Consider the following 57,113-nt stretch of genomic DNA (forward strand, 5'->3'; position numbering starts at 1 on the left):
CATCCAGACCAGCCTTCCGCCGCATCCATCCAGTGATGAATCCAACGTTGAAGGTGGGGCCACAAATAACCGCCACAGGTGCCCGGCGAGTCATGAAGTGGGGCCGGAAATAACCGTCCTGCCGGGGCCATATAAACCTGTCACAGCCATTGGACAGCTTCACGGGCGGCTAGCGCCGTCTCGGCTTGTATGGTCGAGGTGAGATCCAGCATTACTCCCGATACGGACGCGAGCTTCCCTGCGTCGTCAAGTCGGGCTTCCCCCGCAGTAAGCACACGGTGTTCGCGTAAGCGAGCGTCGATAACTCGGTGGTAGATGGCCACGTGCCCGCCGTGGGCGAAGAGTTTGGCGTTCACCGCCTGGATCCGAGGCAGATCGTCCGGGTGTTTGTGAGCCAAGGTCAAGGCAAGCGTCGGTGCCACTTCCCCGCGGCGGTAGCCGTGGATGGTGTACATCTCGTCCGACCACGTCATGTTCCCGGTCGGCCCGTCCAGGACAAACGTCCCGGCCAGGATAGTTGCCGGCCCCGGGACGCTGGCATACGCTGGCCCCAAATCTTCCACCATCAGACCCCCGTACTGCAGTGCAAGCAGCCCTCATGACCTCATGAGATAGTACCGCGGCCGGCGGGTGCGCACTATTGCCGGTGGTAGAACAAGCGGTGACGCAAACGGCTTGCGCCGTCGAGGTGACAAGCCTCAGCGGGACGGACTGAGCGGTGACGACATGTAGTCGACCCGGACCGGACTCGGCCGATTTCCCTCGAATCTTCAGCATGAGTCGCCGTTGGCCGCTCATTCCTTCAACGGATCTCCGCAAGCTCCAGGCGTCGCTTACCGCATGTGTGCACCTGGCCGACTCGTCGGCAGGGCAGAACTGCTCGACCTGGTAGGCCGCAGACTCCAACGAAACCGGGCCCGGCCAGCGAAGAACATGCCCCGCCAAGGTCTAGAGAGCAACCCCCGCGAGGTAGGCAGTAGACCGCACTGCGATCCGAAGGGCACCAAGGGACCAACGCGGCGGGTTATTGACATGCCGTAGTCCGCTAAATAGCCTGTTGTGGAGCGCCCCGATGAATCCCCCAATATCATCGGGGCGCTCTTGTGTCCTGACCCATGCGCAGGCTTACCGGCGCAGGCTCGTAGACGCCTTTTCGCTAAACCGTGACAAAGGACCGAACGGGCCGCGCCCTGGCGAGTCTCAGCCGGCCCGCCCCCAATGCGCGCTATCGCTGCAGGCCGGATACTGCTAGGCGAGGCCCGTTCGGAGTTCTTGGGGCTAAGTCATAGCTACCGCGCCCGCCTTGTCGAAGGCCGCAACTCCGGTCCCGTACTGGCCGCAGAGTTCACCATGGCGACTGCGTCACGATGCAAACGCTCGGTTTCGCGCATCGAAATAGGTTGCCCGTTATAGCAGAGCTCGCACTAGAAAGGAAGAAGTGGTTTCGGGGCAAAGGCCTAGTCCTTGAACGATTCCTTACGGCCTCTGCCTGACCATGTCCAGATTAACCATATATCAGATGATTTGGGAAGCCCCTGGGTCGGGCTTCTGCTCGGGTATTGAAACCCGACCCCTCTAATCGTCGAAGTGGGTAGTGACTCGCTGTTCGCCCGAAATAGAGTCGATGACCTGTGCCGCCAAGTCCTTGAGCTTGATATTGCGCGAATTCGAGGCCCGGACCAAGATTTTGAAAGCCCCTGCCTTCGTGCGGCGGTTTTGCGCCATGATCGTGCCGATGGATGTCGATCGTTGTCCTTGAACGCATCGCGGCTGTGAGGTCCTCTTTGGACTCCCGCAGTTGCCCCACGACCAGGGCAAGCCGCAGGGACCGTGAGGCTAGCGCAACGAAGGCATGGACTGTCAACGTCGCCAGCGCTGAATCCCACGCGCCGGCTTGCGTAAAGGTTCAGACCTCAAGAACAGCTTATTCCGGATATTGGCGTCAGCCGCATAATCTGCCCGAAGCGAAGCTAACGCCCAACTCTGGCTGAACGAACGCAGCCGCCCGTCTTCGGACAATCCTCCAAGGCTGAAGAGGGCCGCAGGAATACCACGCAGGGTCGAACTCTTTAACACGTTTACCGGTACTCGCCCAGCCGCGCGGGCTGAATAGCCGGGGGGAATTGCATGACTTCAACGCTATTCCCTAGGGCGAAATCTGATGTCATCGCCGAATTTGATTCCGCCTGCTGGTCTGTATTTCGGGCAGATTTTCGTCTACGTTCAAAACCAGTCGAAGTTGATACATCTGTTCTGCGCAGGTTCGCGCGCCCGGTGCCGCACCCTTGCTGCTTGGGATCTGCTGCTAGAGAGCGCACCTATGGACGGGAGTCGGCCTTGGTGCTAAATCTGATGATTGCTGCTGGAAGTCCCCTTGCGTTTGAGCGGTCTCTCTCATTCCCGGCATGACTGCAATGCCGGGAGGGACAATCCATCATCAATCGGGAGCCAGGCGAGGATTGGCCTGGCTCTATCGCGGCCAGCACTTTCTGGCGGCCCGAACGTTCAGGAGGACCACAATGGTTGACCGGATTGCCGAAATTTGGGGCGCGAGGACGCCCTACCCCAGGGACGGGCTCTGGCCTGTCAGGGTGGACCAGGCGCTGGGCGAGGGTGTCACCGAGGACGACGTCGACCGCTGGGTCCAGTCCGCCTGCGTGCTCTGCAGCAACGGCTGCGCGTGCGACATCGCCGTGAAGGACGGTGCCATGGTCGGTATCCGCGGCCGCGCTGGAGACCTGGTCAACCACGGCCGGCTGGGGCCGAAGGGCTTGTTCGCCAGCTGGCAGGGCGTCTCCCACCGCGACCGCCTAAAGAGACCCTTGATCCGCGAAAACGGCCGGCTGGTCGAATGCGATTGGGACACGGCGATGAACCGCATCACCGAGCGGAGCCAGCAGCTGCTGCAGGAACGCGGACCGCTCAGCCACGGTTTCTATACCAGTGGCCAGCTGTTCCTTGAGGAGTATTACGCCCTGGCCATGATCGGGAAGGCCGGTATCGGAACCCCGCATATGGACGGCAACACCCGGCTGTGCACCGCGACCGCGGCGGCGGCCTTGAAGGAGTCCTTCGGAGCCGACGGACAGCCCGGGACCTACACCGACATCGACAGCTGCGACGCGATCTTCCTTTACGGACACAACATGGCCGAGACGCAGACCGTCCTGTGGTCACGCGTGCTGGACCGCATCGCCGGACCGGACCGGCCCAAGGTCGTCTGCGTTGATCCGCGCGAAACGGAGGTCGCCCGCCACGCGGACGTCCACCTCGCCGTCCGGCCCGGCACCAACCTCGCCCTCATGAACGCCCTTGTCCACGAGATCCTTGCGCACGGCTGGCTCGATAAGTGGTTCGTAAACGAGCACACAGTCGGGCTGGAGGAACTGAAGGCCACCGTCGAACCTTGGACGGCAGAAGCGGCGGCAGCCGTATGTGACGTGAGCGCCGCGGACATCAGGGAGGCCGCCCGCATCTTTGGCACCTCGGCCCGCGTGCTTTCCACCGTCCTGCAGGGCTTCTACCAGTCCGCGCAAGCCACCGCCGCCTCCTGCCAGGTCAACAACCTCCACCTGCTCCGCGGGCTGCTGGGGCGGCCCGGCTGCGGGATCCTGCAGATGAACGGCCAGCCCACCGCGCAGAACAACCGCGAGTGCGGCGCCGACGGGGACCTCCCCGGCTTCCGGAACTGGGAAAACCCCGAGCACATCCGGGAACTGGCCGAGCTCTGGGACGTGGACCCCTTGGTCATCCCGCACTGGGCACCACCGACGCATGCGATGCAGATCTTCCGCTACGCCGAGCAGGGCTCAATCGAGTTCCTCTGGATTTCGGCAACCAACCCGGCGGTCTCCATGCCCGACCTGCCCCGGATCCGCGGCATCCTGGCCAAACCCGAGCTGTTCGTGGTGGTGCAGGACCTGTACCTGACCGAAACGGCGCAGGCCGCCGACGTCGTCCTGCCCGCCGCGGCTTGGGGCGAAAAGACGGGGACCTTCACGAACGTCAACCGCATCGTCCACCTCTCGGACAAGGCCGTCGAACCGCCCGGTGAAGCGCGCAGCGACCTGGACATCTTCCTGGACTACTCCCGCCGGATGGGGTTCACCACCCTGCAGCGCGAACCGCTGCTTCCGTGGGCCGGCCCGGAGGACGGCTTCGAGGCGTGGAAGGAATGCTCCCGTGGCCGGCCCTGCGACTACACCGGCATCAGCTACGACCGGCTTCGCGGCGGCAGCGGCATCCCTTGGCCGTGCAATGACGAGAACCCGGACGGCCGGGAGCGGCTCTACGCGGACGGCGTCTTCCCCACGGACCCGGACTACTGCGAAAGCTACGGGCATGACCTCTTGACCGGCGCCACCGTGGGCGCCGAGTCGTTCCGCGCCAGCGTCCCGCGCGGCCGGGCCATCCTGAAAACCGCCGACTACTCCCCTCCGCACGAGGAACCGGACGGGCAGTACCCGCTGCGCTACACCACGGGCCGCACCGCCTACCACTTCCACACCCGGACCAAGACCGGACGGTCCCGTCCGCTTACCCAAGCCGCCCCCAGCGCCTGGGTGGAACTGGGCCCGGACGACGCCGAGCGGCTGGGGATCCGGGAAGGCGATCTCGTCCGGGTGACGTCGCGGCGTGGCCGGATCGAAGTCCCGGCCCGGGTCAGCGACATCCGACGAGGCACCGTCTTCGCACCGTTCCACTACGGATACTGGGACGGGGACGGCTCCCCCGGGGAACACCCCACAGCCGCAAACGAACTCACCCTCACCGAGTGGGATCCGGTCTCGAAGCAGCCGGTCTTCAAGAACGCAGCCGTGAAGGTGGAAAAGATCGGTGACGGTACCGGCCCAGCACCGGCGCCGACCACGACGGCGTCCCGTCCCGCCTCGGCGTCGGGACAGCGGGCGCCCCGGCCCACGGCCGGCGGCACGGACGCCGAAGCCACGGAGCTGCTCGGCGCCGCGACACCGCCAAGTTTCCCGGAGGCGATCAACCCGGGCGCTGGCGTCCGCAGCGGGAAGGACGAACAACCATGAACCTGAACATCTACCTGGGCCTGCTTCGCCAGGCCGAAGCTACGCTGGCCGAATCCTTCCGCCAGGTGGCGGCGGGCCACGGTGCGGAACCGGACGTCCATTTCCTCTGCCATACCTTGGCCCAGCAGTGCGAGGAGCACAGCCGCCTGCTGCTCCCCGCGGTGCAGCGGTACGGCGAGGTCCTACACGAGGACGAACCGGAGCGCCTCCATGCCGAGGGGCTTTCCACAACACGCAAGGGACCGGTGGGCCTGCTCCGCGACCTTCAGGACCTTTACCTGCTGGCCAGCCTCGTCGATGTCACCTGGACCATGGTGAAACAAGCTGGCTCCGCCCTCCGCGACCGCGAGCTCCTCGACGTCGTTGCCCGGTGCGACAGCGAGACCTCCGTGCAGCTGCGCTGGCTGCAGACCCGCATGAAACAAGCGGCACCGCAGGCCCTGGTGGTGGCGCGCTAGTCGTTCCGAAGCGAGCGAAAGGTGAAATGGAACCCATGAGACCGCCACTGCTGAAGCTGCTTGCATCCCGCCGGAGCACATGGGGACGGCCATCGACGCCGCGGTATTTTCTCTCATCGTTCTGGCTTTGACCGGAGCAGTCGGAGCAGGTCTTCACCTTCCTTGGCTGTTTCCCGGCCTCGGACCGAGGGTAATGCTGTTCTTCGAATCACCCGGGCGGCCCGCGGCCCGGCCCGACAACACCCTGGTCGGGCACTTGACGGGCCTGCTTATGGGCGCAGCTTGCCTCTACGGCGCCGGACTCCAAGGCAGCCTGCCCGCCCCAGTCGGCGGCCTTACTATCCCTTATGTGGCCGCAGCGGCACTGTCCGTCGCGCTCACGACGCTCGTGCTGACCTTGCTTAGGAAGCCGCACCCACCGGCCGGGGCAACCACGCTGATCGTCAGCCTCGGCATTCTCAGCTCGCCGGCGCAGCTCCTCTCGATGGCCGGAGCCATCCTGCTGATCACCGCCGCGGGCTGGGGGTTGAACTTGCTCCTGGGGACCAAGCCGGCGGGCACCCACTAGGAGTAGCGGCCCACTAAGGTGCCCGCTGCTCCCCGTCGGCGGCAGCATGCTCGATGCGTTGACGCTGCCGTTCTATTTCCCCCTCTCCTTCATTCTCCGCGTCGTAAAGCTTGGCGTTGCTGACCTTGAGCTCCAACATCAGCGCATCCAGTTTTAGGTGCAGGGCGGCAGTGTCCCGGTTCTGGGTGTTTTGAATAATAAAAACCATCAGGAAAGTGACGATCGTGGTACTGGTGTTAATTACCAGTTGCCAGGTATCCGAAAAGCCGAGTAGTGGGCCCGTGAATGCCCAGATGATCAGCACGGCTACGGCGGCCACAAATACCCAGGCGTGGCCCAGGATCCTGGCCGTCCGGGTGGTGAACCGCGTAAAGACGTCGGGACGGTCCTTGCCCGCTCTGCCCGTCACTTTCGCCATAACCTGCCCGCCTCACTTCTCAAGGAACGCAGCAGCACCATATGCCCCATGTCCCGCCTTTCCGACCGCCAGGTCCCCGGTGCTACCCGGGGCCGGCTCGCTCCAAGGCCTCGCCGTCCCGGACTTCAGGAGCCGGTCTGGTCGAATGCCCGTTTCGCGGCCGCCTGTGCGTCCGCGAGGGCCTTCTCGGGGGCCTTTGTACCGAGCAGGGCGGAGGCGATGGCGTTGTTGACTTCCGTCTTGATGGTTTGACCAGCCGGCGAAGCTCCGAGCGACTTTCCGGCCGGCAGGACCTCGTAGTAGGTCGCGATCGTCTTATCGAAACCTGCGTTGCCGCTGGCCTTGACGAACTTGTCCCGGATCAGCTTGTCCGCGGACGGCGAGCCGGTGAACAGTCCCGTATTCATGCCTCCGGGCGTTGACGAGATCTTCTCCGCCCTGGCAGCGCCGGCCGCGGACCAGGCGTCATCCGTGACCAACGAGGTCATCCAGGCGCACGCGGCATCGGCGTTCTTGGCACCGGCAGGGATGACGAACGATGTTCCACCCGCCACCGTGAAGGGTTTTCCGTCCTTGCCCTTGAAGGGCACGGCGGAAATGTTGAGTGACTTCGAGTACGGCGCCAGGACGTTGACATACCACTGGGCGTCGACCTGCGCGCCGACCTGGTTTTTGACGAACTGGTTGTCCTTGCCGAAGGTGTCGAACGAGTCACTGAAGCTCTTGGCCTTCGCGTAGCCGCCCTGCGCGTCGTAAATCTCCTTGAGGAACGTCAACGCCTGAACATTTGCCGGGTCGTCCAGGGCAGGGGCTCCTTTGTCGTCCACCAGCTTTCCCCCTTGGCCCAGGATCCAGAGCTCGGCCTGGCCGGCGGCCACCGGATCGAAACCCAGCGTTACCGGAATACTTCCGTTGGACTTATAGGCCTTGGAAACAGCACCGAGGAGTTTCGCCTTGTCCGAGGTGTCGATGGCGTCCGGGGCAACGCCGGCGGCTTGCAGGACGTCCTGATTAAGGATGATGGCAGCCGGCTGGTAGAACTGCGGAACCGCCCACACCTTGTCCTGGTACGTGACCTGCTGCGTGACCGCTGGATAGAACTGCTTGGCCGGGTCCATACCGTGCGCCTTGAAGCACCCGTCCAGCGGCTTAATGAGACCTTGGGCTGCATAGGTGGCGACAAAGGCCCTGTCCATTTGGACCACGTCCGGAACGGTGCCGCTGGCGGCCCGGGTGGTGAACTTCTGCGCGTCGAAGGGTGTCTGATCCATGGTGATCTTGACGTCGGGAAGCTGCTCTCCTGCGTACTTCATCCGCGCCTTGCCGACGTCGTCAGCATTGTCGAAGGCCCAAGCAGTCAGCGCCCCTGACGCTTCCTTCTTGAAATCAGCCGTCTCCGCAGGTGACGCACCGCTCCCGCCGCAGGCAGTCAGCCCCAAGACTGCCAGAGCCAGCACCGCCACGCTCTTTTCCCGAACCCTCATCTGAATCCTCCCCGTGTCAAGTTCAAGGTCTTCGCGGCATCACTTCGTCACCGGAAAACTTTCGGCCAAACGCCCTTTTAACTGCCACACTGTAAGTAAGCTTGCTAAATCGAAAGCTAGCCGAAGCCGCGGGGTCACGCAAGGGGCCCGCCGCCGGCACCGCCAGGTCGAATCAGTCCGGCCTCGCGCTGGGAGAACGGGGGTCATAGGTGGGAGCTAAGGCATCGGTGGAAGCCGCGTCGCGCAAAGCCACGCGCGCCGGGCGTCCGGAACGAAGAAAGTACAACCGTCGTGAAGCGATCGCCGGTTACTTGTTTATTTCGCCGTGGATCATCGGTTTTGTTGTTTTCATGCTCGGCGCTATGGTCTACAGCCTGGTGATCTCTTTCAGCCGCTACAACCTCGCCACCAACGTGGCCCGGCCAGCCGGTGTCACCAACTATGCCCTCCTCTTTGAGGATCCGAAGGTGGCCCTCTCGCTGGCCAATACCCTGTTTTACGCCGTCCTGGCGGTGCCGTTGGAAATTTGCGTCGCTCTTGGGCTCGCGCTTTTGCTGAACCGGGTGGGGCGAGGCGCCGGGTTCTTCCGCACCGTTTACTACCTCCCGAAGATGACGCCCTCTGTGGCCACCGCGGCCGTGTTCTTGCTCCTGCTGAACGGAAACACGGGAGCTATCAACCAAGCCCTCGGATTTTTCGGAATAACCGGCCCGCAGTGGCTGATCGATCCGGCCTGGGTGAAGCCGTCGATCGTGCTGATGACGTTGTGGGGGGTCAGCGGCACCATGGTCATCTTCCTGGCGGCGCTCAAGAGTGTCCCGAAGGAGCTTTACGAGGTGGCGGCCTTGGACGGCGCCGGCCCGGTCCGGAAGTTCTGCTACATCACGGTGCCAATGATTTCGGGAGCGATCTTCTTCAACGTGATTGTCCTGACGATCGCCGCGCTGCAGGTTTTCGATCAGGCATACCTCCTTTTCTGGAGGGACCAGACCAGTTCATCCCCGGAGGCGTCGCTGTTTTACGGGATCTATCTTTTCCAGCAGGCCTTCCGGGAATTCAACTTCGGGTTCGCTGCAGCCATGGCGTGGGTGCTGTTCGTTTTGATCCTGCTGATCAGCCTCGTCCAAGTGAGGATCGGGAACAGGTTTGTCTACTACGAAGGGGAGAAGCGCTGATGGCAACAACACGGATTCAGCCGGCGTCAAAGTCACCGGGCCTCGCCCCTCCGCAGGATGGAGAGGAGCAAGGTAGCGGACGGCGGACGCGCAAAAAGACACGCAGCCCGCGAACCACAGGTGCCCGCTTGCTGCTCTGGACGGTGTTGATCCTTATCAGCGGAGCTTTCCTTTACCCGCTCGTATGGCTCATCGCCGCGAGCCTGAAACCCCGTGCCGAGGTGTTTGACAACGCCCTTGTCCCCCGCAGCTTTTCGCCGCAGAACTACGTTCAGGTGTGGGACCAACTACCGTTGGTGCACTGGGTGGTCAACAGTTTCCTGATCGCTGTCCTGGCCGCCACTCTGGTCACCGTTTCCAGCGCCATGGTCGCCTTCGGTTTCGCATACTTCCGCTTCCCGGCCCGCAACTTCCTCTTCGGCCTTGTTCTTGCCACCATGATGCTCCCGGGCGCCGTCACTATGGTCCCGCAGTATTTGATCTGGAAAAACCTCGGGGTCCTCGGCACCTGGATCCCGCTATTCGGGATGAACCTCTTCGGCTCGGCGTTCTACATCTTCCTGCAACGGCAGTTCTTCCTTGGACTCCCCCGTGAGCTTTTCGAGGCCGCGCGGATCGACGGAGCCAGCTACTTCGGACTCTTCCGGCGGATTGCCCTGCCGCTGTCCATCCCGTCGCTCGTGGTGATCTTCATCTTCGAGTTCCAAGCCAGTTGGAACAACCTGCAGTCCGCGCTGATCTACCTGAACGCCGGATCGGTGGAGGGCTTCACCGCGCCCTTGGGGATCGCTTACGCCATGACGAAATACAGCCCTACCAACGGGGGACAGGGAGACTACCAGTACGTCATGGTCGCCACCCTCCTGATCACCCTGCCCATGTTGATCCTGTTCGCCTTCGGGCAGCGGCACTTTATTGAGGGCGTGGCAACCGAGGGCCGGAAAGGCTGATCGACGGCGTTCGCGCCCGACACCCCCGGTCTCATTGCGGCAAGTGCGTTAGGCGGCAGGGACGGAGCCGCGGGCGCCGCCGGTCGGCCATCCGGGGCGAGCGGCGCCGGATGGCCGCCGGGGCGGACGGCACTGGGGTCGTCCTGTCCGGGACGTCCAGCACGGCGAGCGGGAATTCACGGTGGACCAGGTAATCGCACGCTGCCGGACCGGCCTTCATCAGTCCCGGGCACCGCCCGTCCCGGTGGATGGGGCGGATCCCGGCTGCGCGCAGACCGGCTCTGAAAGACCTGTACCGGGCCGGATTCGAGCCCGCCAGCCCGCACCAGCTCAGGTACAAGCCATACAGTTCGTCCAGGCTGAGACCGTTTCCACCGGAATCCCGGGCAACGCACTCGGCGAGAAAATCTTTCAGTGATGTCTTCGCCATCATGGCCTCCTGCATCCCGGCGGTGACCGCCGACTGAAACGGCATCAACAGTGAGTGTGGTGAAGGACCAGCCCGGACATGTCCCTCGGACAGTAAGAAGCTAGGAGCCCTTATTCGCACTGTCAACCCGATAGTCCAGCCCCTGTCGTCACGCGGCATGTCCACGGCTCCGGGAAGCCACGCGGACGCCACGTCCTTCCCGGCGGCGGAAAAACTTCTGGCCGGTTCGCCAACCCGCGGATATAGTAAGCCTACTGATGACTAGTTCATCACTGTCGATCCCGATCCAGTCGAAGGAGACACCGTGAGCACCAAAGTTGAAAAGCGAATCATGGTCAATGTGCCCGTCAGCGTGGCCTACAACCAGTGGACCCAGTTCGAGGAATTCCCCCACTTCATGAGCGGGGTGAAGACCGTCAAACAGCTCAGCGACGACCGGCTTGAGTGGACCGCAGAGATCGCCGGGGTCCGCAGGCAATGGGAGGCCAAGATTCTCGAGCAGGTTCCGGACCGGAAGGTGGCGTGGGCCGCAACCGACGGCGCCACCAACGCAGGGTCGGTTACGTTCGAAGACCTTGGCGGCGGCCAGACCTCGGTTCAGTTGTCCCTCGAATATGAGCCCGAAGGCGTCGTTGAAAAGGTGGGCGACAAGCTCAACGTAGTGGAGAAGCAAGCTGAGAACGACCTCAACCGTTTCAAGGCTTTCATCGAAGACGAAGGCTACGCGACGGGGGCATGGCGCGGGACCGTCGGCGCCGGCGCTGCAGCGGGAACGCCGGGTGTTGACGCGGCAGCCGGGTCGCGCGGCGACAGCGGCAAAGCCGGCGTCTCCGGCAAGGTGATCGCCGGAGTCGGGCTAGCTGCAGCGGCCGCCGCAGGCGTTGCCGCAGCCACCGGGCGCAAGGATACCGACGACGGCATTGCCGGCGGCGAAACCGCGGCCACCGTACACACACCGCCCGCTTCCGTGCCGCCCACAGGCACCTCGGGAAGCGTGTTCCCCGGTGAGGGCCTCCGGCCGGGCGGTGGCTTGGGCCACGACACGGACCCCGCGGCGAGCGACGTCGGCGGACGGTCCGACTCCAAGCCCTTTGACCAGACCAACGGCCTCGTGGATACCGAGGGCGATTCCGACGGGACAGCCGTGAGTGACACCCGTAGCGCGGCCGAACGCGACGCCGAAATCGAACGCAGCTCGGGCCCGGTTCCCCCCACCGGAGGAAGCCTGGGCCAACACTAAGCCCGGGTGAGACCGGCGTTGGTGACCGGCAGGAAGCCTCCGGCCGAGTTCCTGGACTCGGCCGGAGGCTTCCTGCTTCAGTCCGGGAAAACAGTCCCGCATCCGATGCGCCGTCCAGTGCGTCGCAGTGCAGTGCAGCGGACGCAGGGTGTCCATAACACCATGGTTGGGGGCCGGGGTCGGTCCAATTGTGGATATGTCATCCCTGCCGCACTCGGCAAGGAACTGCGCCCCGCGGAGGCTGCCTCGAAGGCGGGCCTCATCAGTTGACCCTCGCCAGGGCACTGGAACGTTGCAGCGAGTGGATCACCGTTAACGCCGTCAGGCCCGGGGCCCGCTGCTGCCGAGTTGTCCATTAAGGCGGAGCCGGCGGACGCACCGCTGACGAAGGCCTCATCCCGTCCATCCCGGTCGAAAGGAAGGCTTGGTCAATCGGAGGACATCGATAAACGCCGTGGGTTTCCTTCTTGAGGCGCGTTCTTGGTTCATCACCCGCTAAACCTGTCCGTGGCCTTACCGTCGGCGCAGAGGCCTACAACCCCCTGAACCGAGGTAACACTGCGCGCGAGGTGGGACTTGAACCGGGTTCCGGTCCTTGATAATCCGCCACTCCCCCGGCTACCTCAGCAATCCGGCCCAGTCCGGCCAATCCGAAGCCTAGGGTTTGCACTATTTGCACACCCTCTCCTTCCCCGATTCGACACGCGCAAACATCCGGCTTGGAACCGCTATTTCCACGCCCAAGCGCAGGCGTTCGCTGATCTCGCCGAAGAGCGTCTTGACCCCAGCGGCGGGGCATTGCTAACCAAGACTGATCGGGTCCGGCTGATGGGCCTATGCGGATTGAGAAAGGGGCATTGCCGCTAAGTCGTGTCCCGGCCTCACTGAACCCTCGCTCTAAATGGAGGGGCCGATGGCAACTGGGACGAGACGCCCCGGTCTCAGGAGGGCTCTCGGACGCCACCGACCCCGTCTCACCCGGAGCTCCAGCTCTCCAGAACTTCAAGATCATACCTACATACTGCTAGTTGGTGACCGCGAATCTGCCATCATTTAACACCCTGCTGGACCTCATCCGCTACTGACAACCTAAACGACCGCGCGACCCCGGGAAGCTGCACGCACGTGTGGGCAATCACGTCTTGACGGTAGTCTGCCCGCGGAACAGGATGGAATCAGGTTCGGTTGGCTGCAGGGCATGACTCCGGAATGGCAGGCAACCCGTCGGCTGATAATCGAGGCACGGTGGCCTGCCCAGGGATCGTTTCCGGGAAGTCTTCCAGCCGCACAAAAGAGAGGGCTTACCGTGAGCGAATCCCCAAAGAACACCGAGCGGCGCCACGCCGAGGAACCGGCCGAAGGAGGCACAGGTGGCCCGGCCGAGGTCCTGAGTGAACGGCGACACGCTGAAGACCCGGCTGAGGGCGCCGACTCTTCCGGGGCCGACCCTTCCCTTGCCGCTGACGGCGGGTCCTTGGTAGCGGAATCGCAACCGCCAACGTCCGACCAAGGGGAGAATTCATAAGCTAACGGTCGATGACTGCCTAGGAAAATCCGGATACTCGCGGGGAACGGTTCTCTCATCGTCGGGGTACCACCAGCGCAGTAGGTCAAGCTTCGCAGTCATTGCGACTCCACGTCGGTGTCTCTGCGCCTTCGAAGTTCCTCGGTGGCGAACTCGAACCAGCTCAGCGCACCGAATGCGGGCGTCGCCGAATCCAGGTGAACAAACAGAGCGTCCGCCAGATCCGCCAAGTCCTCATCCGCCAGATCCCGCACCGCGGATGCGGGGTCCAAGGTCCCGTCGGAGAACTCGCACAAGCGCAGACCGAGGAGTCGCCCTCGTGTCTCACCCGCGCAGCCGCTCAGGACGCAAGCCGGCGGGTGCAGGGCGGGTTCCGTGTCCACCTCGATCGGGGAGGCTCCGTCGACCGCCACTCGAGGTACGGACGTATCGGGAATCCAATGCCACCGTCCGCCGAAATCAATCCCAGGTTGGTTCTCCATTTTCCCTCCGCCGGCTCGGGCGCGCAGACGTTGACTGCTCTGCATCTATGGAACTAACCCTACGAATAGCCGAACAGCAGGACAAGCTAGCCGGCCAGGCCGACAACGTTCGAGTCCACTCTTCGATCAGCGAAGGTTCCAACACCGGGGAAAGCTGGGGACGACGCCGCGCCCTACCGCCCGGCGCGCGAGGCTGCAAGGGATTCACTCGCAGGCGACCTGACGCGTAGCATCGATCCCGACCAGAACCTCCTCGAGTCCGCCCGGTCCGCGGATGGGCCTGAATCAGGACGCTGACGCATCCGTCGCTGGATGGGCCTGTGCCGGGCCGATCAGCGGACGCACGAACCCTACGGAGGCCCTGCATTGGCTGACCCTGCCCGGGGCACGAGGACGCCTCATCCCAAAGAGAGGCTGGCGCGGTCCGGGCGGAACAGGCACCGGGTGGAGGTGTCAGGGACGACGACATCGACCGCTCGGTCGGAAGCTGCTGCCAGGGCGGAGAAGATGTTGTCAATGCCCGAATCGGTCCTCCATCAGAGTGCGCTCTTCATCCCATGCCCTCGCTTCGCCGCTGGTCGCCAAGGTCACGCCCAGTGAGTGGGCCCGACGTCGCCGGACCACGCAACCTAAAACACGAAGAAATGACACTGCGACGACGTCATACTGCGAGTGAGCCGCCTCTCCCGCAAGAACCCATCGTGCAGGTCATCCCACGTGGTCGATGGGTTCACGCCCGCTCACTACTTGCTCACCAGCCATCACCACCGTCCCTAGGCAGAAACCCGGGCCCTTCCCGCGAGATGCCTGCTCTGGACACACTGACCAAGGCGACGTAAATTCGGAGAGTCCAAAGAACTCTCGCGGATTTGGACCTTCGCGCCCGGGTGCACGGTCGCGAAGAGAGCCGCTGAAGCAGCACGGCGGCACACGAATGCACCCGCGGAACGGAGCCGGAAATGGCCACCTCGCACATCACACGATTCCTCCTGGACGCCACAGTCCCGGACGAGACGCAGGACCCGTTGGGGCCGGACTGCCTCTACGGCCTATACACAAGCTGGTGCATACTGCACCACATCAAGCCACTGGACGACTCCGAGTTCCGTTCCGCCATCCGGCGCCACGGGGTAGATCCCAGTAGCAGCCGCCGCCGAATGACCGGTCCAGCAGCCGGCAACTACATCTTGGCCAGCTACCCGGACACAGCCTGATGGAGCCCTCCAAGCACGCAGACGAGACCGATTAGGGCACATCTCACGTATTTCCGGGTGGCAGAATGTCCGTAGCCGAAAGGTTTCACGTCAGGATGCTCCTTTGCGGAAACCTTCCGCCTCCTACGTAGCTATCGATCCACAAACGCCCCCCGGTAACAACATCCCTCCGCAAAAGCCGCTACATCCGGACAACGCGAGGGGCCCTCACTTCGAAGATGGTCGCGCGCCCGCGCCGTTCAACGTTAGGGACCCAGCGCTCCACGGCGCCCTAGTAGGTTGCGGAGCCCCGGGCGGCATACCCGGGGGCCGTTTCGGATACTTTCGGGAGGGCCTCGACATCCACTGCGAAGCATGCTTAGCTTTGGGCTTCAACGAGTTTCACTCTCGCGCACAGACCGACAGGGTGCAGTTCCAACGCAGCCCCTCCGTCTGAAATTCTTCGCCCTCCCAGCACTTTTAGGCGGGCCTCACAGAACCCTTGTTCCCCGTTTGCCCGACCGGCCACGCCAGGCGTTTCGGTGGCTCAGTGCCGCCTGCCGGCGTCCCCTCTCAACGTTTTGAGATGCCTCAATCGTTGCTCCTGCTTGGCCCAATGGGCATGGGATAGAGAAAAGAGCGAACAATGAAGGCAGTAATTTACAAAGGACCGAACGACGTCAGCGTCGAGGAGATCCCCGACGCCAAAATTGAGCACCCCGCCGACGTGCTGGTGCGCATCACCTCCGCGAACATTTGCGGATCGGACCTGCACATGTACGAAGGGCGCACCAGCTTCGAAACTGGACGCTCCTTCGGGCATGAAAACCTCGGTGAGGTGGTGGAAATCGGCCCTGCCGTGAGCAAAGTAAAAGTCGGCGAGCGGGTGGTGCTGCCGTTCAACATCGCCTGCGGATTCTGTAAAAACTGCGAACGGGGCTTTACCAACTACTGCCTGACCATGCAGCCCGAGCCTAAGCTCGCCGGCGCGGCTTACGGGTTCGCGGACATGGGCCCGTACCAAGGCGGACAGGCCGAATACCTGCGCGTTCCATACGGGGACTTCAACTGCCTCCGCCTGGGCGAGGATGCGGTGGAGAAGGAACTTGACTACGTCATGGTCGCGGACATTTTCCCCACCGGCTGGCATGCCACGGAAATGGCCGGGGTCTACCCCGGAGACTCCGTTGTCATCTACGGTGCTGGTCCGGTTGGGCTGATGGCCGCCTACTCAGCCATTATCAAAGGAGCCGGCAAAGTCATGGTGGTGGACCGCCACAGCGACCGCCTTAAGCTGGCGGAACAAATCGGCGCCATCCCTGTGGATGATTCGCAAGTGGACCCCGTCGAATTCGTAAAGGACCAGACCATGGGGTTCGGGGCAGACCGCGGTTGCGAATGCGTCGGCTATCAGGCGCACGATCCGGAAGGAAATGAACATCCCAACATGACCCTGAACCGGCTCGTGGACTCCGTGCGATTCGTCGGAGGCCTCGGTGTGGTTGGGGTCTTCCTGCCCCAGGACCCGGGAGGCCCCGACAAACTGGAGCAGCACGGGCAGGTGGCCTTCGATTACGGAAACTTCTGGTTCAAAGGTCAAACGATGGGCTCAGGCCAGTGCCCGGTCAAGAAGTACAACAGGGCCTTGCGCGACCTCATCGCCGGCGGAAAGGCCAGCCCCTCCTTCATCGTAAGTCACGAGCTGACGCTGGATCAGGCGCCCGAGGCCTACAAGAACTTCGACAACCGTGAAAACGGCTGGACAAAAGTCGTTCTCCATCCGGCCGGAACCTGACAAGACCGGGGAGAACGAACGTCCATGTCGAAACGCGCTAGTCACAGGAGGTGGTACTGATGCGTGCAATGGTTTATCGCGGACCGTACAAAGTTCGCGTCGAAGAAAAAGACATTCCGAAGATCGAGCACCCCAACGACGCCATCGTACGGGTCACCAGGGGCGCCATCTGCGGCTCCGATCTGCACCTCTACCACGGCATGATGCCGGATACGAGGGTGGGGATGACGTTTGGGCACGAGTTCGTGGGCACGGTGCATGAGGTCGGATCCTCCGTGCAGAACCTGACGGTAGGCGACCGGGTGATGGTGCCGTTCAACATCTACTGCGGCTCCTGCTACTTCTGCTCCCGCGGCCTCTATTCCAACTGCCACAACGTAAACCCCAATGCGACGGCGGTGGGCGGCATCTACGGCTATTCCCACACCTGCGGAGGTTACGACGGCGGCCAGGCCGAATTCGTCCGCGTCCCCTTCGCGGACGTGGGACCTTCGAAAGTCCCGGACTGGATGGACGAGGAGGACGCGGTCCTCCTCACCGATGCGCTCCCGACGCATCCGGGCCCTGAGGACCTTGGAAGCCCTCGAGCTCCTCGCCGAAGAAACCGCCTGGAAACGCTCTCTGACGGACATCGCGGGCGCCAGCGGGTTCGCAAGCCTGCAAGCCATGAGGCGGGCCGTCAGGGAACTTACAGGGGTCTCGCTCAGCGACGTGCAGGAGAACCCGGAACTCCTGCGCACACGAGCCGCCGAACTAAAGAAACTGACCGGACCGTGAACCGGCAGGACCGGATCTCGAAGGCATACCGTCCGTGCCAGCGGCTCGTCGTAGTCGGTTGACCGGTAGTTCGTCCCTTTCAGCCGGGCTTATCTACCGGGACGCAACCACGGGCCCGGGGCCGGCCGGTCCCGCGGCGCAAAGGCCAGGTCGCAGAGCCAGCGCTTAGTCGGAGGTGACAGCTGTGGTCATGGACTTCGGGGACAAAGGGGCCGAACTGTGCCCCGCCGAGGAGGGGACGAAGCGGGCTCGCTCCTTCAGTTCTTCCCTGTAAGTCTTGATGATGCCGTGGCCTTCTCCGTGGCCGAGCCGCGAAATGACGATCGGGCCTGAGGGCAGGGCGACCCGGATGGTTTCCCCGGTGCTTCTCTTGCCCAGCGAAAGTGCTTCGATGGATCCGTGCGGAGCATCGAGGAGTGTTCGGCAACCGAGGCCGGACGCTTCGATGACGAGGAGGCGCCTGGTCGTGAGGACGACGTATCCGGCAGCCTCATTCAGGTTCCCCCTCCCGATAGCCCGGACGGTTTCGTCTCGCGCCAGCACACGGACCACGGCGCGAAACTCAGCCCGCCCGCCCAGGGAGAGACCTGCCCGCAGCACGGCGTCCTCAAGCCCGTGGTAGTCCATGACCCCCTCGGGCAGCGTTTCCTCGATACTGGCGAGATGCTCATGGTTCAGCGGCCCCTGATGTGCTGTCCAGACCACGTCTGCACCACGCGCGGACGGTCGTACGGTAGCGGTAAACCGCACGGTTCGACGTCGCTTGCGGAGGGAAAACGGTACCTCGATATTGATGCTGTCCTCATCGTAGGGCTTAGCCCTATAACCTGATTCGACTGCGGCGCCGCGGATGTGGTCCCGGGCGGCGTCCACACCTATGAGCAGCGTCCAAAGGACGGTTTCGGGACCTGATGTCATCTGAATTCTTTCCGCATAGTCGTGGCATTGGTGCTCCTGGCCGGGCAAAGCGCGCAAACCCGCGCCAGTCAGAAGCATTGGCCGGAGGCTGACCGGCTCCGAAGCAGTGACCGTTCAAGTGTCATTTGATTCGGCATCTTCATTCGGTGACGACCGGTTCCGCTGCCTCCAATGGGACCAGTCCGCCGACAAGACGGATGGCCGACCCAAGAGGTAGCCCTGCCCGGCGTTCACTCCCATCTCGGTAACGGCCGCCAGTTCTGCATGGGTTTCGATTCCCTCGGCGACCAGGCATGCCTCGATTTGTGACGAGAAACTGACCATCGCCGCGCACAGGGCCCTCTGCTTCGGGTCGTTGTCGATTCCCGCAACGATTGTCCGGTCGAGTTTGATGAGCTCTGGGTCGAGCTTGAGTATGTGGCGCATCGACGAGAACCCGGCGCCGACGTCGTCGATAGCAATGCGTAAGCCAGCGCTTCTCAGCGGAGCCAATGCTGCCGCGAGGCGTGCATAATCAGCGACGGCTGAATGCTCGGTCAGCTCTACGACGATACGTTCGGGCTTCACACCTGATTTCCCCACAATGTCACCTAGCCTCGGGTCAAGGCATGCCGATGGGGAGAGATTGACGGCGATATAGAGGTGGTCAGGAAGATCCGCAGCGGCGAGCAAGGCTGTTTCCAAAGCGAGGAATTCGAGTTCGGCGCCCCGCCCGATTGAATCGGCGTCGGCAAACCATTGATCCGGGGACCATACAGGAGAGCTGACGAAGCGAGTGAGCGCTTCGGCGCCGATAATCTCGCCGGTTCCCAGATGACAGATCGGCTGAAACGCTGTGATCAGTGTCCGAGTGGCGATCAGGCGATCGAGGCGCACCGCGATCGCCTGATTTGCCGGGCGCCGCACCGCGCAGTCTGCCGGCGGCCGCGCGATTCCCTCAAATCCTGCTCCCCAGCCTTCCACGTCCGACCGACGCCATCCGACGACCTCGATGCTCCGTCGCCGCCCATCCCGGTGACGGGCGGACAGCAAAAGCCCTACTCGGCCGGCACTTGGGTCTGGTTCCGGTGCGGTCTTGAGGTCGGAAAGGTCGATGATGAGACTGCACGGGCGTCCCACAAGGTCGGAGGGCTCGTAGCCGAGCAGCTCCCGGCTTGCCACGCTGGAGAAGGTGAACCGGCCATCTGCTCCTACAGCCCAGAGCCAAACCTTGGTAGCGCCCAGGACCGCGTCCATCAGTCTGGCGGTCGTCGACGCCTCGATCTGATCGCGGCGCTGTTGCCGGACAAGGCTCCAGGCCGCATGAAGGAGAACCGGAAGGAGCAGTATCGAGGCGAAGACGGAAAATTCGGCGGGGACCCCGCGACCGTTCCAAGGCTGAAGACCAACCAGGAGAGGCAGCAGTATCGACAGCGCGGATAGCACCCACAGTGACAGAACGGCCAGCAACCATCGACCGCATGCTGATGTTCGAGTTTGGCCGGTGACCGTGGGGGCTGGGGACATGCGAGCCTTCTTGCTCATTTCGGATATTGGATCATTTGGGTTCAGCATCGGCGATATCCCTCCAGGTATACGGTGACGCGGGAGGGTATGTTGCCGCCACGGTCCCGTTCTAGGCGAGGTCGCATTCCTGTGTGGTTCCATAGGGAACGTCCTGGCTCAGGTTTACTGTGAACGAGTTCGGTCCATGGCGGGTCACGAGAATTCCGTGATTACCTTCCATCAGCGCCCGGGCCCGGGCCAGTTCCTCAGCGGCATCGAGGCGTTCGGCTAACAAGTGGGGCTCGTCTGCTGTGACGTAGTAAGTCATTCCGGTGGCGGCGGTGGTCATAGGTCGTTCCTGTTCTGATAGCACTCAAAGGCAGTTCGCTCCCGCGGTCGGCATCCCTGAGCGGAGCCTCGTGCGGCTCTGCAACCTCGCCGGAAGCTGCGTGCCCGCCTTCAAAAATCCTACGATCGGTGGCCGTGCAAAAACCGGGGTGTTGTTCCAAAGCGTGCATTCTTTAATCCCGGACCAATCAATTCGTGCAGGAGCCGCTCAGTGCTGGGCGAAGGATGGGCTGTTTCGTGAGGTGAAAACGGAATTACGCTGACTAAATAAGCTGCCACGGAGCTCTCGGACCGCGTTCCCGAGCTGAGCGGCGGCTCTTCTGGCTCATCTGGCTCATTGTGAGGACAGGCCGTAGGCGTGGACCGAGGTCGCAGGGATTCGGAGTCCCCGGAAGGGTTCGCCCGCGCACGCCGATACCATCACGCCGACGGAGGGTGCGCCGTAACACCTCTCCGGCAATTTCCCCCTTGACTTCTCTACTGACCGTCGTCAGTCTTTCGACAACAGGACGGGCGTCCGTCCGCTCCTGGCTCAGTGAAGGATGCTAATGTTCCGTGCCACGTCGCTGATGCGTTCCGCAACCTCCGGAAGCCGGGTTACGCGGCTTGAGCTATTCTTCGATCTGGTCTTTGTGTTCGCGCTGTCGCAGCTTTCCCATCACTTGCTGGAGCATCCTTCATGGGTGGCGGCCGGTGAGACGTTTGTGCTTCTTCTCGCGGTCTATAAGGTGTGGGTGTACACGACCTGGGCGGCCACGTTGCTGGACACTTCGCGGTTTGAGGTGCAGTGGATGCTACTGATCGTCATGCTGATCACACTATTCATGAACGCCTCAATCGGCTCAGCGTTTGGCGCCTTCGGCTGGCTTTTTGCCGCGAGCTATCTACTGGTCCAGCTGGGCCGGGGTGCATGGTTACTGACTGTGGGACTTGACCGCACCACCCACAACCATTTCGTGCGCACGCTGATCTGGGGGTGTATGAGCGCTCCGTTTTGGATTGCCGGCGTCTTTTTCGGTCCGGGGCCCCGTCTGATGTTCTGGGGTGTCGCTGCCGCGATCGATCTGGGCGGCCATATGCTGGCTCACCGGTTGCCTGGACAGAAGACCGAAGGAAGCCGGGTCCCGCTCCCGGGAGAAAGGATCTTTGAGCGGTTCGGGTTGTTCTACCTGATCGCGCTTGGCGAGACGATCCTCTCAACCGGTCTGGCGATTGCCGGCAACCTGGCGGACCCTTTGATATTTGTAACCGGAACAGTAAGTTTGGCCGGAAGCGTCGCGATCTGGTGGTGCTACTTCTATAGCCTCGAACAGGAAATTCTGAAAAAGCTTGCTTCTGTTGATGATCAGTTCCGACCCGGCATCTTGGCAGGCAACACTTTGGTCGTGCTACTGGCGGGCTTGATCTTGGTGGCGGTGGGTGATCAGCTCGCCATCAGCGATCCGGCCGCCCGCCCCGATCTTGCCACCGTTCTGTTCCTCTTTGGCGGCCCGGCTCTATTCCTTGCCGCCCGTGGATTTTTTATCCGGCGGGTACTGGGCCACCGCCAACCATCTGATCTCGCCGGCATCGGAGCCCTGGCGGTGCTGGCAAATCTGAGCTTCCTCCTCCCGGCCTTCGTTGCCGCCATAGGCGCCGCGCTCCCGCTCATAGGCGTGGCAGTTGCAGATGCCGTGAACCGCCGCCGCCGAACGGAACGAGGGCCCCGCTAAGGCGGAGGGCCGGATCCGCCAACAGAGCAAAAACGACGCAGTGCCGTTCATCTTGTGAACTTCAGAACGCGGGCTACGGGAGAGATGCTACGAAGCACGCCACAAATTCTTGGAGTCTTGTCCACCTCCCACGCCCGCAAGGCCTCTGACCTGCGGAAACACTGCGCTCACAGCAGAGACCACACGAAGCAGGGAGAGGCTGCGGACGGAGTGTCCGAGGACCGACTCGGATGCCACGATGATGCGGAGGGCCGCTGAACATCTGGCCTAGGACGGTTCTGTGGAAGGTGCCGCCGGTCACCGCCTTACTCGAAGCGGACGGCGTTCCATTCCAGAATGCGCGGGTCCACCAGTCCTTCGACCGTGAACGGGTCTTCGGCGATGAAGCGCTCGGCATCCTCGCGGGACGTGAAGATACCCATAGAACCCGCTGCGGGATCCGCCGTCTGGAAGGGGCCCGGGGCTACAAGCCCGCCGCCTGCCTCGCGGAAGGCCTTGTAGTAGGCCTTGTGGCGGGGAAACGTTTTGAGGATGCGTGACCGGTCAGCGCCCTCGCGCAGCGTGTAGAGCACGACAAAGTCCATGCGCCGATCCCACCGATGGCAGCGGTCGCGGTGTGCCGCTTCATACACAGGAGAGTCTTGCGGCCATAACTCAGTACACTGATCCGACAATAGACGAATGTACGGCTCAAAGATTGGCGAAGAGATGACGGACAAGCTGCGGCTGACCCCGGACGACGCGTTCCCGGAAGATCTGGAAGTGATGACCGACAACGACCTGCAGGTACTGGACAGCCAGGTCCAGCGCCAGCTCGACCATGAGGTCGTCGTTGCGGGTGAATCGGATCGCGAAACGGAATTCCGCCACTACGAACTGGATCACGAGTTCACGCAGCGCGACGACACCCGCTGAGCGCTTCCGGGTCGGGTTCTCCAGGCCGCCGACTCCCCCTCTATCCGGTACTCTCAAGCGCCCCGCCTGACGAGTCTACGAAGGCCGCTTGATGTCCGGTCTTGCCGTCTCCACGGTCCTGGTCATAGTGTGCTGTCTCGGTTGGGGAATCGGAGGTACCGGCGGGAGGATCGGTGGGCTTCGTCCTGAGTCGCCCGATACAGCTGCGGTCTCGAGCAGCGATGCTCCCACTCCGAGACGGTCCGGCCATTCTCCGACTTTAGCCAGACAACGGCTAATTCCTGTCAAGGCGGAGACGGGGAAACAGCGCCTCGGCGTTGCCGCGGTCAATCGCCGCGCGCAGTACGGGATCCAGCGGATACTTCTCATACTGCATGTTCAGGAAATCGATGGCCGCGAAGGGGGCGAACGGGAAGTCAGTGCCGTACGTGATGCGACCCGGGTCAGCTACCTCAAGCAGGCTGGGCAACGCCGCCGGGCTGGCGGACAGGGCGACGTCGTAGTAAAAACGTCGCAGGACGGACTGCTTCTTGTCTCCCAACGCCGCCAGCGCGTTGAGAGCCAGGTCCCTGTCGAGGAGCATGGTCAGCAGGATCCGGTGGGCGATGAAGGGCACGAATCCGCCTGCGTGCGCCAGGACGAACTTAATGCCGGGGAACTTCTCCATCGCACCGGACAGGACAAGGCTGATAGCGGTGCGGGTGGTGTCGAGCATGAAATCCGCGGCAAAGGCGGGTATGCCCGGCACCGGCGGTGCGGGCAGCTCACCGGGGTGGATGAAGACCACGGCCCGGCGGTGGTGCAGGAACTCCAGCAAGGGCTCAAATCCCGGGTCTCCGAGGTAGCGGCCGTCGTTGTTGGCCAGCAACACGATCCCGTCCGCCAGGAGGGTGTCCAGGGCGTACCGGGCCTCCGCGAGGGCGCCTTCCACGTCCGGCAGGGTGAGCGCCGCAAAGAACCCGAACCGGTCCGGCTGCGCGGCCACCACCTCCGCACAGAACTCGTTCACCTCGCGCGCCCTCAGCCGCGCCTCCATCACGTCCCCGAAATAGACGCCGGGCGTGGACAGGGAAAGAATGCCGGTTTGCACCTCGTGCCTGTCCATGAACTTCAACGCGGAGCGCTCGGACCACGGCGGCAGACCGATCCCACCGGGGTCTATCCCCTTGTCACGCATCCACCGCGCATACCCCGGCGGAACGATGTGCTGATGAGTGTCGATACGGTACGGCGGGCCCATCCGAATCCCCTGCCAACAGGTTCAGTTCAGTCTGCTTGAGCGGGTCAACGGCTCAGGTTCCGCAGAACGTGCGGTACGCGCCGAAGTCATCGGGCGCGCCCATGGCGTATCGCTCGAGACCGGGGCGTTCGTTATACGGGTCGGTGACCGCATCCATCAGCCGGAACAGCGGCTCCAGGTCGCCGCCGGTGGCAGCGGCCAAGGCTTCCTCCACCAGGTGGTTGCGGGGAATGTACGCAGGATTAACCCGGTCCATCGCGTCGGCGTCCGGGTTCAAGGCACGCCAGCGCCCAGCCCAGTCATCAAAAGCCGTCCTATCCGGTATGAGCTGCCGGGCTGGCTCAGGGCGGCCGCGGGCCGCTTTGCCTAGGCTGCGGAAGATCGAGGTGTAGTCCACGTGTCCCTGCCGCAGGAGGGTCAACAACTCCTCGACGAGGGGGGATGTCACCTCATCCCCGAGCCCTGGACGGAAGCCAAGCTTCCTGTTCATTCCGGCCGCCCAGTCAGCACTGTACTGCTGGCGGAAATCGTCCAGTGATTCCACTGCAAGCTGGATGGCTGTCTCCTGGTCCTCGTGCAGCAGCGGCATCAGCGACTCGGCGAGACGGGCGAGGTTCCATTCCGCCACGACTGGCTGGTTCCGATAGGCGTAGCGCCCTGTTTCGTCGATCGAACTGTAGACGGCGGCAGGGTCGAACGCGTCCATGAAAGCACACGGGCCGTAATCGATGGTCTCGCCTGAGATCGTCATGTTGTCGGTGTTCATTACCCCGTGGACGAATCCCACCAGCATCCAGCGGGCCACCAGCGACGCCTGCGCACCAACCACCGAGCGGAAGAGGGCTAGGTAGGGGTTTTCGGCCCGCTCCGTCGCCGGATAGTGCCGGGTGATCGCATAGTCGGCGAGGCGGCGAACGAGGCCGACGTCGCCCCTGGCCGCGGCGTACTGGAAACTGCCGACGCGCACATGACTCGTAGCGACGCGGGTGAGCACGGCCCCGGGCAACACAGTGTCACGCTGCACGGGACGCCCCGTGGCCACCACAGCCAGGGACCGTGTGGTGGCAACGCCTAACGCGTGCATGCCTTCACTGATGAGATATTCGCGGAGCATCGGCCCGACGACGGCCAGACCGTCTCCCCCGCGGGCGAACGGTGTACGTCCGGAACCCTTGAGATGCACGTCCCGCGGCATGCCGTCGGCGTGCGTGATCTCGCCGAGCAAGAGGGCGCGCCCGTCGCCGAGCCGGTGGGCGTACCAGCCGAACTGGTGTCCCGCGTAAGCCTGCGCGACCGGCGTGGCATCGACCGGGAGCCGATGCCCGGTCAACAGGCCCATCCCTTCGGCACTTCGTAAGAAGTCAGCGTCCAGGCCCAGTTCGGTTGCCAGCGGCTCGTTGAGCACCAGTAATCGAGGGTCAGGCATGTCCTCTGCGCGCCAAGCAATGGCCATCTCCGGAAAGTCCCGGGCGAAGTGGCCGCTCAACGTGACGGCTGGAAGGGACACGGCATCCATGCATCCAGAATAGCCCCGCGGAACCACTGTGCCCGAGGTGGGACTCGAACCGGGTTCCGGCCCTTGAGTTTCCGCCACTCCCCCGCAAACCTCCGCAATCCGGCCCGGTCCGGCACCAGTAAGACTCAATCCGAACGCTAGGGTGTGCACATTGTGCACACCCTAGCTTTTGCCCAGTTCGGCGCCCCAAACCAGGCTGCCTCGGCGCCGGTAACATCCTGGAATTCAGGGCCCCGACAACGTGGCGCATGAACTCTTCGCCCCTGCCTGAGATTTGTTCGACCTGAGGCGTGTTGGATGCGCTGCCCAACCGCGTATCGCTGTGCCGTCGAGCCTTTCGCCAGATGACCTCTGGCCAGATATGTTGCACCGCCCCTTACAGTGAAGTCATGCTGCACTCAACCCGGCAAGGCTCCGGTAAGCCACTCCTCCTGATCCATGGGCTCGGTTCCAGTATTGGTAACTGGAACCCGATAATCCCGGCGCTGGCCGCTGAACGCGATGTCATCGCCGTCGACCTCCCCGGTTGCGGCGAATCCGCGCCGCTAACCGGAGAAACCACCATTGCCACGCTGACCGATGCCGTCGAAGCCTTTATCCGCGACCGGGAACTGGGTGACCTTGATCTGGTAGGCAGCTCCATGGGCGCCCGGATGGTGTTGGAAATGGCACGGCGAGGGCACGCTGGCACCACGATCGCACTGGACCCTGGTGGATTCTGGAATGACCGCCAGGCAGCGATCTTTGGAGCAAGCATCAAGGCATCCGTCGCACTGGTGCGCCGTATCCAACCGGCGCTCCCCTTCCTCACGGGCAACCCCGTTGGCCGCACGGCCCTGTTGGCTCAGTTCTCCGCCCACCCATGGAAGCTGCCGCAGGATCTGGTCCTGCATGAACTTCGTGGGTTCAAGACATCGACCAGTCTGGACCCTGCCCTCAACGCGCTGATTCACGGACCCCGCCAGGAAGGCGCACCGGCCGGTTCACTCAAGGGCAAAGTGGTCATTGGATGGGGGCGGAAGGACAAGGTCACCGCTCCCAGTGAGGCGGCGCGGGCCATGGAGCTGTTCCCGGATGCAACGCTCCACTGGTTCGAAAGCTGCGGTCACTTCCCGCACTGGGACCAACCAACGGAGGCGGCGCGCCTGATCCTCGATAGCACCGGCTGAGCTGCGGCTGAGCGCCGGGGGCGGAGCCATTATGTTTGAGTTGGCTTCCGAAAGGTGGAACCTGCGACGGCTGGGGATGACGCCCCAGTCTCGGGAGGCATCGACGCCGCCGTGCACTAACGAGAGGCTGTCCGAGGATCCTGTTAGCGTTGCAACCATGACGACACATCAGATCACCCTTGGTGCGATCAACCTGGAGGCTCAGAATCCAGCCACGCTTGCCGATTTTTGGGCGTCCGTGACCGGCGCCTTGCCCTCACCGGGCGGCGACAGCGTCTACCTGCCATCTGCGGGTCCCGGAGGGTTCGCAATGTTCTTCCAACCCATGACCGGTCCTCGCCCCGAGCACCAAACGTTCCACCTAGATCTGACCGTGCCCTGGGGGTCACGACAGGCCGAGGTCAGACGCCTCCTCGACCTCGGTGCCACTTACCAGTGGGACGTCCTTGACGAATTCCCACACGTGCGGTGGACCACTCTTGCTGACCGGGAGGGGAACCTCTTCTGCGTGGCCGAACACCCACCCACAGACCAACAGGGTTTGTGACCCGACCCAAGTCAAGCATCGGGTGTGTGAGAGGCTCCGCCAACGGGGCGCCACGAAAACACCCAAAGACTCTGATCGTCTGCGCGCTCTTAAGCTCCCACAGCTGGATCAATTCGGACTATCCACGGCTGAAGATGGGTGTGCGGTCCGGACGCCGTGGCTCGGTTTTCGTCGCTCACCATCGTCACAGCGTGGAGCCAGTTTCAGCTTCCCGTGCAGGGCCAGAAATATTCGACAGAACAGGCAAGAAACCGTTCGAGCCGCATCTGCCCGCTCTCAACACAACCCGGTACGACAAAGACAGATCCGGAAATCTTGCCATGAACAGTCGTGACCGGAATTAGTGCAAACGAGCCGAGGCGACTCCGCTCGCCCAGCCAGCATCAGGTCATGCAGTTCAAGACCCTCCCCGCCATGAACAGATAACCAGCCACACCGCTGCCCAAACCCAGGAGAAGGCACAGCCACCAACAAAAAAAGCCCCCGAGGGGGTCCATCAGTGAACAGTTTGTGCACGTTCAGTGACCCGCAGGCCACTGAACAGGGAAAACACGTGCCCGAGGTGGGACTCGAACCCACACACCTTTCGATACCGCATTTTGAGTGCGGCGCGTCTGCCAATTCCGCCACTCGGGCGCGGAGTACACCGGCTGTCATATTCGCTTGCTCGATGGTGCTGTGAGCAACGCGATCGCTTCCGGTGCGCGAAATTACTCTACATGCAGATAGGCTGAATTCCAGAATCGCGCCAGTGACGCCGCATCGATCCCTACCGGCCCCCAGTACACCCGCGGACGTGCCTCAGATGGTCCAGTTCCCGCCGTACCTTTCCAAGGAGTACCCGTGTCAGAACAGACGGAGTCAACCCCCACCTCCCAGCCGGCGCGCCGCGTCGTCGTCGCCGAGGATGAGACCCTCATCCGGCTGGACATCATCGAGATCCTGCGTGGCGAGGGCTACGACGTCGTCGGCGAGGCGGACAACGGCGAGAAGGCCGTACAGCTCGCGGAAGAGCTCAAGCCCGACCTCGTCCTGATGGACGTCAAGATGCCCGTCATGGACGGCATCTCCGCGGCCGAGAAGATCGTCAAGGCCCGGATCGCCCCAGTGGTGCTGCTGACCGCGTTCAGCCAGAAGGAACTGGTCGAGCGCGCCCGCGACGCCGGCGCCATGGCCTACGTGGTGAAGCCCTTCACCCCGGCCGACCTGATCCCGGCCCTGGAGATCGCACTGTCCCGGCACGAGGAAATCAAGGCCCTCGAAAGCGAGGTGAGCGACCTGCAGGAGCAGTTCGCCACCCGCAAGCTCGTGGAGCGCGCCAAGAGCCTCCTGACCACCAAGATGGGCCTGACGGAGCCGGAAGCGTTCCGCTGGATCCAGAAGACATCCATGGACCGCCGCCTCAGCATGCGCGAGGTCGCCGAAACCATCATCAACCAGGTCAACTAGCCCACAGCCGGCACGCAGGAAAACCAAGGGAGGGCCCCGCCGCTGAATGCCAGCGGCGGGGCCCTCCCTTTGGTGTATCTGGAGAAGAACTAGATCTTGGTGTTCTTCTTCTTCTTTTCCGGCCAGGGGCCGAGCTTGTCCTTGGTGACGGCGTTCTCGCCGTGGCTGCCGGCGTCGGCCAGGTCGCCTACCTTGTGGACCTTCAGCATGTTCGTGGAACCGGCCTTTCCGGGAGGCGAACCGGCCGCAATGACCACCATGTCGCCGTCCTCGACGAGATCCATCTCGAGCAGGTTGCGGTCCACCTGGGCGGTCATCTCGTCGGTGTGGCCCACCATCGGGACCAGTACCGGCTGGATGCCCCAGGTCAGCGCGAGCTGGTTCCAGACGTGCTCCACCGGGGTGAAGGCAAAGACCGGGCGCATCGGCCGCAGCCGCGACAGGCGTCGTGCGGAGTCGCCGGACTGGGTGAAGGTACAGATGTACTTTGCTTCCAGCTGGTCGGCGATCTCGACGGCGGCACGGGTGATGGCGCCGCCGCGGGTCTTGGGCTTGGTGCCCAGCGGGGGGACGCGCTCCAGGCCGTGGACCTCGGTGGATTCGATGATCCGGGCCATTGTCTTGACGGTCTCGATCGGGAACTTGCCCACGCTGGTCTCGCCCGAGAGCATGACGGCGTCCGCGCCGTCGAGCACGGCGTTGGCGCAGTCGGAGGCCTCGGCGCGGGTCGGGCGCGGGTTGTCGATCATGGATTCGAGCACCTGGGTGGCCACGATGACGGGCTTGGCCCAGCGGCGGGCCAGTTCGACGGCGCGCTTCTGCACGATCGGCACTTCCTCGAGCGGCAGCTCCACACCGAGGTCGCCACGGGCCACCATGATGGCGTCGAAGGCGTCGATGATCTCCGGGAGCTGGTCCACGGCCTGCGGCTTTTCGATCTTGGCGATCACCGGCACGCGGCGGCCTTCTTCGTCCATGATTTCGTGGACGCGCTTGATGTCCGAGGCGTCGCGGACGAAGGAGAGGGCCACCATGTCCACGCCGCGGCGCATGGCCCAGCGGAGGTCGTCCTCGTCCTTTTCGCTCAGCGCGGGCACGTTGACGGCCACGCCGGGCAGGTTGATGCCCTTGTTGTTGGACACGTAGCCGCCGACAACCACCTGGGCGACGACCTTGACGTCGTCCACCTCGATGGCGCGCAGCGCCACCTTGCCGTCGTCGATCAGCAGCGAGTCGCCGGGGTTTACGTCCTCGGTGAGGCTCTTCAGCGTCGTGGAGCAGATGTCCTTGGTGCCCGGGACGTCCTCGGTGGTGATCGTGAAGGTGTCACCGACGGCCAGCAGGTGCGGTCCGTCAACGAAGCGGCCGAGGCGGATCTTCGGGCCCTGCAGGTCGGCCATGATGGCGACGGCCTTGCCGAGCTGGCCGGCGGCCTTGCGGACGTTCTCGTAGGTGTTGTCGTGCACGGAGTAATCTCCGTGGCTCATGTTCATGCGGGCCACGTCGACCCCGGCTTCCAGCACGGCAAGCGTGTTCTCGAAGCTCGCGATCGCCGGTCCGAAGGTGGCCACAATTTTAGCGCGTCTCATATACCTACCCTAGTTGTCTCTTGGTTGTTTTAAGTTGTCGCGGTGATGAACGGCCGGTGCCCGGTCCGGACCCGGCAGGGTCCGGACCGGGTTACAGGACGGCGATCGCCCGGTCGGTCGGCGCAACTGGCGCCGGGAGAATGGTGCTGCCCATCAGGAATTTGTCCACCGCGGCGGCGCAGGCGCGGCCCTCGGCGATGGCCCAGACGATCAGGGACTGACCGCGGCCGGCGTCTCCGGCGACGAAGACCCCTTCCGTGTTGGTCATGTAGTAACCGTCCCGGGCCACGTTCCCGCGGCCGTCGAACTCGGCGTGCACCTGCTCGGTGATCCCGGCGGGTTCGGCGCCGGTGAAGCCCAGGGACAGGAAAACGAGGTCCGCCGGGATGATCCGTTCGGTGCCGGCCTTCGGCAGGCGCTTGCCGTCGACGAATTCAGTCTCGGCAACCTTCACGCCGGTCAGCTTGCCGTTCTCGCCGACAAATTCCACGGTGGAGGCGAGGTAGGTACGTTCGCCGCCCTCCTCGTGCGCGCTGGCCACCTCGAACAGGGTGGGGAACGTCGGCCAGGGCTGGTGCGCGGCCCGCTCAGCGGACGGCTGCTTGCCGATCGCCAGCGTGGTCACGGACGCTGCCTGGTGCCGGTGTGCGGTGCCGAGGCAGTCCGCGCCGGTGTCGCCGCCGCCGAGGATCACAACGTGCTTGCCGGCGGCGTTGATCTGGTTTTCCACCGTCTCGCCGGCCACCACGCGGTTGGCCGGGACGAGGTAATCCATCGCGAAGTGCACGCCCTCAAGGTCCCGGCCCGGGATGGGCAGGTCCCGCGGCACGGTTGCGCCGGTGGCGACCACGACGGCGTCGTAGCGCCGGCGCAGCTGTTCCCAGGTCACATCGGTGCCGACGGCGACGCCGGTCCGGAAGCGGGTGCCTTCGGCCTTCATCTGGTCCAAGCGGCGGTCCACGTGCTCTTTTTCCATCTTGAAGTCGGGGATGCCGTAGCGGAGCAGGCCACCGATCTTGTCGTCGCGCTCATAAACGGCGACGGTGTGGCCCACCCGGGTCAGCTGCTGCGCGACGGCGAGCCCGGCGGGGCCGGAACCGACGACGGCGACCGTCTTGCCGGAGAGGCGTGCCGGCGGCAGCGGGTTGACCCAGCCCTTGTCAAAGGCCTGGTCCACGATGGAAACCTCGACCTGCTTGATGGTCACGGCGGGCTGGTTGATGCCCAGCACGCAGGAGGCCTCGCAGGGTGCCGGGCAGAGCCGGCCGGTGAACTCGGGGAAGTTGTTGGTGGCGTGCAGCCGCTCCATCGCTTCCTCGCCCTTGTCCCGCCAGATGAGGTCGTTCCACTCCGGGATGAGGTTGCCCAGCGGGCAGCCCTGGTGGCAGAACGGGACACCGCAGTCCATGCAGCGGCCGGCCTGGCTCTTCAGGACGCCCTTCTCCTGGGCTTCGTAAACCTCTTTCCAGTCCATGATGCGGACCGGGACGGGACGGCGCGGCTGTGTTTCACGCTGGCGTACTTTCAGAAATCCGCGTGGATCAGCCACCGGTCACCTCCAGGATTCGAGACCAAACTTCTTCGCCGTCGGGGTCCAGGCCCTCTTCGATGGCGTCAAGACGGGTTTGCAGCACGGCCGCGTAGTCGCGCGGCAGCACCTTGGTGATGCGGGCCGCGGTGTCGTCGAAGTTCTCGAGCAGCCGGGCCGCGTGCTGCGACTCGGTCTCCTCGAGGTGCTTGACCAGCAGTCCGTGGACGATTTCGCGGTCTTCGGCGTCGAGTTCGCGCAGCTGCAGCTCGCCGGCGTCGAGGGCCTGCTTGTTGACCCGTTCGGTCTGCAGGTCCAGGACGTAGGCGGTGCCGCCGGACATGCCGGCGCCGAAGTTGCGGCCGGTGCGGCCGATGATAAGCGCCTGGCCGCCGGTCATGTACTCGCAGCCGTGGTCGCCGATGCCTTCGACCACCGCGGTGGCGCCGGAGTTGCGCACCATGAAGCGCTCCCCCACCTGCCCGCGCAGGAACAACTCGCCGCTCGTGGCGCCGTATCCGATCACGTTGCCGGCGATCACGTTCCGCTCCGCCGGGAACACGTTGGTGCGGTCCGGGCGGACGATGATGCGGCCTCCGGAAAGACCCTTGCCGACGTAGTCGTTGGAGTCGCCGAACATCCGGAGCGTGATGCCGGCCGGCAGGAACGCGCCGAGCGACTGTCCGGCGGTGCCGGTCAGCGTGATGTCGATCGTGTCGGTGGCGAGCACGTCGGTGCTGAAGGTCTTGGTGACCACGTGGCCGAGCATGGTGCCCACGGACCGGTCCGTGTTGATCACGTCGACGGCGATTTTCACCGGGGTCCGGTCGCTGAGGGCCTCGGCGGCCATCGCGATCAGTCGCTGGTCGAAGTGCTTGTCCAGCTCGTGGTTCTGGCCCGTGAGGTTGCGCAGCGGCGCATCGTCGTCGAACTCCAGTCCGTGCAGGATGGGGTCCAGGTCCAGCCCTTCGGCCTTCCAGTGGCTGATCGCCTCGCGGGTGTCGAGCATTTCGGCGTGGCCGATCGCTTCCTCGAGGCTCCGGAAGCCGAGTTCGGCCAGAATCTCGCGGACTTCCTCGGCGAGGAATTCGAAGAAGTTGACCACGAATTCGGGCTTGCCGGTGAAGCGTGAGCGCAGCTCGGGGTTCTGCGTCGCGACGCCCACCGGACAGGTGTCCAGGTGGCAGACGCGCATCATGATGCAGCCGGAGACCACCAGCGGCGCGGTGGCGAAACCGAACTCCTCGCCGCCGAGCAGCGCGGCGATCACGACGTCGCGGCCGGTCTTGAGCTGACCGTCCACCTGCACCACCACGCGGTCGCGCAGGCCGTTGAGCATCAGGGTCTGCTGGGTCTCGGCGAGGCCGAGTTCCCACGGCACGCCGGCGTGCTTAAGCGAGTTCAGCGGCGAGGCGCCGGTGCCGCCGTCGTGGCCGGAAACCAGCACGACGTCGGCCTTGGCCTTGGTGACGCCGGCCGCGACCGTGCCGATGCCGACCTCGGAGACCAACTTGACGTGCACCCGCGCCGAGGGGTTGGCGCGCTTGGCATCGTAGATAAGCTGCGCGAGGTCCTCGATCGAGTAGATGTCGTGGTGCGGCGGCGGGGAGATGAGCCCGACGCCGGGTGTGGAGTGCCGGGTCCGGGCCACCCAGGGGTAGACCTTCTGGGCCATCAGCTGGCCGCCCTCGCCGGGCTTTGCACCCTGTGCCATCTTGATCTGGATGTCGTCGGCGTTGGTCAGGTAGAGGCTGGTGACGCCGAAGCGGCCCGAGGCGATCTGCTTGACGGCCGAGCGCCGGGTCGGATCCAGGAGCCGGTCCACGTCCTCGCCGCCCTCCCCGGTGTTGGACTTGCCGCCGAGCCGGTTCATCGCGATGGCCAGCGTCTCGTGGGCTTCCTGCGAGATGGAGCCGTAGCTCATGGCGCCGGTGGAGAACCGCTTGACGATGCTGGAGACGGACTCCACTTCCTCGAGCGGGACCGCGGGGCGCAGGCCGCCCTTGAACTTGAGCAGCCCGCGCAGGGTCATCAGGTTCTCGGACTGGTCATCCACCCCACGGGTGTAGGCCTTGAAGATGTCGTAGCGGCGTTCACGCGTGGCGTGCTGCAGCCGGAACACCGTCTCGGGGTTGAACAGGTGCGGTTCACCGTCGCGGCGCCACTGGTACTCGCCGCCGCCCAGCAGGGGCTGGTGCGGCTGTTCGATGCCGTTTTCCGGGTACGCCATCCGGTGGCGCGCAGCGACCTCCGCGGCGATGACGTCGAGGCCGACGCCGCCGAGCTGGGAGTGGGTGCCGGAGAAGTATTCGTCCACCAGGTCCTGGCCGAGGCCGAGGGCTTCAAAGGTCTGGGCGCCGGTGTAGGACGCGACCGTGGAGATGCCCATCTTGGACATGATCTTCAGGACGCCCTTGCCGAGGCCCTTGATCAGGTTGTAGACGCCGTCCTGCGGGGTGACGCCGGTGACGTCTCCGGAACTGATGAGCTGCTCCACGGATTCCATCGCCAGGTACGGGTTCACCGCAGAGGCGCCATAGCCGATCAGCACGGCGACGTGGTGTGTTTCGCGGACGTCGCCGGCCTCGACCACGAGCGCCGTCTTGGTGCGGTTGGCACTGCGCAGCAAGTGGTGGTGCACGGCGCTGACCAGCAGCAGGGACGGGATCGGCGCCCACTGGGCGTTGGAGTCGCGGTCCGAGAGCACGACGTACTGGACGCCGCGGTTGATGGCGCCGGAGACCTGCTCGCAGATTTCGGTCAGCCGGGCGCGCAGGGCGTTCTCGCCGCCGTCGGGGCGGTAGAGGCCGCGCACCTTCATGGCGACCCGGTCGCCGTCGGCGTTCTCGATGTTCGCGATCTTGGCGAGCTGGTCGTTGTTGATCACGGGGAACGGCAGCGAGACCTGCGGCTGGCGCACCTGCTTGGTGTCCAGCAGGTTGCCGTTGGGGCCGATCGCGCAGGTCAGGGACGTGACCAGTTCCTCGCGGATGGCGTCCAGCGGCGGGTTGGTGACCTGCGCGAAGGACTGCACGAAGTAGTCGAAGAGCAGCCGGGGCCGCTTGGAGAGCACGGCCACCGGGGTGTCCGACCCCATGGCGCCGAGGGGTTCGGCGCCGGTCCGGGCCATCGGGCCGAGCAGGATCTTCAGTTCCTCGGTGGTGTAGCCGAAGGTGCGCTGGCGGATGTTGACCGAGGCGGCGGTGTGCACCACGTGCTCGCGTTCGGGCAGGTCCTTGAGGTCGATCAGGTTGTCCTTGAGCCACTCGGCCCAGGGGTTGGCCGCGGCCACCTCGGCCTTGACCTCGGCGTCGTCGATAATCCGGCCGGCTTCGGTGTCCACGAGGAACATCTTGCCCGGCGAAACGCGGCCCTTCTTGACCACCTTGGAGGGTTCGACGTCGATCACGCCGACCTCGGAGGCGAAGACGACGAGGCCGTCCTCGGTGATCCAGTACCGTCCGGGGCGCAGCCCGTTGCGGTCCAGGGTGGCGCCGACGAGGTTGCCGTCGGTGAAGGACACGGCGGCGGGACCGTCCCACGGCTCCATCAGCAGCGAGTGGTACTCGTAGAACGCGCGCCGGGCGGGATCCATCGTGGCGTGGTTTTCCCAGGCCTCGGGGATCATCATCATGATCGAGTGCGTGATGGGCCGGCCGGAGAGCCAGAGCAGTTCGGCGACCTCGTCGAAGGAGGCCGAGTCCGAGGCGCCCGGGGTGCAGATCGGGTACAGCTCTTCCGGGCTGTCCCCCAGCAGCGGATTGGCCAGCTGCGACTGGCGGGCGCGCATCCAGTTCCGGTTGCCCTTGACCGTGTTGATCTCGCCGTTGTGGGCGATGGTGCGGAACGGCTGGGCCAGCGGCCAGGACGGGAAGGTGTTGGTGGAGAAGCGCGAGTGGACGATCGCAAGCTTGGTCTTGAAGCGCTTGTCCGAGAGGTCAGGGTAGAACGGCTCCAGCTGGGCGGTGGTGAGCATGCCCTTGTAGACGATGGTCCGGGAGGACAGCGAGGGGAAGTACACGCCGTACTTGTTTTGGGCGCGCTTGCGGATCCGCCAGGCCCGGGAGTCGAGTTCGTTGCGGGAGAGCGTCTCGCCGGTGCTGGAAGCGAAGAAGGGCTGCGCGAAGTACGGCATGCAGGCCCGGGCCATGGCTCCGACGAGGTCGGCCACGATCGGGACTTCACGCCAGCCCAGGACGGTGAGGCCTTCGTCGGCCGCGAGACCCTCAATGCCTGCCTTGGCGGCATCGGATTCGCGCTGTTCGGCCGGCAGGAACGCGGTGCCCACAACGTACTGCCCGGCGGCGGGGAGTTCGAAGTCGGTAACTGCACGGAAGAACTCGTCCGGGACCTGCATGAGGAGGCCGGCGCCGTCGCCGGTTCCTTCATCGGCGCCGACGGCACCGCGGTGCTCAAGGTTGCGCAGGGCGGTCAGGGCGGCATCGACGATGTCGTAGCCGGGCTCGCCGCGCAGGGTGGCGATGATGGCCAGCCCGCAGGCGTCCTTCTCCTGCTCCGGGTTGTAAAGCCCGGCAGCTTCGGGCAGCGCCGCAAAACGCTTGAACGGTGAGACCGCCGTAGTGGGCTGTTCCGGACCGGACCAGCTGGGGCTATGCAGGGTTTGGGTCATGGGAGACGTCCTTCCTCCTGATCGTGCGTATGGGAGGGACAACATTGGCCCGAATCGGTGCGCCGGTGTGACGGGCACAACAACGTGATTTTCCTACTCGAATTGTAGGCCAGCGCCGCTTGCTGTACGAACAGTTACGCGGGTCGCCGACCTGGGTTTGCATAGCGCGCAGCTGTCTGCTGCCTGCTCAATCGTACAAACCCTGTCGCCACGACGCTGTGGACTCGGACCCAGCCGGCGATCGCCCTGCAGCCCGATTGCCGGAGCTGAGTTACTTGGTGCTGTCAGCGTCCGGTGCGGTCCCGGTGGCCCGGCGGCCGGATACTCCGGTTGCCGGTTCTCCGGTGGCGGGCATGGTGCCGCCGGTGGATTCTCCGGCCGCCGCAGCTGAGGCTGAGGCGCGGTCCGGACCGCTCTGGTTCTCCCGGAGATTATCACGCGATTCAGTATCTGAGACAGCAGAGTCCGAATGGCGGATGGTTCCGCGGTCGGCCGGGACCGTCGCCGGCTCCCGGGGTTCGCCGGGTTCCGTCGCCGGCTCGGGCCCGACGGCGGCGTCGGCGGTCTCGTCGTCAGCCGTCTTGTCGGCTTCTTCGTCGGCGGCGTCCCTGTCGCTGCCTGTCGTCTCGTGGTCTGTCGTCTCGACGCCGGCCGTCTCGTCCTCGGCGTCCCCGGCAAGCGCCGCGGACTCGGGCTCGCGTCCCGGCAGGTACGGGGTGTCCGGCACGTCGCGCTTGCGCAGTCCGAGGACGATGAAGACCACCAGGGCGGCGAGCAGGACGAAGATGCTGGTCCAGACATTGAGCCGGGTGGTGATGCCGAAGAGGTTAATCTGTTCGGCGTCGTCGATCCGCATGGCCTCGATCCAGACGCGGCCCAGCGTGTAGTAGATGGCGTAGAGCCAGAACAGCCGGCCGCGGCGGAACGCGAACTTGCGGTCCAACGCGAGCAGCAGCGCCACTCCGACGAGGTTCCACACGGATTCGTAGAGGAAGGTCGGGTGGAACAGCGTGTCGGCGGGCATCCCGGCCGGGAAGTTGGGGCTGTCGGCGTCGACCTGGAGGCCCCACGGCAGGGTGGTCGGGCCGCCGAAGAGCTCCTGGTTGAAGTAGTTGCCCCAGCGGCCGATCGCCTGGGCGAGCAGCAGGCCGGGCGCCGCGGCGTCAACGAAGGCGCTGAGCTTGACTCCGGCCCGGCGGCAGCCGATCCAGGCGCCGACGGCACCCAGCACCACGGCACCCCAGATGCCGAGTCCGCCGCGCTGGATCTGCGGGATCAGGGACAGGTCGCCGGTGCCGTCGAAGCCCGGGCCGAAATAGGCGTCCGGCGAGGACACCACGTGATAGAGCCGGCCGCCGATGATGCCGAAGGGGATCGCCCAGATGGCAATGTCCCAGACGCTGCCCTCGGACGCACCGCGGCGCGCCCAGCGCACCGACGTCAGCCAGAGGCCGGCGATGATGCCGGCCAGGATGCACAGCGCGTAGGCGTGGATGCGCAGGGACCCCCAGGGCAGCGGGATATCGAAGCCGGACCAGTCCGGGCTCGGAATGCTCGCGGGAACCATCGCTGCCGCGCGGAGGACTGACTGCATTGCTTACGCTTCTTCCTTGGTGAGGCCGGTGCTGAGCTCTTTCGTCAAGGACGCTACAGCATCGACGCCGCCCTCACCGATCGCCGCGACGAGGGCCGTGCCGACGATTACTCCGTCCGCGTAGGCGGCGATTTCGCGGACGTGGCCCGCGTTGGAGACGCCCAGGCCGACGCAGACGCGCTCGGCGCCCGCCGCGCGCGCTGCGGCCACGACGTCCTTGGCAGCGGAGCTGACCGAGGTGCGGGCGCCGGTGACGCCCATGATGGAGACGGCGTAGACGAAGCCGCGGCTTGCGTCGACCGTGCGCTTCATCCGTTCCGGCGAGGAGGACGGCGCCACGAGGAACACCCGGTCCAGGCCGTACCTGTCCGAGGCGGCCATCCATTCCGCCGCCTCGTCCGGGATCAGGTCCGGCGTGATCAGCCCGGCTCCCCCGGCGTCCGCCAGGCGGCGGGAGAACTCGTCCACGCCCATCCGGACCACGGGGTTCCAGTAGGTCATGACCAGGACGGCCGCGTCGGTCTTGCTCGTGATGCCGCGCACGACGTCGAACACCTGGCCGACGTGGAAGCCCTTGGCGAGGGCCTCCGTGGTGGCGGCCTGGATGACCTGGCCGTCCATCACCGGATCCGAATACGGGATGCCGATTTCGATCAGGTCGGCGCCGTTTTCGGCCAGGGCGATGCCCGCGGCGATGGTGTCCTCGACGCTCGGGTAGCCAGCGGGCAGGTAGCCGATGAGGGCGGCACGGCCCTGGGCCCGGGCGCGGTCGATGGCCGCCGCGGACTTGCTGGCGGGCTGCTGCTTGCCTTCTGCGCTGTTTTCGGCGGTGCTCACAGCTGCTCCCCCTCCTGGGCGATCTCGTGTTCGGGTGAATCTTTGTCCAGCAGGTCGAACCATTCCGCGGCGGTGGCCACGTCCTTGTCGCCGCGGCCGGAGAGATTCACGAGGACGATCTTTTCTGACGCATCGCCAGCCTCCGCGGCGAGCCGCTGGCCGATCTTGATCGCGCCGGCCAGGGCGTGCGCGGACTCGATGGCCGGGATGATGCCCTCGGTCCGGCAAAGCAGCCGGAAGGCCTCCATGGCTTCGCTGTCCGTGATGGGCTCGTAGCTGACCCGGCCGATGTCGGCGAGGTAGGAGTGCTCGGGTCCGACGCCCGGGTAGTCCAGGCCAGCCGAGATGGAGTGCGACTCGATGGTCTGGCCGTCGTCGTCCTGCATGAGGTAGGACCGGGCGCCATGCAGCACGCCGGGCTTGCCCAGCGTGATGGTGGCCGCGTGGCGACCCGTTTCGACGCCTTCGCCGCCGGCTTCGAAGCCGTAGATCTTCACCGAGGGGTCATCCAGGAAGCCGTGGAAGATGCCGATGGCGTTGGAGCCGCCGCCGATGCAGGCGCAGACGGCGTCCGGCAGCCGGCCGGTCTGTTCCAGGATCTGGGCGCGGGCCTCCTCGCCGATGACCTCGTGGAAGTACCGGACCATGGCCGGGAACGGGTGCGCCCCGGCCGCGGTTCCGAGCAGGTAGTGCGTGTTGTCCACGTTCGCGACCCAGTCGCGGAGGGCCTCATTGATGGCGTCCTTGAGCGTCTGCGATCCGTTGGTCACCGGGATGACGGTGGCCCCGAGCAGCTCCATCCGGGCCACGTTGAGGGCCTGCCGGCGGCAGTCCTCGGCGCCCATGTAGACCACGCACTCCAGGCCCAGCAGGGCGGCGGCGGTGGCACTGGCCACGCCGTGCTGGCCGGCTCCGGTCTCGGCGATCACACGGGTCTTGCCCATCCGCTTGGCCAACAGCGCCTGGCCCAGCACGTTGTTGATCTTGTGCGAGCCGGTGTGGTTCAGGTCCTCGCGCTTGAGGAAGATGCGGACTCCCCCGGCGTGCTCGGCGAAGCGCTTGGCTTCGGTGAGCAGCGAGGGACGGCCGGAGTAGTTCTTGTTCAGCTCCGCGATCTGGGCGGTGAACTCGGGATCAGCCTTGGCCTTCTCGAAGGTATCCTCGAGTTCGTCCAGAGCGGCGATGAGGGATTCGGGCATCCAGCGGCCGCCGTACGAGCCGAAGTAGGGTCCGGGGGCGTGGCGCAGGGAGGGTGCACCCTGCGGTCCGTCCTCGTCCGGGCGCTTGCCCTCCAGGAACGCATCCACGGGGCTTTCATCTGAGCCGGCTGTTGGCGCATCGACCATCAGTCTCACCATCCTGTTCCACTGCTAACTAGATCTTCGGTGCCGCACGGAAGCACCGCGGGGTCCGGCCGGGGGCCGGGCCGGACCGCGGGTCAGGAGCGTGCGGCGATTTCTTCGGCGCCGGCGGCCATGAATTCGGCGATCCGCTCGCGCGGGGTCGCATGGCTGACCAGCGCCTCGCCCACCAGGACCGCATTGGCGCCGTTTGCCGCGTAGTGCCGGACGTCATCCACGCCGCGGACACCGGATTCCCCGACCACGAGCGCGCCGGCGGGGATGCCGGCGGCGAGATCCGCAAAGACGGAGCGGTCGACGTCGAGCGTCTTGAGATTGCGGACGTTGACTCCGATGATTCTCGCGCCCGCGGCAACGGCGCGTTCAACTTCGCCGGGCGTGTGGGTCTCCACGAGCACGTTCATGCCCAGCTCACGGCTGAGCGCACTGTACTCGCCCAGCTGCGCATCGGTCAGCGAGGCGACGATCAGCAGGATCAGGTCGGCTCCGTGGGCACGGGCCTCCCAGATCTGGTACTCGTCGACCATGAAGTCCTTGCGCAGCAACGGGATCTCCACGGCCGCCCGGACGGCGTCCAGGTCGGCGAGGGAGCCGTTGAAGCGCCGCTGTTCGGTGAGGACGCTGATCACGGCGGCGCCGCCGTCGGCGTACTGCACGGCGAGCGAGGCCGGGTCCGCGATGCTCGCGAGATCGCCCTTGGAGGGGCTGCGCCGCTTGATCTCGGCAATCACCTTGAGCTGGGTCCGGTCCGAGGGCCCGCCCAGGGCGGCCCAGGCGTCACGCGCCGGGGCGGCCGCCGCGGCACGCTCCTTCAGCTCGGCGAGAGTGACGAGGCGCTGGCGGGCCTCCATATCCTCCCTGACACCGGCATTGATGTCATCGAGAACAGTCACTCTTAGTGGCCGGAGTTCTTCAGCTTGCTGCCGCCGACGCCATAACCGGCTTTGCGCATCACGAAGCCCACCACGAGGCCGATCAGCATGACGACCGCACCGGCGACGAAGATCGGGGTGTTGGCGATGACGAACGCGATGGCCGCGATGAGGGCGCCGACCAGCATGATGATCACGGTGGTCCAGGCCGCCGGGCTGTTGCCGTGGCCGGTCGGCTCGCTGTGGTCGACGCCGTCGTAGATGCCGGTGCCGGCAGCGGGCTGGGATGCGGAAACAGGGGCTTTGCTCATGGAAATCTCCTCAGGATCAATACTGCTTACATTCTGCCATTTATTGACAGTGGTGTTTGCCGCGTTACCGGCCGCGCTGCGGGGTGCGCGCTCAGGTGGGGTCGTCGCCGCGGGAGAGCCGGTCCCAGCTCTCGATCTCATCGGCCGGCTGCGCGGGGTCCGAAGCGCCTGCGCTGGCGGCGGCGTCGTACTTCGTGCGGCTCTTCCAGTACCGTCCGGCAGGGACGATGGCGAGGGCGCCGAGGCCCAGCAGCGACCCGGCGACGACGGCGAGGACGGGGAATGCGGTGAGGGCCACCTGGACGTTGCTGCCGCTGATGCCGGTGGCGGCGGCGATGGAACCCTGCGCCGCGGCCAGCGGGTCGGCCAGCACGGTTGCCGCCGCGGCAACGATCCCTGCGGCGGCGAGCAGGATGATCGCCGTGATGACCCAGCGGGCGATGCGCCCGGCAATGGAGGCGGCGAGGCCTCCCGCGAGGGCGACGAGGGCGAGGGCCGTCACCGTGGTGGCGGCCTTGCTGCCCTGGACCTGCAGGCCGTTCTGGCTGCTGACGCCCTGGCCCAGCTGGCTGGGGTCCAGCTGCACGGTCAGCCAGGTCTGCGTGGTGGTGCCGAAGACCGTCAGCGCCAGCGCGGCAATCACCAGCACCAGGGTGGATTTCCGGGCCCAGCGCGGGACGGCCGGGCTGGTGCTCTTGACCATGGCGGGGCCGGTCATGGCTGCTCCGTCCCGGCACTGGGCACGGTGTCGGCCGTGATGTTGCGCAGCGACTGGGCCGTGTGGACGGCCCGCATCGGGGCGGCGGCCTTGTTGATGGTTTCGATCGCCTCGGTGGCGTTGACTGAATCGGCCACGATCCCGCCGCCGGCCTGCACGTAGGCGCGGCCTTCGCGGAGCAGGGCGGAACGGATGGCGATCGCCATGTCCATGTCGCCGGCGAAGTCGAGGTAGCCCACCACACCGCCGTAGATGCCGCGGCGGTGCGGCTCCAGCTCGTCCAGGAGCCGCAGCGCACGGGGTTTGGGCGCTCCGGACAGGGTGCCGGCCGGGAAGGTGGCCTTCAGCACGTCGTAGGTCGTCGCGGTCGGGGCGAGCCTGCCCACCACAGTGGACACCAGGTGCATGATGTGGCTGAACCGCTCCACCTCCATGAACTGCGTGACGTCCACGGTTCCGGCCACGCAGACCTTGGAGAGGTCGTTGCGGGACAGGTCCACCAGCATGAGGTGTTCGGCGCGTTCCTTCTGGTCCGCGAGCAGCTCCTCGGCGAGGGCCTTGTCCGCTTCAACCGTCTTGCCACGCGGCCGGGACCCGGCGATCGGGTGGGTGATGACTTCCTCCCCGGTGACTGTCACGAGGGCCTCCGGGGAGGAGCCCACGATCGAGTACTGGCGGCCGGCGGCGTCCTCGAGGCTGAAGATGTACATGTACGGGCTGGGGTTGGTGTTGCGCAGGACCCGGTAGACGTCCAGCGGATCGGCTCCGCACTCCATTTCGAAGCGGCGCGAGATCACCACCTGGAACACTTCGCCGTCGACGATCGCTTCCTTGCCACGGTCCAGGGCGGCCAGGTAGTCGTTTTCATCCCAGCGCTCCTGCACGCTCGAGGCGAAGTCCAGGGCTGCGGGCTGGAGTACGGAGACGGGCTGCTCCGTCGGGGTGCTGATCTTTGCCAGCAGGTCCTTCACCCGGGCGACGGCGTCGTGCCAGGCCTCGTCGACGCGTTCGGAGCTGTTGTCGAAATTGATCGCGTTGGCGATCAGCAGCACCGTGCCGTCCATGTTGTCGTGCACGGCCATGTCCGTCACGAGGTTCAGCGCCATTTCCGGAAGCTGCAGGTCGTCTTCCGGCGGGCTGGTGAGCTTTTCCCAGTGCCGGACGGTTTCCCAGCCGAGGAAGCCGACGAGGCCGGAGGTAAAGGGCGGCAGTCCTTCGAAACGTTCGGTGTGCAGGGCGAGGACGGTGTCCCGGATGGCATCGACCGGGCTGCCGTCCAGCGGCACGCCGACGGGCGGCTCGCCGAGCCAGTGCGCCTGCCCGTCCTTGGTGGTCAGCGTGGCGCGGGACCGCGCGCCGATGAAGGAGTAACGGGACCAGGCGCCGCCCACTGCGGCGGACTCCAGCAGGAACGTCCCGGGCTGGCCCTGGGCGAGCTTGCGGTAAAGCCCGATCGGCGTTTCGGCGTCAGCCAGCACCTTGAGCCGGACGGGGATGACGCGGCTGTGGCCGGCGAGTTCCCGGAACTCGTCCAGGCTGGGGCTGATGATTCCAAGGTCCTGCATGGCTGCGTTTTTCCGCCTGTTCTCTTGGTCTAAAGCTTGCGAGGTGCCCGCGGCCTGCGCCGCGGTGCGCCGGTCAGTCGGCCTGGCCGACGACGGCGTCCAGCGCCCGTCCGTCGAAGCAGGTCCGGGTACCGGTGTGGCAGGCGGCGCCGACCTGATCGACCCGGACCAGCAGGGCGTCGCCGTCGCAGTCCAGAGCGAGCGACTTGACCCACTGCACGTGGCCGGAAGTGTCGCCCTTGCGCCAGTACTCCTGCCGGGAGCGGGAGTAGAAGGTGACCCGCCCGCTGGTCATCGTGCGGTGCAGCGCCTCGTCGTCCATCCAGCCCAGCATGAGCACCTCGTTGGTGTCGAACTGCTGGACGATCGCGGCCACCAGGCCGGCGCTGTCCCGCTTGAGAGACGCCGCGAGACCCGCGGGGAGCGGGCCGGCGTCGTGCGCCGAATCGGGGACGGCAGAACCCGGCGCGGCGGAAACCGCGACGGAATTTTCCGGGGCGTTTAGCTGGTCGTCGACCGGGACGGGGGCGGGCTGCTCAGACATCAGCTCAAGTCTAGTGCCTCCGCGCCCGCCGCTGCCCGGCGCTGCGGGCACCGCGCTTAACATCGCCGCCGAAAGCGCGTTGCGGCCGAAACCACGGCGCTTCCTGTGCCCAGAGGCGCGCCTCTCGTGCTAGTTTCACAAGTGATGCATTTCGTCGAACCGTCCCGAGAAGTTCTGGCCGAAACCCTGCTGGCGGCCGGTCCTGACTCCCCCACGCTCTGCAAGGGCTGGCAAACCCGTGATCTTGCAGCCCACCTCTACCTGCGGGAGCGCAAAGCCCGTGTTGGCCTGGGGCTCCTGATCAAACGGCTGTCCAAGGCCTCGGATGAGGCCACGGCCGAGCTCGCCGCCACGGTCCGGACCCCGGAAGCCTACGCGAAGCTGGTCAACACCTTCCGCGCCGGGCCGCCCGCCCTGTCCCCCATGCGGATCAAGGCCCTGGACGAAAGCTCCAACCTGATCGAGTACTTCGTGCACACGGAGGATGTCCGCCGGGCGGTGGACCGCTGGGCGCCCCGGGCCCTGGACGAGGCTTACTCGGACGCACTCTGGGATGAACTGATCAAGCGCGCCGCCATCCTGTACCGCGGCGTGGACCTCGGCATCGTGCTGGTGCGCCCGTCCGGGCCGCGGCATGTTGCCAAGCGGGCCCCCGTCTCGGTCGCGATCGTGGGCGAACCGGGTGAGCTCCTGATGCACGCGCATGGCCGGACCCGGCACGCGCTGGTGACCTTCGAGGGCCAGCCGGACGCCGTCGCGCTGCTGCAGTCCGCCGAAGTCGGACTCTAAGCTCGCGCTTAACCAAGCAACGCGGGGTCACATCGCGCCCATATTCCCCTTCGGGATGGGCGCAATGTGACCCCGCGTTGCCTTAATCAGGCTGGGGATTAGCGGACTTCGAAGCCTGCCGCGCGGATGGCGGCTTTGACCTGGGCGATCATGTCGAGCGGCCCGAAGTGGAACACCGAGGCAGCGAGCACGGCGTCCGCGCCCGCAGCTACGGCCGGCGGGAAGTGCTCGGGCCTGCCGGCGCCGCCCGAGGCGATCAACGGCACCTTCACGCTGGCGCGGGCCAGGCGGATCAGTTCCAGGTCGAAGCCGTCCTTGGTGCCGTCGGCGTCGATCGAGTTGAGCAGGATCTCGCCGGCGCCGCGGTCGGCGGCCTCGCGGGCCCAGGCGAGGGCGTCGATGCCGGTGCCCTGGCGGCCGCCGTGCGTGGTGACCTCGAACCCGGACGGTGTCGGCTGCGAGCCGGGACGGGTGCGCCGCGCGTCGAGGGAAAGCACCAGCACCTGCGAGCCGAAGTGCCGGGTAATCTCGTCGATCACCCCGGGCCGGGCCACGGCCGCGGTGTTGATGGCCGCCTTGTCCGCCCCGTAGCGCAGCAGCTTGTCCACCTCGGCCACGCCGCGGACGCCGCCGCCCACGGTCAGCGGGATGAAGACTTCCTCCGCGGTGCGCCGGACGACGTCGAAGGTGGTTTCGCGGTTGCCGGAGGACGCGGTGACGTCCAGGAAGGTCAGCTCGTCGGCGCCGCCGTTGTCGTAGCGGTGCGCGAGCTCGACCGGGTCGCCGGCGTCGCGCAGGCCCTCGAAGTTGATCCCCTTGACCACCCGGCCGGCGTCGACGTCCAGGCACGGGATGACACGGACGGCTACGGACATGGCTGCTCCTGAACTGGGCTCACAAATGATGGGCTCACGGATGATGGCTTCACGGACGGGCCGCGCTAGATCCGGCAGGCGTGGATGCTGCTGACCAGGATGGCGCGGGCCCCGAGGTCATAGAGTTCGTCCATGATCCGGGTGGTGTCCTTCTTCGGCACCATCGAGCGGACGGCCACCCACTCCGAGTCGCGCAGCGGCGAGACGGTGGGCGATTCCAGTCCGGGCGTCAAGGCCGCGGCCTGCTCCACGAGTTCCTTGCGGATGTCGTAGTCCATCAGCACGTACTGCCGGGCCACGAGCACACCCTGGAGGCGGCGGATCAGCACTTCGGTGGCCGGGTTCTGCTCGCCCTTGCGGCCGATCAGGACCGACTCGGAGTTCAGGATCGGCTCGCCGAAGATTTCCATGCCGGCGGCTTTGAGCGTGGTGCCGGTTTCGACGACGTCGGCGATCGCGTCCGCGACGCCGAGCCGGACGGAGGATTCGACGGCGCCGTCGAGCCGGACGACCTTGGCGTTGATGCCGCGCTGGGCGAGGTAGCCGCGGAGCAGCCCGTCGTAGCTGGTGGCAAGGCGCTTGCCTTCGAGCTGGTCGATGGCGGTGAAATCCCCCACCGGGCCGGCGAAGCGGAAGGTGGAGGCCGCAAAGCCCAGCGGCAGCAGCTCTTCGGCTTCAACCTCGGCGTCGAGCAGCAGGTCGCGGCCCGTGATGCCGACGTCCAGGGTGCCTTGGCCGACGTACACGGCGATGTCACGGGGGCGGAGGAAGAAGAATTCAATGTCGTTGTCCGGGTCCACCATGACCAATTCGCGGCTGTCGCGGCGCTGGCGGTAGCCTGCCTCGGCAAGCATGGCGGAGGCGGCTTCGGACAGGGATCCCTTGTTCGGGACGGCAACTCTCAGCATGGGAAGTTCTTTCTGGTTGAAGTCATCGGTGCAGGCACAGCGGGCCACGCGGTGCGCCGGTCCCCCGGACAAAGGTCCGGGGGAAGGCGCGACGTGGCTAGAGATGCTTGTAGACGTCTTCCAGGCTGAGTCCTTTGGCGAGCATCAGAACCTGCAGGTGATAGAGCAGCTGCGAAATTTCTTCCGCGGCGGCCTCATCGGATTCGTACTCGGCAGCCATCCAGACCTCGGCTGCTTCCTCCACGACTTTCTTGCCGATGCCGTGGATTCCGGACTCCAGTTCGGCGATGGTGCGGGAGCCCTCCGGGCGGGTGGCTGCCTTCTCACTCAGTTCTGCGAACAGCGACTCGAAATTCTTCACACCCTCCAGCCTACTTGTTCACGGCCGGAGCACGCCTGCCGGGCCCTTGCATGACGGCCCGGATGTGAGCGAATACACAGCTTAGGAGTACTGCTTGAGCGTGACGGCGGTGGCCAGCGCGGCGGTGACGGCCTCGTGGCCCTTGTCCTCGGTGGAGCCGGGGAGGCCGGCGCGGTCGATGCCCTGCTGCTCGGTGTCACAGGTCAGCACGCCGAAGCCGACCGGCACGCCGGTGCGGACGCTGACCTCGGTCAGGCCGAGGGTGGCGGCTTCGCAGACGTACTCGAAGTGCGGGGTGCCGCCCCGGATCACGACGCCGAGCGCCACGACGGCGTCGAAGTGCGGCGCCAGCCGGGCTGCCGCGACCGGCAGTTCAAAGGTTCCGGGGACGCGCAGCACGGTCGGTTCGGTGATGCCGGCGTCCTTGGCGGCGCGCAGCGCGCCGTCGAGCAGGCCGTCCATGATCTTGGTGTGCCAGCTGGCGGCCACGATGGCCAGTTTCAGCCGTGAGGTTTCGTCGGGCTGGAAGGTGGTCAGGTCAATCTGGGGTGCGCCGTGGCCGCTCATGGGAGCTCCTTGCTGTGGGAGGTGTCTGGGGGTGCTTGCTTGGGGGTGCTGCGGGAGGGCTCAGCCCTGTTCGCGCTCGAAGCCGAGCTGTCCGGCGGCGGGCGCGGCGGGCTCCATGTCGAGGACCAGCCGGTGGTCCATCCGGTCCTTCTTGGTCTGCAGGTAGCGGAGGTTCTGTTCCCGGGAGGGCACCTCTGTGGGGACCATCTCGACCACCCGGACGCCGGCCTGGGCCAGCCTGTCCTGCTTGTCCGGGTTGTTGCTCAGCAGGCGGATCTCGTGCAGGCCCATCTCGGCGAGGATCTGGGCCGCTGCCTTGTAGCAGCGGGCGTCCACCGGCAGCCCCAGCTGCTCGTTGGCCTCGACCGTGTCGAAGCCGGCCTCCTGCAGGGCATAAGCCTTGATCTTGTTGGCCAGGCCGATGCCGCGGCCTTCCTGGCCGCGCAGGTAGAGCAGCGTGCCGCCGAATTCGTGGATCATCTCAAGGGCATAGGCCAGCTGTTCGCCGCAGTCGCACCGGTAGGACCCAAACACGTCCCCGGTGAGGCATTCGGAGTGCAGCCGGACCAGGGGGGCCTGGCCGTCCGTGGCCGGCAGCGGGGAGCTGACGGCGAGGTGTTCGGCGCCGGTGTCCAGATCGGTCCAGGCCTGCGCCACGAAGTCGCCGTACGCGGTGGGCAGCTGGACGATTGGCCCGCCGCTGACCGGATGCGGCTGCTGTCCCGGGGTGGCCGGCTGCGCTTCAGAAGTCGTCATTGTCTCTCCTCAATCCAGGTGTCAGGCGGATGCCGCTGCGTGGCTGCCGGGGTTACCGGGGTTACCGGCCTCAAGATAAGCCACCAGGTCGGCAATCGAGATCAGCGGGCAGCCATGTTCGATCGCGAAACCGCGAAGTCCGTCCAGCCGCATCATTTCTCCGTCGTCGTGCACCAGCTCTGCAATTACGCCCACGGGCTCCAGGCCGGCCAGCCGGCACAGCTCAACAGCCGCCTCGGTGTGGCCGGGACGCTCCCGCACACCCCCCTTAACGGCGCGGAGCGGGAAAACATGCCCGGGACGGGTCAGCGAATTTGGCTGGCTGGTCGGATCGGCCAGGATCCGGGCCGTCAGGGCCCGGTCGGTGGCCGAGATTCCGGTGCTCACGCCCACCGCCGCGTCGCACGAAACCGTGTACGCGGTGCCTTTGGAGTCCTGGTTGATCGCCACCATCGGCGGCAACGCCAGTTCGTCCGCCCGTTCACTGGTCAGCGGTACGCAGATGACGCCGGAGCTGTAGCGGATGGTCCAGCCCATCAGCGCCGGGGTCGCGTGCTGCGCGGCGAAGATGATGTCGCCTTCGTTTTCGCGGTCCTCGTTGTCGACCACCAGCACCGGCCGGCCGGCGGCCATGGCGCGGATCGCGTCTTCGATCGGGTCCAGCGCGGCGGGCGCGTCCACGGCGAGTCCGCGGTTCTCCTGCAGCCGGCTCATGATGCGGCCGCCTGGCGGTGCGCAGCCTCCGGGCGGGGCGTGGCGGGGGCGAAGGCGAGCAGCCGTTCGGTGTACTTGGCCAGCACGTCCACTTCAAGGTTCACGCGGGCGCCGATGGACTTGGCGCCCAGGCCCGTTTCGGCCAGGGTCGTCGGGATCAGGCCGACTTCGAACCACGGCGCCGGCTCCGGCGCCGGGCTCACGGCCGTAACGGTCAGGGAGACGCCGTCGACGGCGATCGAGCCCTTCTCCGCGATGTAGCGGGCCAGCCCGGCCGGCACACCGAAGCGCAGCCGGTCCCAGTTGCCGAGCGGCTCGCGTTCCAGCAGTTCGCCGACGCCGTCGACGTGCCCCTGCACGACGTGGCCGTCGAGCCGGCCGCCGGCCTGGACGCAGCGCTCGAGGTTGACCGGATCCCCGGCTGCCAGCCCGCCGATGGTGCTGCGGACCAGGGTCTCCCCCATGACGTCGACGCTGAAGTCCGCGCCGTCGATGTCCGTGGCGGTCAGGCAGACGCCGTTGACGGCAATCGAGCCGCCGTGGGCCAGTCCCTCGGTGCTGCCGGGGGCGTGCAGGCGCAGTGTGGCGCTGGTTTCGCCGTCGCGCTCGACGGAGAGCACCTTCCCCTGCTCGGCGATAATTCCGGTAAACATCAGTAGCCTCCTGCGGCGGTGTCCGCGTCGGTGCGCGGGGTGGAATCGGATGAAGTGTCAGTGGCGGGGCGCAGGTGCAGCCGCAGGTCGCGGCCCAGCATCCGGACGGCGCCGCCGGAGGCCTGGTCCCAGTCCCAGTGCTGGGCATCGGCGAGGGTGCCGATGCCGAGGTCCTCCAGGGCAGGCGTGCCCGAGCCAAGCAGCGTCGGGGCCAGATAGACGATCAGCTCGTCGACGAGGCCCGCGGCGAGGAAAGCGCTCAGGATCCGCGAGCCGCCTTCGACCATGAGGTGCCGGACGCCGGCGTCGAACAGTTGGTCCAGGGCCTCGCGGGGGTCCCGGGTCGGCAGGTGCAGCGCCTTGCCGTCGCCGCCGTTGACGGCGGCGCCGTCGGGAATCCCGCGCAGGCCCATGACGGCCCGCAGCGGCTGCTTTTCCGCGGCTGCGCCGTCGGGGGTGCGGGCCGTGAGCCGCGGGTTGTCGACCAGGACCGTCTGCGTGCCGACCAGGATCGCATCGATCCGGCCCCGCAGCGCGTGGTTGTCGGCGAGCGACTCGGGGCTGGAGATCCACTGGCTGGTGCCGTCGCTGGCCGCGATCCGGCTGTCCAGGGTCTGGGCGATGTGCAAGGTGACGAAGGGCCGTTTGGCGGCGACGGCGTCGAACCAGCGCCGGTTGAGCTCGAGGGCTGCGACGGCGCCCAGGCCCGACCGGACCCTGACACCGGCGGCGCGCAGGGTGGCCGCTCCCCCGGCGGCGGGATCATGCGGGTCGTCGATGGCGTAGACGACGTCGGCCACGCCGGCGTCGATGATGGCCTGGGCGCAGGGGCCGGTGCGGCCGCAGTGGTTGCACGGCTCGAGCGTGACCACCATGGTGGTGCCGGTCAGGTCCAGCCCGGCCGCCACTGCCTGCGAGATCGCGTCGGCCTCGGCGTGGGGGGTTCCGGCGCCGCGGTGGTGGCCGGTCACGAGGGGTGTGCCGTCGGGCCCGATAATGACGGCGCCCACCAGCGGGTTCGCACCCCGCGGGCCCTGCGCCGCGGCTGCGAGGGCGGCATCCATGGCGGCCGTCTCGGCGGCGCTGAAGCCGGCGGCGGCGAAGCCTTCCTTGTCCGGTTGTTCCTGCGGCCCGGCGGCCGCCTGCTGAACGCTCATTTGCCGCCCGCCCGGTCCCGTAGGACCGCGGAGTCGGCGAAGAGCCATCGCAAGGGGTTCATGTCTGTCGTTCCTTCCCTCAAGAACCGCGATGGCTCCGGGGGTATACGACAGCGCAATTCCGCGGCGCCGTGAGGGCTCCGCAGTAACAGCTGTACGTGCTTCTCTCATCCAGACTTTAACTGTCGGTACCGGAGTTCCACCGGTTCAACCGTCCGCCGTCATCCTTCCCCAAGGGAAGAGTGCCGGCTCGCGGGTCGCGGACTATAACCGCCGGTTCGGACTTACACCGACCCCGGAGCACGTATGTGTGTAGCTATTCTGACACAACCGGGCGGACGGCCCGGCTATTCCCGCGGAACGGACGGTACAACTTTCGTCATGTTCCGGCGGGCTAGCGGCTGCCCGCGGCCCGCAACCGCCCGATCGCATCCGCCGGGTCGTCTGCGCCGTAGACAGCAGAGCCGGCCACAAAGACGTCCGCCCCGGCCTCGGCGGCACGCCAGATGGTCTTCTCCGTGATTCCGCCGTCCACCTGGATCTTGATATCCAGGCCGGAGGCATCGATTGCCGCCCTGGCCCGGCGGATCTTGGGCAGCGTGAGGTCCAGGAATTCCTGGCCGCCGAAGCCGGGTTCCACCGTCATGATGAGGATCATGTCCAGCTCGCCGAGCATGTCCAGGAACGGCTCCACGCCGCTGCCGGGCCGCAGCGCCAGACCGGCCTTGGCGCCGCGGGCGCGCAGCTCGCGGGCCAGTTTCACCGGCGCGATGGATGCTTCGGCGTGGAACGTCACGGAAGCCAACCCGGCGTCGGCGTAGGCCGGCGCCCAGCGGTCGGCGTGCTCGATCATGAGGTGCGCGTCCAACGGGATCGGGCTGACTTCCTGCAGCCGCTGGACCACCGGAAGCCCGAGCGAGAGATTGGGCACAAAATGGTTGTCCATCACGTCCACGTGCACGGCGTCAGCGGTCCTGATCTTGTGGAGCTCGGACTGGAGGTTCGCGAAGTCCGCCGAAAGGATGCTCGGGTGGATGCAGCAATGGGCCATGGATTTCCTTGTCGTTGCGCTGGTCGGAAGGTCAGGTAACTGGTGCCAGTATGGCCGAAGCTCAGGCTTTCTTGTGGATCAGCGCCAGGAACATGGCGTCCGTCCGGTGCCGGTGCGGCCAGAGCTGGGCAGTGAGGTCGTGGCCGGCCTCGAGGTGGCCGGTGAGGCTCACCGCGTCGAGGGCCGCGCCGGCGTCGAGCAACTCGAGGTCGTCGCGCTTGCGCAGCGCGTCGCTGACGACGGCGGTGGTCTCGGCCGGGTGCGGGGAACACGTCACGTAGGCCACCACACCACCGGGCTTGACCGCATCCAGGGCCGACTTAAGCAGTTCCCGCTGCAGCGGGCCGAGATCGACAAGGTCCTTGGGGGTGCGCCGCCAGCGCGATTCCGGGCGGCGGCGCAGTGCGCCCAGTCCGGTACAGGGTACGTCCACAAGCACCCGGTCGAAGCTTTCCGCCATCTCGGACCCGACCTCGCGGCCGTCGCCGGTGCGGACATGCCAGACCTCGTGCGGGACGGCGGCGAGGGCCTGACGGACAAGTTTCGCGCGGTGCGGCGCCGGCTCGTTGGCGAGCAGGGTGGCGCCGTGCTGCCGGGCCAGGGCGCCGAGCAGGGCTGCCTTGCCGCCGGGTCCGGCGCAAAGATCAAGCCAGCGTTCGCCGCCGGCCTGGCTGCCAGGGCCGCCGACGGCGCTTTCGGCGCCGCCAGCGCCGGTTCCCGCAGCAAGGTCCACGGAGGCCAGGGCGCGCGCCACCAGCTGCGAGCCGACGTCCTGGACCCGGGTGCTGCCATCCCGCACCGAGGCGAGCCGGCCAAGGTCGCCGCCGCTGGAGAGCGCCGAACCTTCCACGAGCTCGCCGGGTGTGGCGCCGCTTTCGAGGGCTTCGTCGAGGCTGCCGAGACCGGGCAGCGCCACGAGGTTCACCACGGGCGCGGCGTTGTCTGCCTCAAGGAGGTCGTTGATTTCGGTCACCGGGCGGCCATGCGCCACCAGGGACTGCCGGAAGGCGCGCACGATCCACTCGGGGTGGGCGTAGCGGACCGACGCCACCTTCGTCTCGTCCGGCTCGTCGCGAAGCAGCAGCTCCAGCCACTCGTCCAGCGTGTGCGCGGAGACCTTGCGGAGCACGGCGTTGATCAGGCCGGAGGGGCCGGCGCCGATCACGGCGCGGGCCAGGCCGACGGTCTCGTCGAGCGCGGCGTGCGCCGGGACCCGCATGGCCAGCAGCTGGTGCGCGCCGATCCGCAGGGCGTCGAGGATGGCCGGGTCCAGCTGGTCCAGCGGGCGGTCCACGCAGCGGGCAAGGATCGCATCATAGGTGCCCTGGCCGCGGAGGGCGCCGTAGCTGAGCTCGGTGGCGAAACCGGCGTCGCGCTTGTCCAATCCGTGATGCCGGATCCGGGCCGGCAGCACGAGGTTCGCATAGGCGTCCTCGGCGGCCACCGCACGCAGCACCTCAAAGGCGACCAGCCGCGCCGGGTCGGCTCGACGGCTGCGCTGGGAGGGGGCGTTTTCGGTGTAGCTGCGCTGCGGTCCGCGGTTCCGTTCGCGTCCCTGCGCGTTCCGCTTCACGCCACCCCGGGGGCCCTGGCCGCCGCGGCCGCCGGACCCCTGCCCGCCGGACCCCTGTCCGCCGGATTGGGGGCCCCTAGCCCGGCCGCTGCCGTTTGATCCGGATTCGCTCATTCGAAGACCACGCTTTCCAGTGTTGCCTGTCCGCGCGCCCAGTCGGCGGCGGTCATCATTTTCTTGCCCGAAGGCTGGACCCGGGTGAGCTCAACGGGATGCGAGCCGGTCCCGACCAGGACGGCTTTCCCGTCGAGGGCCAGGTGCCCCGGGCGCAGGGCCGGAGCCCCGGGCCGGAGCAGTACTGGTTCGAGCTTGATGCGCTGTCCGTCCAGCGTGGTCCAGGCCCCGGGTTCCGGCGTCACTCCGCGGGCGCGGCGTCCGATCGCGAGTGCCGGCTGCTGCCAGTCGAGCCGGCCGTCCTCGAGGGTGAGTTTCGGGGCCAGGCTGATGACGCCCTGCTGCGGCACGGCGGTGGCCTTGCCGGCGTCGACGGCGGAGAGTGTCTGGGTCAGCAGCACGGCGCCGCTGTGCGAGAGTCGGTCCAGCAACTCCCCCGCGGTGTCCGTGGGCCGCACCGCCTCGGTCAGGGTGCCAAACACGGGTCCGGTGTCCAGGCCCTCTTCGAGCCGGAAGGTCACGGCGCCGGTGATGTCGTCTCCGGCGATGAGTGCCCGCTGCACAGGCGCAGCCCCGCGCCAGGCCGGCAGGAGCGAAAAGTGCAGGTTGATCCAGCCGTGCCGGGGAACGTCCAGGGCCGCCCGCGGAATGAGTCCGCCGTAGGCGACGATTGCGGCAACGTCGGGCGCGGCCGCCTCGATCCTGGCCGTCACTGCCGCATCGACCTTGGCGGCATGGATGACCTCGATGCCGAGCTCCGCGGCGCGGGCGGCGACCGGCGAGGGCGTCAGGACGCGTTTGCGTCCCAAGGGAGCATCCGGCCGGGTCAGGACGGCGACGACGTCGAAGCCGGCCGCGACGAGGGCGTCCAGCGAGGGGACGGCGACGGCCGGGGTTCCCGCGAAGAGGACCCTCACTGGCCGGTTCCGAAGGAGGAACCCGCGCCGAAGCTCGAGCCGACGGTCTTGGCGCGCTTCGACGTCGTCTGCTCGGTGATGGAGTCGTAGTTGGCGTTGCGGATGGCGCGCAGGGCCGCTTTGCGGTCCTCGCCTTCGAGCCGGTCGGTGAAGAGGATCCCGTCCAGGTGGTCCGTTTCGTGCTGGAAGACCCGCGCGAGCATGCCCTCACCTTCAAGCACCACCGGGTTGCCGTGCACGTCGACGCCGGTGACGCGGGTGCTGCGGCGCCGGCGGACCGGGAACCCCAGTCCGGGAATGGAGAGGCAGCCTTCCACCTCGTCCGGCTGGAAGTCTTCGCTGTTCTCCAGCACCGGGTTGATGATGTGGCCCTCCACCCCGCGGATGCGGTAGGTGAAGACCCGCTGGCTGATGCCGACCTGGGGTGCGGCCAGGCCGGCGCCCTCCACGTCCTCCATGGTTTCGGTCATGTCGGCAACGAGCTTTTCCAGCTCAGGCCCGAATTCCGTCACGGGATCGGCAACTGTGCGCAGCACCGGGTCCCCAATGATGCGGATATTCAAAATGGCCATGGGCAATCTGTCCTCACGGTGGGCTGCTTGGGATCCCATCCAGTTTAGTGGCAGCCTCGGGTTTCCGGCTCAGCGGGACACCGGCGGCGCGATCGGCAGCAGGGCTGCTCCGGCGGCCGAGGTGTCGGCGGACATCTCCCAGACGCGGCGCAGCGCGCAGAACTTCCACCAGTGATGCTTGAGCACCTCCGGATTGGCCCGCTGCGGCCGGACCTCGGTCTCGCCGATGGCCACCGCGAGGAGGATCGGGGAATCGCCGTGCTGCCAGGCTTCCCACTCCCCTGCCACCGGGTCCACGAGGCTTTCCTCCGCCTTCATGCCGGCCACCAGCTGCATGACGACCTTGTCGTCGAGCGGTTTGACCGTGCCGTCCCGGCTGGTGCCCTTGGTCTTGTAGTCGATGAGGCAGGTGCGGCCATTGATCTTGGCCACCAGGTCAAGGGTTCCCGCGTAGCCCACGGTCTTGTTCCAGACCGTGATCTCCGGGGCTATCGGCTCCACCTGGAACAGTTCCCACCACTCGTCGAAGCGCGCGGCGAAGGCTTCCTCACCGTTGGCCGCGAGGGCCTCACGGGTTTCCTTCATCTGATGCGGCCGGCCAAGCGCCCGCAGGGCCACCTGCTCGCAGTAGTTGTGCACGCGGTCGCCACGCTTGGCGGCGTCGTCCCGGTGCGTTTCGGCTGCCTTCGCCGCCCGGCTTACCGCCTGCCGCACCTTGGCCGGGCTCCCCAGGATCGCCGGCAGCGAGGGATCCGCCGCGAGGCTGCTCGCACCCATGTAGCCGAACCAGCCGTCCAGGCCGTGGGGCTGCTGGCCGATCACGGTGGTGATGGAGGGTACGGAGAACTGCTCGGACGTGGAACGTGCATACATCCGGCCGTAGTCGGTGGCGTGGGCGAGAAGCGGGGCGGTCATAAAAAGACTCTTTCACAGGGGTCGGACGCTCTAGGGAAAACAAAATGGCCCGCCCCGCTCTGTGAGCGGAACGGACCATTTTCCAGGTGGGCGATACTGGGTTCGAACCAGTGACCTCTTCGGTGTGAACGAAGCGCGCTACCACTGCGCCAATCGCCCCGGTGCCATTGAATGCTAGCCCACCCCGGCGGAATATAGAAATCGGCGCTCCGGATGCCGGGCGGACCCCCTCGGCGACCCGGCCTGGCTGCGCCCGTTGGACGAAGATGGCCGCTTTCCGGGGTCATTTGGCGGCCACGATTGGCGAATCGGTGGGGCGGGGGCGGAGGGCAGGTCGGTGCCGGCCCGGACCGCGCCCCGCTGGACGAAGATAGCCGCAATACGGGTCGGCTTAGCTGCCGTCTGCGGCAATCGGCGGAACGGGCTCGCCCCAACGATTCGCAGGCCTTCCCCCGGCACCGCTCCTTCGCTGACCGCGTCTGCCTCCGCCGTCGTCGTCGGACACCATGTCCGCCGCCCCGCCCAGGCGACGTGAGAACGGGGGCGAATTACACTCCTGTAATTAGCAAAATCCCCTAGATTGCGGGGAAGAACGGGGGTCCGGTGACGCCGGACGCGGCCCGATTTGTAGATTCCCTGAACCTCCTATAGAGTTCTTACTCGTTGGAACGCGAGGAAATGCCGAATACGGCAGGGAATCGCAGGCAACAATGCGGACGTAGCTCAGCTGGTAGAGCACCACCTTGCCAAGGTGGATGTCGCGAGTTCGAATCTCGTCGTCCGCTCGCAGGACACTGTCACGGCAACAG

General features: G+C 65.9%; 47 protein-coding genes, 3 tRNA genes, 1 pseudogene and 1 riboswitch. Of the genes and pseudogenes, 15 read left to right on the forward strand and 36 right to left on the reverse strand.

What is annotated here, in order from left to right:
* Nucleotides 1-140: 140 nt before the first annotated feature.
* Together AB4Y91_RS12295 and AB4Y91_RS12300 are read right to left on the reverse strand one after the other, a co-directional pair.
* Complete coding sequence (locus AB4Y91_RS12295) at nucleotides 141-554, reverse strand: PAS domain-containing protein (RefSeq protein WP_441418757.1); 414 nt, start codon at nucleotides 552-554, stop codon at nucleotides 141-143.
* Nucleotides 555-1,575: 1,021 nt separating this feature from the next.
* Nucleotides 1,576-1,725 (reverse strand): ANTAR domain-containing protein, encoded by a 150-nt coding sequence (locus AB4Y91_RS12300; protein ID WP_441418758.1) that lies wholly within the window; start codon nucleotides 1,723-1,725, stop codon nucleotides 1,576-1,578.
* Nucleotides 1,726-2,519: 794 nt separating this feature from the next.
* Between AB4Y91_RS12300 and AB4Y91_RS12305 the strand changes: the two genes are divergently transcribed.
* The 3 genes from AB4Y91_RS12305 to AB4Y91_RS12315 all read left to right on the forward strand — a co-directional run bounded on the left by AB4Y91_RS12305 (nucleotide 2,520) and on the right by AB4Y91_RS12315 (nucleotide 6,065).
* On the forward strand, nucleotides 2,520-5,039 hold the full coding sequence (locus AB4Y91_RS12305) for a molybdopterin oxidoreductase family protein (RefSeq protein ID WP_441418759.1): 2,520 nt from the start codon (nucleotides 2,520-2,522) through the stop codon (nucleotides 5,037-5,039).
* Entirely contained in the window at nucleotides 5,036-5,497 is a 462-nt protein-coding gene (locus AB4Y91_RS12310; protein ID WP_441418760.1) for a hypothetical protein, read from the forward strand. Before AB4Y91_RS12305 ends, AB4Y91_RS12310 begins: the two co-directional genes overlap by 4 nt.
* Before the next feature lie 79 nt (nucleotides 5,498-5,576).
* Nucleotides 5,577-6,065, forward strand: coding sequence for an HPP family protein (locus AB4Y91_RS12315; RefSeq protein ID WP_441418761.1), 489 nt, complete (start codon nucleotides 5,577-5,579; stop codon nucleotides 6,063-6,065).
* A gap of 13 nt (nucleotides 6,066-6,078) precedes the next feature.
* On the opposite strand, the gene AB4Y91_RS12320 is transcribed toward AB4Y91_RS12315, so the two are convergent.
* Nucleotides 6,079-6,483 carry a low affinity iron permease family protein gene (locus AB4Y91_RS12320; protein WP_441418762.1) on the reverse strand — a complete coding sequence of 135 codons (405 nt, stop codon included), beginning with the start codon at nucleotides 6,481-6,483 and terminating at the stop codon, nucleotides 6,079-6,081.
* Between the two features lie 125 nt (nucleotides 6,484-6,608).
* The gene (locus AB4Y91_RS12325) at nucleotides 6,609-7,967 is read right to left on the reverse strand and encodes an ABC transporter substrate-binding protein (RefSeq protein WP_441418763.1); all 1,359 of its coding nucleotides are present in this window, start codon (nucleotides 7,965-7,967) and stop codon (nucleotides 6,609-6,611) included.
* A 227-nt stretch (nucleotides 7,968-8,194) separates the two neighbouring features.
* On the opposite strand from AB4Y91_RS12325, the gene AB4Y91_RS12330 reads away from it, so the two are divergent.
* From AB4Y91_RS12330 to AB4Y91_RS12350, 5 genes and pseudogenes are all read left to right on the forward strand, one after another.
* On the forward strand, nucleotides 8,195-9,142 hold the full coding sequence (locus tag AB4Y91_RS12330) for a carbohydrate ABC transporter permease (RefSeq protein WP_441418764.1): 948 nt from the start codon (nucleotides 8,195-8,197) through the stop codon (nucleotides 9,140-9,142).
* Nucleotides 9,142-10,092, forward strand: a complete 951-nt coding sequence (locus AB4Y91_RS12335) for a carbohydrate ABC transporter permease (RefSeq protein ID WP_441418765.1) — start codon at nucleotides 9,142-9,144, stop codon at nucleotides 10,090-10,092. Before AB4Y91_RS12330 ends, AB4Y91_RS12335 begins: the two co-directional genes overlap by 1 nt.
* Before the next feature lie 734 nt (nucleotides 10,093-10,826).
* Nucleotides 10,827-11,762, forward strand: a complete 936-nt coding sequence (locus AB4Y91_RS12340; protein WP_441418766.1) for an SRPBCC family protein — start codon at nucleotides 10,827-10,829, stop codon at nucleotides 11,760-11,762.
* A 3,846-nt stretch (nucleotides 11,763-15,608) separates the two neighbouring features.
* On the forward strand, nucleotides 15,609-16,757 hold the full coding sequence (locus AB4Y91_RS12345) for a glutathione-independent formaldehyde dehydrogenase (protein WP_441418767.1): 1,149 nt from the start codon (nucleotides 15,609-15,611) through the stop codon (nucleotides 16,755-16,757).
* A 59-nt stretch (nucleotides 16,758-16,816) separates the two neighbouring features.
* Nucleotides 16,817-17,311 (forward strand): annotated as a pseudogene (locus AB4Y91_RS12350) (alcohol dehydrogenase catalytic domain-containing protein); the annotation flags it as partial.
* Nucleotides 17,312-17,699: 388 nt separating this feature from the next.
* Here AB4Y91_RS12350 and AB4Y91_RS12355 read toward each other — a convergent pair.
* From AB4Y91_RS12355 to AB4Y91_RS12365, 3 genes are all read right to left on the reverse strand, one after another.
* A complete protein-coding gene (locus AB4Y91_RS12355) occupies nucleotides 17,700-18,452 on the reverse strand; it encodes a hypothetical protein (RefSeq protein WP_441418768.1) in 753 nt (250 codons plus the stop codon).
* Between the two features lie 114 nt (nucleotides 18,453-18,566).
* A complete protein-coding gene (locus AB4Y91_RS12360; RefSeq protein WP_441418769.1) occupies nucleotides 18,567-19,976 on the reverse strand; it encodes an EAL domain-containing protein in 1,410 nt (469 codons plus the stop codon).
* Nucleotides 19,977-20,067: 91 nt separating this feature from the next.
* Nucleotides 20,068-20,286, reverse strand: a complete 219-nt coding sequence (locus AB4Y91_RS12365) for a hypothetical protein (RefSeq protein WP_441418770.1) — start codon at nucleotides 20,284-20,286, stop codon at nucleotides 20,068-20,070.
* A 547-nt stretch (nucleotides 20,287-20,833) separates the two neighbouring features.
* Between AB4Y91_RS12365 and AB4Y91_RS12370 the strand changes: the two genes are divergently transcribed.
* Complete coding sequence (locus AB4Y91_RS12370) at nucleotides 20,834-21,997, forward strand: low temperature requirement protein A (protein WP_441418771.1); 1,164 nt, start codon at nucleotides 20,834-20,836, stop codon at nucleotides 21,995-21,997.
* Between the two features lie 305 nt (nucleotides 21,998-22,302).
* On the opposite strand, the gene AB4Y91_RS12375 is transcribed toward AB4Y91_RS12370, so the two are convergent.
* Nucleotides 22,303-22,581, reverse strand: coding sequence for a YciI family protein (locus AB4Y91_RS12375; protein WP_441418772.1), 279 nt, complete (start codon nucleotides 22,579-22,581; stop codon nucleotides 22,303-22,305).
* A gap of 97 nt (nucleotides 22,582-22,678) precedes the next feature.
* On the opposite strand from AB4Y91_RS12375, the gene AB4Y91_RS12380 reads away from it, so the two are divergent.
* On the forward strand, nucleotides 22,679-22,912 hold the full coding sequence (locus AB4Y91_RS12380) for a hypothetical protein (RefSeq protein ID WP_441418773.1): 234 nt from the start codon (nucleotides 22,679-22,681) through the stop codon (nucleotides 22,910-22,912).
* Between the two features lie 274 nt (nucleotides 22,913-23,186).
* Here the strand turns inward: AB4Y91_RS12380 and AB4Y91_RS12385 are convergent, their stop codons facing one another.
* Nucleotides 23,187-24,152 carry an amidohydrolase family protein gene (locus AB4Y91_RS12385; protein ID WP_441418774.1) on the reverse strand — a complete coding sequence of 322 codons (966 nt, stop codon included), beginning with the start codon at nucleotides 24,150-24,152 and terminating at the stop codon, nucleotides 23,187-23,189.
* A gap of 52 nt (nucleotides 24,153-24,204) precedes the next feature.
* Nucleotides 24,205-25,668 (reverse strand): protein adenylyltransferase SelO, encoded by a 1,464-nt coding sequence (locus AB4Y91_RS12390; RefSeq protein ID WP_441418775.1) that lies wholly within the window; start codon nucleotides 25,666-25,668, stop codon nucleotides 24,205-24,207.
* A 389-nt stretch (nucleotides 25,669-26,057) separates the two neighbouring features.
* On the opposite strand from AB4Y91_RS12390, the gene AB4Y91_RS12395 reads away from it, so the two are divergent.
* A complete protein-coding gene (locus tag AB4Y91_RS12395; protein WP_441418776.1) occupies nucleotides 26,058-26,837 on the forward strand; it encodes an alpha/beta fold hydrolase in 780 nt (259 codons plus the stop codon).
* A 157-nt stretch (nucleotides 26,838-26,994) separates the two neighbouring features.
* Entirely contained in the window at nucleotides 26,995-27,384 is a 390-nt protein-coding gene (locus tag AB4Y91_RS12400) for a VOC family protein (protein ID WP_441418777.1), read from the forward strand.
* Between the two features lie 554 nt (nucleotides 27,385-27,938).
* Here AB4Y91_RS12400 and AB4Y91_RS12405 read toward each other — a convergent pair.
* Nucleotides 27,939-28,020 (reverse strand) — tRNA-Leu (locus tag AB4Y91_RS12405).
* 207 nt (nucleotides 28,021-28,227) lie between these two features.
* Between AB4Y91_RS12405 and AB4Y91_RS12410 the strand changes: the two genes are divergently transcribed.
* Entirely contained in the window at nucleotides 28,228-28,833 is a 606-nt protein-coding gene (locus AB4Y91_RS12410) for an ANTAR domain-containing response regulator (protein WP_056739732.1), read from the forward strand.
* Between the two features lie 89 nt (nucleotides 28,834-28,922).
* On the opposite strand, the gene pyk is transcribed toward AB4Y91_RS12410, so the two are convergent.
* The 11 genes from pyk to hisI all read right to left on the reverse strand — a co-directional run bounded on the left by pyk (nucleotide 28,923) and on the right by hisI (nucleotide 44,382).
* Complete coding sequence (pyk, locus tag AB4Y91_RS12415; protein ID WP_441418778.1) at nucleotides 28,923-30,422, reverse strand: pyruvate kinase; 1,500 nt, start codon at nucleotides 30,420-30,422, stop codon at nucleotides 28,923-28,925.
* A 91-nt stretch (nucleotides 30,423-30,513) separates the two neighbouring features.
* Nucleotides 30,514-31,971: a glutamate synthase subunit beta gene (locus AB4Y91_RS12420; RefSeq protein WP_175321726.1), complete on the reverse strand. Its 1,458-nt coding sequence runs from the start codon at nucleotides 31,969-31,971 to the stop codon at nucleotides 30,514-30,516.
* The gene (gene gltB, locus AB4Y91_RS12425; RefSeq protein WP_441418779.1) at nucleotides 31,964-36,580 is read right to left on the reverse strand and encodes a glutamate synthase large subunit; all 4,617 of its coding nucleotides are present in this window, start codon (nucleotides 36,578-36,580) and stop codon (nucleotides 31,964-31,966) included. Before gltB ends, AB4Y91_RS12420 begins: the two co-directional genes overlap by 8 nt.
* A 271-nt stretch (nucleotides 36,581-36,851) precedes the next feature.
* Nucleotides 36,852-38,174 carry a prolipoprotein diacylglyceryl transferase gene (lgt, locus tag AB4Y91_RS12430; RefSeq protein ID WP_441418780.1) on the reverse strand — a complete coding sequence of 441 codons (1,323 nt, stop codon included), beginning with the start codon at nucleotides 38,172-38,174 and terminating at the stop codon, nucleotides 36,852-36,854.
* Nucleotides 38,175-38,177: 3 nt separating this feature from the next.
* Complete coding sequence (gene trpA / locus AB4Y91_RS12435; RefSeq protein ID WP_441418781.1) at nucleotides 38,178-39,011, reverse strand: tryptophan synthase subunit alpha; 834 nt, start codon at nucleotides 39,009-39,011, stop codon at nucleotides 38,178-38,180.
* Nucleotides 39,008-40,357 carry a tryptophan synthase subunit beta gene (gene trpB, locus AB4Y91_RS12440; protein WP_441418782.1) on the reverse strand — a complete coding sequence of 450 codons (1,350 nt, stop codon included), beginning with the start codon at nucleotides 40,355-40,357 and terminating at the stop codon, nucleotides 39,008-39,010. Before trpB ends, trpA begins: the two co-directional genes overlap by 4 nt.
* Before the next feature lie 92 nt (nucleotides 40,358-40,449).
* Entirely contained in the window at nucleotides 40,450-41,265 is an 816-nt protein-coding gene (gene trpC / locus AB4Y91_RS12445) for an indole-3-glycerol phosphate synthase TrpC (RefSeq protein ID WP_441418783.1), read from the reverse strand.
* 2 nt (nucleotides 41,266-41,267) lie between these two features.
* On the reverse strand, nucleotides 41,268-41,555 hold the full coding sequence (locus tag AB4Y91_RS12450; protein WP_441418784.1) for an HGxxPAAW family protein: 288 nt from the start codon (nucleotides 41,553-41,555) through the stop codon (nucleotides 41,268-41,270).
* A 91-nt stretch (nucleotides 41,556-41,646) separates the two neighbouring features.
* Entirely contained in the window at nucleotides 41,647-42,273 is a 627-nt protein-coding gene (locus AB4Y91_RS12455; protein WP_441418785.1) for a Trp biosynthesis-associated membrane protein, read from the reverse strand.
* Nucleotides 42,270-43,838, reverse strand: a complete 1,569-nt coding sequence (locus AB4Y91_RS12460; RefSeq protein ID WP_441418786.1) for an anthranilate synthase component I — start codon at nucleotides 43,836-43,838, stop codon at nucleotides 42,270-42,272. Before AB4Y91_RS12460 ends, AB4Y91_RS12455 begins: the two co-directional genes overlap by 4 nt.
* Before the next feature lie 73 nt (nucleotides 43,839-43,911).
* Nucleotides 43,912-44,382, reverse strand: a complete 471-nt coding sequence (gene hisI, locus AB4Y91_RS12465) for a phosphoribosyl-AMP cyclohydrolase (protein ID WP_441418787.1) — start codon at nucleotides 44,380-44,382, stop codon at nucleotides 43,912-43,914.
* 144 nt (nucleotides 44,383-44,526) lie between these two features.
* On the opposite strand from hisI, the gene AB4Y91_RS12470 reads away from it, so the two are divergent.
* Entirely contained in the window at nucleotides 44,527-45,171 is a 645-nt protein-coding gene (locus AB4Y91_RS12470) for a TIGR03085 family metal-binding protein (protein WP_175321717.1), read from the forward strand.
* Between the two features lie 98 nt (nucleotides 45,172-45,269).
* Here the strand turns inward: AB4Y91_RS12470 and hisF are convergent, their stop codons facing one another.
* From hisF to AB4Y91_RS12540, 14 genes are all read right to left on the reverse strand, one after another.
* Nucleotides 45,270-46,046 carry an imidazole glycerol phosphate synthase subunit HisF gene (gene hisF, locus AB4Y91_RS12475; protein WP_441418788.1) on the reverse strand — a complete coding sequence of 259 codons (777 nt, stop codon included), beginning with the start codon at nucleotides 46,044-46,046 and terminating at the stop codon, nucleotides 45,270-45,272.
* Between the two features lie 65 nt (nucleotides 46,047-46,111).
* Nucleotides 46,112-46,954 (reverse strand): ATP phosphoribosyltransferase, encoded by an 843-nt coding sequence (gene hisG / locus AB4Y91_RS12480; protein WP_441418789.1) that lies wholly within the window; start codon nucleotides 46,952-46,954, stop codon nucleotides 46,112-46,114.
* 97 nt (nucleotides 46,955-47,051) lie between these two features.
* Entirely contained in the window at nucleotides 47,052-47,315 is a 264-nt protein-coding gene (locus tag AB4Y91_RS12485) for a phosphoribosyl-ATP diphosphatase (RefSeq protein WP_441418790.1), read from the reverse strand.
* 81 nt (nucleotides 47,316-47,396) lie between these two features.
* Nucleotides 47,397-47,882, reverse strand: a complete 486-nt coding sequence (gene ribH / locus AB4Y91_RS12490; protein WP_441418791.1) for a 6,7-dimethyl-8-ribityllumazine synthase — start codon at nucleotides 47,880-47,882, stop codon at nucleotides 47,397-47,399.
* A gap of 60 nt (nucleotides 47,883-47,942) precedes the next feature.
* Nucleotides 47,943-48,638: a GTP cyclohydrolase II gene (ribA, locus tag AB4Y91_RS12495; protein ID WP_441418792.1), complete on the reverse strand. Its 696-nt coding sequence runs from the start codon at nucleotides 48,636-48,638 to the stop codon at nucleotides 47,943-47,945.
* A gap of 21 nt (nucleotides 48,639-48,659) precedes the next feature.
* A complete protein-coding gene (gene ribB / locus AB4Y91_RS12500) occupies nucleotides 48,660-49,352 on the reverse strand; it encodes a 3,4-dihydroxy-2-butanone-4-phosphate synthase (protein ID WP_441418793.1) in 693 nt (230 codons plus the stop codon).
* Nucleotides 49,349-50,005: a riboflavin synthase gene (locus AB4Y91_RS12505; protein WP_441418794.1), complete on the reverse strand. Its 657-nt coding sequence runs from the start codon at nucleotides 50,003-50,005 to the stop codon at nucleotides 49,349-49,351. Before AB4Y91_RS12505 ends, ribB begins: the two co-directional genes overlap by 4 nt.
* A complete protein-coding gene (gene ribD / locus AB4Y91_RS12510) occupies nucleotides 50,005-51,069 on the reverse strand; it encodes a bifunctional diaminohydroxyphosphoribosylaminopyrimidine deaminase/5-amino-6-(5-phosphoribosylamino)uracil reductase RibD (protein WP_441418931.1) in 1,065 nt (354 codons plus the stop codon). The genes AB4Y91_RS12505 and ribD overlap by 1 nt, the downstream gene beginning before the upstream one ends.
* A 247-nt stretch (nucleotides 51,070-51,316) precedes the next feature.
* Nucleotides 51,317-51,470: riboswitch (FMN riboswitch) on the reverse strand.
* A gap of 86 nt (nucleotides 51,471-51,556) precedes the next feature.
* Nucleotides 51,557-52,213, reverse strand: a complete 657-nt coding sequence (gene rpe, locus AB4Y91_RS12515) for a ribulose-phosphate 3-epimerase (protein WP_441418795.1) — start codon at nucleotides 52,211-52,213, stop codon at nucleotides 51,557-51,559.
* A gap of 61 nt (nucleotides 52,214-52,274) precedes the next feature.
* Complete coding sequence (locus AB4Y91_RS12520) at nucleotides 52,275-53,900, reverse strand: RsmB/NOP family class I SAM-dependent RNA methyltransferase (RefSeq protein WP_441418796.1); 1,626 nt, start codon at nucleotides 53,898-53,900, stop codon at nucleotides 52,275-52,277.
* Nucleotides 53,897-54,817, reverse strand: a complete 921-nt coding sequence (fmt, locus tag AB4Y91_RS12525; protein WP_441418797.1) for a methionyl-tRNA formyltransferase — start codon at nucleotides 54,815-54,817, stop codon at nucleotides 53,897-53,899. Before fmt ends, AB4Y91_RS12520 begins: the two co-directional genes overlap by 4 nt.
* Complete coding sequence (def, locus tag AB4Y91_RS12530; protein ID WP_441418798.1) at nucleotides 54,814-55,389, reverse strand: peptide deformylase; 576 nt, start codon at nucleotides 55,387-55,389, stop codon at nucleotides 54,814-54,816. Before def ends, fmt begins: the two co-directional genes overlap by 4 nt.
* A 69-nt stretch (nucleotides 55,390-55,458) precedes the next feature.
* Complete coding sequence (locus tag AB4Y91_RS12535; RefSeq protein ID WP_441418799.1) at nucleotides 55,459-56,304, reverse strand: cytochrome; 846 nt, start codon at nucleotides 56,302-56,304, stop codon at nucleotides 55,459-55,461.
* Nucleotides 56,305-56,391: 87 nt separating this feature from the next.
* A tRNA-Val gene (locus tag AB4Y91_RS12540) sits at nucleotides 56,392-56,463 on the reverse strand.
* Nucleotides 56,464-57,016: 553 nt separating this feature from the next.
* On the opposite strand from AB4Y91_RS12540, the gene AB4Y91_RS12545 reads away from it, so the two are divergent.
* Nucleotides 57,017-57,089: transfer RNA gene (locus tag AB4Y91_RS12545), tRNA-Gly, on the forward strand.
* The last annotated feature ends 24 nt before the right edge of the window (nucleotides 57,090-57,113 follow it).

Source organism: Arthrobacter sp. YAF16 (assembly GCF_052113385.1).
In the GTDB taxonomy this organism is placed as follows: Bacteria; Actinomycetota; Actinomycetes; order Actinomycetales; family Micrococcaceae; genus Arthrobacter.

Bases quoted from the DNA above. Each gene is read 5' to 3' on its own strand.
- AB4Y91_RS12300 (WP_441418758.1), bottom strand. From the start codon at position 1,725: ATGGCGCAAAACCGCCGCACGAAGGCAGGGGCTTTCAAAATCTTGGTC.
- AB4Y91_RS12305 (WP_441418759.1), top strand. From the start codon at position 2,520: ATGGTTGACCGGATTGCCGAAATTTGGGGCGCGAGGACGCCCTACCCC.
- AB4Y91_RS12310 (WP_441418760.1), top strand. From the start codon at position 5,036: ATGAACCTGAACATCTACCTGGGCCTGCTTCGCCAGGCCGAAGCTACG.
- AB4Y91_RS12315 (WP_441418761.1), top strand. From the start codon at position 5,577: ATGGGGACGGCCATCGACGCCGCGGTATTTTCTCTCATCGTTCTGGCT.
- AB4Y91_RS12320 (WP_441418762.1), bottom strand. From the start codon at position 6,483: ATGGCGAAAGTGACGGGCAGAGCGGGCAAGGACCGTCCCGACGTCTTT.
- AB4Y91_RS12325 (WP_441418763.1), bottom strand. From the start codon at position 7,967: ATGAGGGTTCGGGAAAAGAGCGTGGCGGTGCTGGCTCTGGCAGTCTTG.
- AB4Y91_RS12335 (WP_441418765.1), top strand. From the start codon at position 9,142: ATGGCAACAACACGGATTCAGCCGGCGTCAAAGTCACCGGGCCTCGCC.
- AB4Y91_RS12345 (WP_441418767.1), top strand. From the start codon at position 15,609: ATGAAGGCAGTAATTTACAAAGGACCGAACGACGTCAGCGTCGAGGAG.
- AB4Y91_RS12355 (WP_441418768.1), bottom strand. From the start codon at position 18,452: ATGACATCAGGTCCCGAAACCGTCCTTTGGACGCTGCTCATAGGTGTG.
- AB4Y91_RS12360 (WP_441418769.1), bottom strand. From the start codon at position 19,976: ATGAGCAAGAAGGCTCGCATGTCCCCAGCCCCCACGGTCACCGGCCAA.
- AB4Y91_RS12365 (WP_441418770.1), bottom strand. From the start codon at position 20,286: ATGACCACCGCCGCCACCGGAATGACTTACTACGTCACAGCAGACGAG.
- AB4Y91_RS12370 (WP_441418771.1), top strand. From the start codon at position 20,834: ATGTTCCGTGCCACGTCGCTGATGCGTTCCGCAACCTCCGGAAGCCGG.
- AB4Y91_RS12375 (WP_441418772.1), bottom strand. From the start codon at position 22,581: ATGGACTTTGTCGTGCTCTACACGCTGCGCGAGGGCGCTGACCGGTCA.
- AB4Y91_RS12380 (WP_441418773.1), top strand. From the start codon at position 22,679: ATGTACGGCTCAAAGATTGGCGAAGAGATGACGGACAAGCTGCGGCTG.
- AB4Y91_RS12385 (WP_441418774.1), bottom strand. From the start codon at position 24,152: ATGGGCCCGCCGTACCGTATCGACACTCATCAGCACATCGTTCCGCCG.
- AB4Y91_RS12390 (WP_441418775.1), bottom strand. From the start codon at position 25,668: ATGGATGCCGTGTCCCTTCCAGCCGTCACGTTGAGCGGCCACTTCGCC.
- AB4Y91_RS12395 (WP_441418776.1), top strand. From the start codon at position 26,058: ATGCTGCACTCAACCCGGCAAGGCTCCGGTAAGCCACTCCTCCTGATC.
- AB4Y91_RS12400 (WP_441418777.1), top strand. From the start codon at position 26,995: ATGACGACACATCAGATCACCCTTGGTGCGATCAACCTGGAGGCTCAG.
- pyk (WP_441418778.1), bottom strand. From the start codon at position 30,422: ATGAGACGCGCTAAAATTGTGGCCACCTTCGGACCGGCGATCGCGAGC.
- gltB (WP_441418779.1), bottom strand. From the start codon at position 36,580: ATGACCCAAACCCTGCATAGCCCCAGCTGGTCCGGTCCGGAACAGCCC.
- lgt (WP_441418780.1), bottom strand. From the start codon at position 38,174: ATGCAGTCAGTCCTCCGCGCGGCAGCGATGGTTCCCGCGAGCATTCCG.
- trpB (WP_441418782.1), bottom strand. From the start codon at position 40,357: ATGGTCGATGCGCCAACAGCCGGCTCAGATGAAAGCCCCGTGGATGCG.
- AB4Y91_RS12450 (WP_441418784.1), bottom strand. From the start codon at position 41,555: ATGAGCAAAGCCCCTGTTTCCGCATCCCAGCCCGCTGCCGGCACCGGC.
- AB4Y91_RS12455 (WP_441418785.1), bottom strand. From the start codon at position 42,273: ATGACCGGCCCCGCCATGGTCAAGAGCACCAGCCCGGCCGTCCCGCGC.
- AB4Y91_RS12460 (WP_441418786.1), bottom strand. From the start codon at position 43,838: ATGCAGGACCTTGGAATCATCAGCCCCAGCCTGGACGAGTTCCGGGAA.
- hisI (WP_441418787.1), bottom strand. From the start codon at position 44,382: ATGTCTGAGCAGCCCGCCCCCGTCCCGGTCGACGACCAGCTAAACGCC.
- AB4Y91_RS12470 (WP_175321717.1), top strand. From the start codon at position 44,527: ATGCATTTCGTCGAACCGTCCCGAGAAGTTCTGGCCGAAACCCTGCTG.
- hisF (WP_441418788.1), bottom strand. From the start codon at position 46,046: ATGTCCGTAGCCGTCCGTGTCATCCCGTGCCTGGACGTCGACGCCGGC.
- hisG (WP_441418789.1), bottom strand. From the start codon at position 46,954: ATGCTGAGAGTTGCCGTCCCGAACAAGGGATCCCTGTCCGAAGCCGCC.
- ribH (WP_441418791.1), bottom strand. From the start codon at position 47,882: ATGAGCGGCCACGGCGCACCCCAGATTGACCTGACCACCTTCCAGCCC.
- ribA (WP_441418792.1), bottom strand. From the start codon at position 48,638: ATGACGACTTCTGAAGCGCAGCCGGCCACCCCGGGACAGCAGCCGCAT.
- ribB (WP_441418793.1), bottom strand. From the start codon at position 49,352: ATGAGCCGGCTGCAGGAGAACCGCGGACTCGCCGTGGACGCGCCCGCC.
- AB4Y91_RS12505 (WP_441418794.1), bottom strand. From the start codon at position 50,005: ATGTTTACCGGAATTATCGCCGAGCAGGGGAAGGTGCTCTCCGTCGAG.
- ribD (WP_441418931.1), bottom strand. From the start codon at position 51,069: ATGGATGCCGCCCTCGCAGCCGCGGCGCAGGGCCCGCGGGGTGCGAAC.
- rpe (WP_441418795.1), bottom strand. From the start codon at position 52,213: ATGGCCCATTGCTGCATCCACCCGAGCATCCTTTCGGCGGACTTCGCG.
- AB4Y91_RS12520 (WP_441418796.1), bottom strand. From the start codon at position 53,900: ATGAGCGAATCCGGATCAAACGGCAGCGGCCGGGCTAGGGGCCCCCAA.
- def (WP_441418798.1), bottom strand. From the start codon at position 55,389: ATGGCCATTTTGAATATCCGCATCATTGGGGACCCGGTGCTGCGCACA.
- AB4Y91_RS12535 (WP_441418799.1), bottom strand. From the start codon at position 56,304: ATGACCGCCCCGCTTCTCGCCCACGCCACCGACTACGGCCGGATGTAT.